This is a genomic window from Anaerocolumna sp. (genome assembly GCF_032079385.1).
GTDB lineage: Bacteria > Bacillota > Clostridia > Lachnospirales > Lachnospiraceae > Anaerocolumna.
The window spans coordinates 21,273-68,317 of sequence record NZ_DAMAUC010000016.1; the positions used below are offsets into that span (position 1 = coordinate 21,273).

The 47,045-nt window shown below is 32.3% G+C and carries 49 protein-coding genes and 1 pseudogene; 6 read left to right on the plus strand and 44 right to left on the minus strand.

Features of this window, described 5'->3' with window-relative positions:
• The 3 genes from RT261_RS13475 to RT261_RS13485 form a co-directional block, all read right to left on the minus strand.
• A partial coding sequence (locus RT261_RS13475; protein WP_313133214.1) for a hypothetical protein occupies positions 1-285 on the minus strand: 285 nt, incomplete at its 3' end.
• Positions 285-1,556 carry a hypothetical protein gene (locus tag RT261_RS13480; protein WP_313133215.1) on the minus strand — a complete coding sequence of 424 codons (1,272 nt, stop codon included), beginning with the start codon at positions 1,554-1,556 and terminating at the stop codon, positions 285-287. The genes RT261_RS13480 and RT261_RS13475, both read right to left, overlap by 1 nt.
• A 637-nt stretch (positions 1,557-2,193) precedes the next feature.
• Entirely contained in the window at positions 2,194-2,403 is a 210-nt protein-coding gene (locus RT261_RS13485; RefSeq protein WP_313133217.1) for a helix-turn-helix domain-containing protein, read from the minus strand.
• A 206-nt stretch (positions 2,404-2,609) separates the two neighbouring features.
• Here RT261_RS13485 and RT261_RS13490 point away from each other — a divergent pair, with 206 nt between their 5' ends.
• From RT261_RS13490 to RT261_RS13500, 3 genes are read left to right on the plus strand one after another with little or no spacing between them, the layout of a single operon-like run.
• Complete coding sequence (locus RT261_RS13490) at positions 2,610-2,867, plus strand: helix-turn-helix domain-containing protein (RefSeq protein ID WP_313133218.1); 258 nt, start codon at positions 2,610-2,612, stop codon at positions 2,865-2,867.
• Positions 2,836-3,684 carry a hypothetical protein gene (locus tag RT261_RS13495; RefSeq protein ID WP_313133220.1) on the plus strand — a complete coding sequence of 283 codons (849 nt, stop codon included), beginning with the start codon at positions 2,836-2,838 and terminating at the stop codon, positions 3,682-3,684. The genes RT261_RS13490 and RT261_RS13495 overlap by 32 nt, the downstream gene beginning before the upstream one ends.
• 20 nt (positions 3,685-3,704) lie before the next feature.
• On the plus strand, positions 3,705-3,875 hold the full coding sequence (locus RT261_RS13500) for a helix-turn-helix domain-containing protein (RefSeq protein ID WP_313133332.1): 171 nt from the start codon (positions 3,705-3,707) through the stop codon (positions 3,873-3,875).
• Between the two features lie 1,251 nt (positions 3,876-5,126).
• Here RT261_RS13500 and RT261_RS13505 read toward each other — a convergent pair.
• The 6 genes from RT261_RS13505 to RT261_RS13530 all read right to left on the minus strand — a co-directional run bounded on the left by RT261_RS13505 (position 5,127) and on the right by RT261_RS13530 (position 10,268).
• Entirely contained in the window at positions 5,127-5,567 is a 441-nt protein-coding gene (locus RT261_RS13505; protein WP_313133221.1) for a hypothetical protein, read from the minus strand.
• 355 nt (positions 5,568-5,922) lie between these two features.
• Positions 5,923-6,972 (minus strand): hypothetical protein, encoded by a 1,050-nt coding sequence (locus tag RT261_RS13510; protein ID WP_313133223.1) that lies wholly within the window; start codon positions 6,970-6,972, stop codon positions 5,923-5,925.
• A gap of 209 nt (positions 6,973-7,181) precedes the next feature.
• Positions 7,182-8,810: a hypothetical protein gene (locus RT261_RS13515; protein WP_313133225.1), complete on the minus strand. Its 1,629-nt coding sequence runs from the start codon at positions 8,808-8,810 to the stop codon at positions 7,182-7,184.
• Positions 8,811-9,026: 216 nt separating this feature from the next.
• Positions 9,027-9,494, minus strand: a complete 468-nt coding sequence (locus RT261_RS13520; RefSeq protein WP_313133227.1) for a hypothetical protein — start codon at positions 9,492-9,494, stop codon at positions 9,027-9,029.
• Positions 9,495-9,566: 72 nt separating this feature from the next.
• Positions 9,567-9,824 (minus strand): GNAT family N-acetyltransferase, encoded by a 258-nt coding sequence (locus tag RT261_RS13525; protein WP_313133228.1) that lies wholly within the window; start codon positions 9,822-9,824, stop codon positions 9,567-9,569.
• 306 nt (positions 9,825-10,130) lie between these two features.
• Positions 10,131-10,268: a hypothetical protein gene (locus RT261_RS13530; RefSeq protein WP_313133230.1), complete on the minus strand. Its 138-nt coding sequence runs from the start codon at positions 10,266-10,268 to the stop codon at positions 10,131-10,133.
• 379 nt (positions 10,269-10,647) lie between these two features.
• Here RT261_RS13530 and RT261_RS13535 point away from each other — a divergent pair, with 379 nt between their 5' ends.
• Both RT261_RS13535 and RT261_RS13540 read left to right on the plus strand, forming a co-directional pair.
• Positions 10,648-11,475 (plus strand): hypothetical protein, encoded by an 828-nt coding sequence (locus RT261_RS13535; RefSeq protein ID WP_313133232.1) that lies wholly within the window; start codon positions 10,648-10,650, stop codon positions 11,473-11,475.
• Positions 11,476-11,504: 29 nt separating this feature from the next.
• Positions 11,505-12,254 carry a hypothetical protein gene (locus tag RT261_RS13540; protein ID WP_313133233.1) on the plus strand — a complete coding sequence of 250 codons (750 nt, stop codon included), beginning with the start codon at positions 11,505-11,507 and terminating at the stop codon, positions 12,252-12,254.
• 293 nt (positions 12,255-12,547) lie between these two features.
• Here RT261_RS13540 and RT261_RS13545 read toward each other — a convergent pair whose 3' ends face one another.
• The 9 genes from RT261_RS13545 to RT261_RS13585 all read right to left on the minus strand — a co-directional run bounded on the left by RT261_RS13545 (position 12,548) and on the right by RT261_RS13585 (position 22,523).
• Positions 12,548-12,784: a hypothetical protein gene (locus tag RT261_RS13545; RefSeq protein ID WP_313133235.1), complete on the minus strand. Its 237-nt coding sequence runs from the start codon at positions 12,782-12,784 to the stop codon at positions 12,548-12,550.
• Between the two features lie 60 nt (positions 12,785-12,844).
• Positions 12,845-12,997, minus strand: a complete 153-nt coding sequence (locus tag RT261_RS13550) for a hypothetical protein (RefSeq protein WP_313133236.1) — start codon at positions 12,995-12,997, stop codon at positions 12,845-12,847.
• A gap of 144 nt (positions 12,998-13,141) precedes the next feature.
• Complete coding sequence (locus tag RT261_RS13555) at positions 13,142-14,653, minus strand: PIN domain-containing protein (protein WP_313133237.1); 1,512 nt, start codon at positions 14,651-14,653, stop codon at positions 13,142-13,144.
• Between the two features lie 26 nt (positions 14,654-14,679).
• Positions 14,680-15,276 carry a DUF3800 domain-containing protein gene (locus RT261_RS13560; protein ID WP_313133239.1) on the minus strand — a complete coding sequence of 199 codons (597 nt, stop codon included), beginning with the start codon at positions 15,274-15,276 and terminating at the stop codon, positions 14,680-14,682.
• Positions 15,276-15,791, minus strand: a complete 516-nt coding sequence (locus RT261_RS13565; protein ID WP_313133240.1) for a hypothetical protein — start codon at positions 15,789-15,791, stop codon at positions 15,276-15,278. Before RT261_RS13565 ends, RT261_RS13560 begins: the two co-directional genes overlap by 1 nt.
• 589 nt (positions 15,792-16,380) lie before the next feature.
• Positions 16,381-18,639 (minus strand): hypothetical protein, encoded by a 2,259-nt coding sequence (locus tag RT261_RS13570; RefSeq protein WP_313133242.1) that lies wholly within the window; start codon positions 18,637-18,639, stop codon positions 16,381-16,383.
• A gap of 210 nt (positions 18,640-18,849) precedes the next feature.
• The gene (locus tag RT261_RS13575; RefSeq protein WP_313133245.1) at positions 18,850-19,680 is read right to left on the minus strand and encodes a hypothetical protein; all 831 of its coding nucleotides are present in this window, start codon (positions 19,678-19,680) and stop codon (positions 18,850-18,852) included.
• A gap of 188 nt (positions 19,681-19,868) precedes the next feature.
• Complete coding sequence (locus RT261_RS13580; RefSeq protein WP_313133246.1) at positions 19,869-21,470, minus strand: hypothetical protein; 1,602 nt, start codon at positions 21,468-21,470, stop codon at positions 19,869-19,871.
• An 81-nt stretch (positions 21,471-21,551) separates the two neighbouring features.
• A complete protein-coding gene (locus RT261_RS13585) occupies positions 21,552-22,523 on the minus strand; it encodes a PD-(D/E)XK nuclease family protein (protein ID WP_313133247.1) in 972 nt (323 codons plus the stop codon).
• A gap of 927 nt (positions 22,524-23,450) precedes the next feature.
• Here RT261_RS13585 and RT261_RS13590 point away from each other — a divergent pair.
• The gene (locus RT261_RS13590) at positions 23,451-23,639 is read left to right on the plus strand and encodes a hypothetical protein (protein WP_313133249.1); all 189 of its coding nucleotides are present in this window, start codon (positions 23,451-23,453) and stop codon (positions 23,637-23,639) included.
• Positions 23,640-24,110: 471 nt separating this feature from the next.
• On the opposite strand, the gene RT261_RS13595 is transcribed toward RT261_RS13590, so the two are convergent.
• The 26 genes and pseudogenes from RT261_RS13595 to RT261_RS13720 all read right to left on the minus strand — a co-directional run.
• Positions 24,111-25,106 carry a hypothetical protein gene (locus RT261_RS13595; RefSeq protein WP_313133250.1) on the minus strand — a complete coding sequence of 332 codons (996 nt, stop codon included), beginning with the start codon at positions 25,104-25,106 and terminating at the stop codon, positions 24,111-24,113.
• A 235-nt stretch (positions 25,107-25,341) separates the two neighbouring features.
• Positions 25,342-25,851, minus strand: coding sequence for a hypothetical protein (locus tag RT261_RS13600; protein WP_313133251.1), 510 nt, complete (start codon positions 25,849-25,851; stop codon positions 25,342-25,344).
• Positions 25,852-25,947: 96 nt separating this feature from the next.
• Positions 25,948-26,343 (minus strand): SMI1/KNR4 family protein, encoded by a 396-nt coding sequence (locus tag RT261_RS13605; protein WP_313133334.1) that lies wholly within the window; start codon positions 26,341-26,343, stop codon positions 25,948-25,950.
• Between the two features lie 85 nt (positions 26,344-26,428).
• Positions 26,429-27,220 (minus strand): DUF6304 family protein, encoded by a 792-nt coding sequence (locus RT261_RS13610; RefSeq protein ID WP_313133253.1) that lies wholly within the window; start codon positions 27,218-27,220, stop codon positions 26,429-26,431.
• Between the two features lie 44 nt (positions 27,221-27,264).
• Positions 27,265-27,639: an Imm1 family immunity protein gene (locus RT261_RS13615; protein WP_313133255.1), complete on the minus strand. Its 375-nt coding sequence runs from the start codon at positions 27,637-27,639 to the stop codon at positions 27,265-27,267.
• Positions 27,640-27,690: 51 nt separating this feature from the next.
• Positions 27,691-28,197 (minus strand): YcxB family protein, encoded by a 507-nt coding sequence (locus RT261_RS13620; protein WP_313133258.1) that lies wholly within the window; start codon positions 28,195-28,197, stop codon positions 27,691-27,693.
• A 228-nt stretch (positions 28,198-28,425) separates the two neighbouring features.
• Entirely contained in the window at positions 28,426-29,409 is a 984-nt protein-coding gene (locus RT261_RS13625; RefSeq protein ID WP_313133259.1) for an ankyrin repeat domain-containing protein, read from the minus strand.
• Between the two features lie 202 nt (positions 29,410-29,611).
• Positions 29,612-30,082 carry a hypothetical protein gene (locus RT261_RS13630; RefSeq protein ID WP_313133261.1) on the minus strand — a complete coding sequence of 157 codons (471 nt, stop codon included), beginning with the start codon at positions 30,080-30,082 and terminating at the stop codon, positions 29,612-29,614.
• Positions 30,083-30,094: 12 nt separating this feature from the next.
• Positions 30,095-30,700, minus strand: coding sequence for a hypothetical protein (locus RT261_RS13635; protein ID WP_313133262.1), 606 nt, complete (start codon positions 30,698-30,700; stop codon positions 30,095-30,097).
• Between the two features lie 94 nt (positions 30,701-30,794).
• Positions 30,795-31,493 (minus strand): hypothetical protein, encoded by a 699-nt coding sequence (locus RT261_RS13640; RefSeq protein ID WP_313133264.1) that lies wholly within the window; start codon positions 31,491-31,493, stop codon positions 30,795-30,797.
• Between the two features lie 96 nt (positions 31,494-31,589).
• Positions 31,590-32,027, minus strand: coding sequence for a hypothetical protein (locus RT261_RS13645; RefSeq protein WP_313133265.1), 438 nt, complete (start codon positions 32,025-32,027; stop codon positions 31,590-31,592).
• Between the two features lie 112 nt (positions 32,028-32,139).
• Positions 32,140-33,192: a suppressor of fused domain protein gene (locus RT261_RS13650; protein WP_313133267.1), complete on the minus strand. Its 1,053-nt coding sequence runs from the start codon at positions 33,190-33,192 to the stop codon at positions 32,140-32,142.
• 58 nt (positions 33,193-33,250) lie between these two features.
• A complete protein-coding gene (locus RT261_RS13655; RefSeq protein WP_313133269.1) occupies positions 33,251-33,943 on the minus strand; it encodes a hypothetical protein in 693 nt (230 codons plus the stop codon).
• 149 nt (positions 33,944-34,092) lie between these two features.
• Positions 34,093-34,257, minus strand: a complete 165-nt coding sequence (locus RT261_RS13660) for a hypothetical protein (RefSeq protein ID WP_313133270.1) — start codon at positions 34,255-34,257, stop codon at positions 34,093-34,095.
• Between the two features lie 98 nt (positions 34,258-34,355).
• Positions 34,356-37,094, minus strand: coding sequence for an N-acetylmuramoyl-L-alanine amidase (locus RT261_RS13665; RefSeq protein WP_313133271.1), 2,739 nt, complete (start codon positions 37,092-37,094; stop codon positions 34,356-34,358).
• Between the two features lie 180 nt (positions 37,095-37,274).
• Complete coding sequence (locus RT261_RS13670) at positions 37,275-37,601, minus strand: thioredoxin family protein (protein WP_313133273.1); 327 nt, start codon at positions 37,599-37,601, stop codon at positions 37,275-37,277.
• 44 nt (positions 37,602-37,645) lie between these two features.
• Complete coding sequence (locus RT261_RS13675; RefSeq protein ID WP_313133275.1) at positions 37,646-39,052, minus strand: sensor histidine kinase; 1,407 nt, start codon at positions 39,050-39,052, stop codon at positions 37,646-37,648.
• A complete protein-coding gene (locus RT261_RS13680; protein ID WP_313133276.1) occupies positions 39,049-39,771 on the minus strand; it encodes a response regulator transcription factor in 723 nt (240 codons plus the stop codon). Before RT261_RS13680 ends, RT261_RS13675 begins: the two co-directional genes overlap by 4 nt.
• A 392-nt stretch (positions 39,772-40,163) precedes the next feature.
• Positions 40,164-40,928 (minus strand): hypothetical protein, encoded by a 765-nt coding sequence (locus tag RT261_RS13685; RefSeq protein ID WP_313133278.1) that lies wholly within the window; start codon positions 40,926-40,928, stop codon positions 40,164-40,166.
• 2 nt (positions 40,929-40,930) lie between these two features.
• Positions 40,931-41,818 (minus strand): ABC transporter ATP-binding protein, encoded by an 888-nt coding sequence (locus RT261_RS13690; RefSeq protein WP_313133279.1) that lies wholly within the window; start codon positions 41,816-41,818, stop codon positions 40,931-40,933.
• An 86-nt stretch (positions 41,819-41,904) separates the two neighbouring features.
• Positions 41,905-42,900 (minus strand): hypothetical protein, encoded by a 996-nt coding sequence (locus RT261_RS13695; protein WP_313133281.1) that lies wholly within the window; start codon positions 42,898-42,900, stop codon positions 41,905-41,907.
• Between the two features lie 266 nt (positions 42,901-43,166).
• Positions 43,167-43,958 carry a TraX family protein gene (locus RT261_RS13700; protein WP_313133282.1) on the minus strand — a complete coding sequence of 264 codons (792 nt, stop codon included), beginning with the start codon at positions 43,956-43,958 and terminating at the stop codon, positions 43,167-43,169.
• A 282-nt stretch (positions 43,959-44,240) separates the two neighbouring features.
• Entirely contained in the window at positions 44,241-44,501 is a 261-nt protein-coding gene (locus RT261_RS13705) for a helix-turn-helix domain-containing protein (protein WP_313133283.1), read from the minus strand.
• 14 nt (positions 44,502-44,515) lie between these two features.
• Positions 44,516-45,505 carry a hypothetical protein gene (locus RT261_RS13710; RefSeq protein WP_313133285.1) on the minus strand — a complete coding sequence of 330 codons (990 nt, stop codon included), beginning with the start codon at positions 45,503-45,505 and terminating at the stop codon, positions 44,516-44,518.
• A 335-nt stretch (positions 45,506-45,840) separates the two neighbouring features.
• Positions 45,841-46,608, minus strand: a complete 768-nt coding sequence (locus RT261_RS13715; RefSeq protein ID WP_313133286.1) for a hypothetical protein — start codon at positions 46,606-46,608, stop codon at positions 45,841-45,843.
• A gap of 132 nt (positions 46,609-46,740) precedes the next feature.
• Positions 46,741-47,045: pseudogene (locus RT261_RS13720) on the minus strand (SMI1/KNR4 family protein); the annotation flags it as partial.

Sequence of the window (47,045 nt, forward strand, 5' to 3'; positions counted from 1 at the left end):
CTTTAATTTATCGGCAGTATCTGGTTGTTTTTCTCTTAGTAAAGTCATTAATTCAGAGCTTTTATCAGCGATACTCATTTCATCCGATGTAAAATACTGTTGGATGGCTGGTAGATAGGGCTGGAAATCATCAGGTTCAACTAAGAGCTGTCCGTTCTGCCATAATGGCTTAATATGAAACCATTCATTATCAACCAGAAAGCACATTAAATCATCATAAAATGTTTCTTTTTCAATCTGATACATTTCTTTTATTCTATTTGCATATTCACGAAAATCAACCATTATTTATCTCCAAAAAGTTTCTTTGAACGCCAAATATTATAATCAAATATTTCGTTATTAACCTTTGAATATTGTTTTATTAAATCACCCTTATTTTGAAGGTATACTAACGCGGACTGAGGATTTTTGTCACCACGCCAGTGCATTAATCCAGATACATCTTCTCCAAACAACGTCAGTTTCACCGAGAACCAGTGTCTAAAAATATGCGGTCCAAGATTATTTTCTTGTAGAAGATATGCATAATTTATAGCTTCTGGGTCGTTACTGTTTAATAATTCCGATATAGCATCGGCAATGACTTCCTTAAACTTACCGTAATAACTGTGATATGTTATTGACTTCCCTTGTTTATTTACTGTCAGCGCTCCATAATCAGCCTCATATTTCTTTCCTTCTATGTAATCCATGTAAATCTGATAACATTCATAAAAAGCATTTAAGAACGCTGGATATACATGTTGTGTACGTTCCTTCTTAATGGTACCGACCTTCTTTAAATCACTTCTTAGGTTAAGCTCTTTTTTCAAGTCGATTATAATATCTTCTACTTCTCCGTCGGTAATAACAAACCTGATGCCCGCACCCAGCTTTGAATCATGTCTTCTTACATTACAACTCTCAGAAGGACGCAAGCCCGCAAAAGCCGATAAAGCTACAAGAATAAGGATATCTTTGTGACGCTTCATAATAACATTTAGAAATATAGAAAATACGCTTTCCGGCATATCCCGGAATATCTCATTATTATTGTCTATAAATAAAACATCAAACACAGGTATTTTTTTATTCATCATCTTTCCGTGTTTATTACGTACTTCCACTGTTTTATACAGGTCAGATAGTTTAAATTTGCATTTGCTACGATTGTTTTCATATAAAAGTTCCAGAAAATCAACAATTGTTCTAATGCAAACATTTACAGTAGATTCAGAGCGAGTCAGTTCATCATCAGGCAGAGTCCCCATACCATAATCATTCAGAAATTCCTTTACAATATCGATTGTTATATTTGTGAGCTTTTTAATCTGATATTTATCATAAAAAGCATAATTTAAAAGTTTCACAACATAGTAAAATCGTTTATTACCGTCATCTGTAATCTTTTTTGCATATATCTTTTTGCCTGAACGGATATATTTGTGGAAATCAGTCCAAGCAACGATATGCTTATCCGTATCTTTTATAACAACAAATTTACGTGAAATAAGTTGGTTATCCTTAATCACAAGGATATGTTCATAAACTGAAAAACGTATGTTTGATTGCATATTTTCTCCTTTATGTACAATTGGTTATAAATCATGGTTAAGAGAACCTTTGCTTTTTTGATCACCATATTTGCAAATTAAGCATAGGTTGTTAAGCGATATTTTGCCATCTTCTAATTCTTTCGTTTTATATCAAGTTAATTTCTGTTTTTCATTTTTGTTATTACAAAATATTTATATTTATTAATTAAAAAAAGGTGCTTTAGCCATGTAAATAAACTAAAACACCTCCTCAGGTAAAATATACGGATACTTCACCCTAAAAAACTTTCATTTATGAAAGTAACAACTTTCTATATTAAATTAAAATTATTCTATATTATATTGAGCATAATTTCAAGTGTTTTCTAAAATAAAACAATACATAAGCTTTTTGTTGTTTAATTCTGCCACAAATAATGATTTCCTAAGAAATGTAGCAATTCAACAGATGCTACAATATACGTAACTCCAGTTTTTTTAGATATAGAGTAATTGCTAGTTATAGAATAATAATTTAGACAGATTTATTAAGTGCACTCTAAACACATGTAGATCCATAAAACATTAAAAAGTCTGAAAACCGGTTAAGAGGTTGATTTCAAAGAACCCAACTCCTTAACTTTGACAAAAAGCAAAAAAGCATAAAACAATTATGTTATACGCTTTCATCTTCTACATATTCTGCTATATCTTCTATTCTACATTTTAAAACGCGACACAAATTATTTATAGTAATCATCTCTATATTTGCATTTCTTTTTAGTCGATCTATTTGTCCCTTGCTGAAATGATATTTATTAATCAATTGGTATGTAGTTATATTTTTTTGATCCATTGTTTTCCAAAGCCGTTCATACACTATCATTAATTCATCTCCATTTCAAAAGATAATAGATACAATAATATAGTACAGTATTGGAAACATAATGAATATGCCCCGTATACGGGGTATAATATTATTAATGACAAAAATAATTGTATTCATTCACGTGCGTCTGTTTGGAATAGTTCAAAAATGAGACTTTGATTAAGTAATTAATTACTTTAGAATAAATATGGAGGTTATTAATTGTGAATACAGCAAATCGATTAAAAAAGCTTAGGTTGGAAAGAGGAATAAGCCAAGAAAAATGTGCTCAGGACACAGGAATATCTGTTAGTAGTATAAAACGATATGAAAAAAGCGGAATTATTGGAAACACATATAATTTAATACGTTTAGCAGAATACTTCAGTGTAGATATGGATTATATATACAATCCAAATGAACATTATAAAAGGAATGAGGAATCTAATCATGGAATTAAAAGAAATAGAAATAAACCCTAAAATGGCACAAGAAATGTTAAACTATAATACATGTAACAGACCATTAAGTAAAAATATTGTTACCAAGTATGCCCGTATGATGAAACGTGATGAATGGTACCTTTCACATCAAGCAATTGCATTTGCTGAAAATGAGTCAGGACAATTAGTTTTAGTAGATGGACAGCATCGTTTAGAAGCAGTAATCCAGTCTGGGATATCTGTAAAATTCTCAGTAATTTATAATGCTGTTCAAACTCCTTATATTGATACTGCTCGTAATAGAACCTTTATTGACAATTTAAATATATATAATAAAACATCCAGATACACTAAAACAATGATGGGTATTCTTAATCTAATAACAAGTATTAATAAAATTAAAAATATAACACAAACAGATCGTCAGCAATTTTGCGATTATTATTACGAAATATTTCTATCCGTTGATAATATATATAAAACAAGTAAAACAAAAAGCGGTGGATGCCCGTTAAAAACAGCATTGTTTCTTGCAATAAATGAAAATCGAAATAAAACAAACTTAAAAGAAAAATTAGAAAATTATATGTATATTTTTAACACTGGAAATGTCAGTGTCGATGACGATTATGGGGATTATGTTAAAGAAATGAGAGATCACTACTATTTGCAAAATAGAGAATTCAACAAGATATATTCTAGTAATTCAGCTTCATTGAGAAGAAAGAAACTAACGTCAATATTCCTATATTCTATTGAATGTTATATTAATAATAGAAAATACATTGCTTCTTTTGACATGGAGGACAGGTTACTTAAAAAAATTGAAAAGCAATACGGAAAAATAAAGAAATGACAATAAATGAAAAAATACATATGATTAGAGTTAATAAAATAATGAGTCAAGCTGAATTAGCTTATAAAACAGGATACTCTATACAAGATATTATAAGTTTTGAAACAAATGGAACGATTATAAAGGGATTTGTACTTTTACAAATATTAAACGCATTTGAAATAACAATTGATGAATTTCGAAATTTGTAAATCAATAATATACAGTGTTTATAATTTTTGCAACTCCATTAGTTAATGAAAAATATTTGGAATTTATAGTGAATAATCAATTTTAAAGTGTAGGTGTATGATGAGGAAGCTGTAAACATAAATTGACAGCTTCCAATTATATTTCATTTAATAAAAAAAGGTTTATTGGTTTTAAACATAGCATCAAACTAAACGCTCTAAGACATTTCTCTTAAATTTAGAGACCGCTTCAAATTCAGTGTTTTGGAACTTTTGAGCCTTAATTATTTTATAAAATCCATGAACCACAGTCAAGGCTGAACCCCTTGCCTTGACAGCGTTTCATGGATTTTGTGTATTATCATTAAGCTCAAAATGGAGTATTCTGTAAAACGAGTTTACACGAAATAAGAAACGGAGCCTAAATTATACCACAGCTTCCATTCAAATTCTATCGCTAAAGAGAGAGATTTAATATAGCAATTCATGAATTCTATCATGGGGTTTCTTCATTAGTTGGTGAAAGTTTTATTTTATCATATATATCTTGTTCTAATATTATGTATGCATCATGCAACTACGAAACTCTAAATCCAATAGTTCATAACCAAATGATATGCAAGATTTTAGTGCCATTGACAGTTTTTTCTCTTCACTATCGTTGCTATTTAGTCTCATTTCTTGTTATTTAATTTACTGCAATCTATAATTGATAAAATTCAACATTTAAACTAAACATAATAAGTTTATCAGAATTCATTCATCTCAAGATATTACTTTGATAACTTTCCGTGAAAGTTAAATAATTTTATTGTAATAAGTCATTTGACCACACCTTTTTAAGCCTGCTATCAAATTTTGGTGTAGTCTTCCACCTCCAAGTTTATATAATGCATTTTCTGAACTGTTATGATATGATTCAAAAAGTTCCTCGTATGTATCATCTAACTGTTCAGAATACAGATTAGTCTTAATAATTTATATGCATGTAATAAAGAAAATAAGCTCGTCATAAGAAACAGCAGAAAGGAAAACGTTCTCAAGTTTTTTCAACTCATTTTGAACACTCACTTCATATTCTAATCCTAGTGGGTCTTTAACTTTTTGATTATTTAGGAGCTTAACTGCATTGATATGTTATTCTTTATATGCCTCCAAGGCCTCACTGCTAATATTATGAAATATTATTTCTTTTCCAATATTCATGAAAAATTCTCGATGAGATTTAATTATGTTTACAACGTCGCTAAGTTCTTTAGATCCAATGTTATACTAATTCTTAATCTCATCTTTACTTGTTTTCCAGTCCTTAATATCTCCAATCAGTAAAGATATTTTAGCAATTTGAACCCGTGATAATTTTTTAGTAAATATACCTTGATTATATTCTTCAATAATGCTTGATAATAAATAATATAAATTATCGATCATTTCGTAAAGAGTGTAATAATTTTCTGTAAAGATATCCAGACTTATATGAGTTATATTCTTGCTTTCCATGTGTGGAGTATCACTGACGTTAGTTGTGTATCTAAAAACATCACCCTCAAGGTCAATATTATAATCTTCAAGGTATTCTATTATAGATCGGTATTGTTTTCCTAGCCTTTCATCAACTGAAATATAATCGAGTATTTGTTCGCTTAACGATTGAATATTATGAGTATGAGCTTTTTTTAATATTGAATCATAGAGCTTATTCTTAACATTCATTTTGCCTTTAATTGCATGAATCGTGAGAAGTTTCCTCAAAATTATCAAAGCCCTAACTCAATACTATGCCGAGCACAAAAAATCAACGGATAAACAAGTACATCCTCATATTTTGTCTCTTTAATACGTTCCAGTATCCATCTTACAGCTTCATGAAACCCACTTCGAATATAATCATTTTTGTTCCTCCATTAATACCTACACAAGCTGTTACAGAAGGTTTACCATAAAACTCATATGGATTTTTCTTCATTTCATCCTCCATTTTTCAATAATGTACAAACTTATAATTTCGACTTCACTGATGCTCATACTCAACATTGATATGTGTTTTTCTTTCAAGAACTTCTTCTTTTTAAAGAACATCAAATAAAGGTAAGGTTTTTAATGTGTTTGTCATAAGTTTAATATTTTCAGCTTCTTTACCAGCATCAGCGTAATTTTTGCATGAACTGATGACAGTATCACCATAGCCAGTAAATAAAATAATAGTATCTCTATCAATTCCTAAGTCGATAAGTTGAATTATCGCATATTTTGCTAAGCAAATTGTGCTCGATGGCTTCAACCCTAATGGGCGGATTTCCAAACGACTAAGTACATTATTTATCAAAGCCCCTACAAAATTCGCCTGTCTTAAACGTTCACGCTTATAATTTAAAAAAAGATAACTGTCTAAATCATTAATATTTCCATTATAAATTTCAGATAGATATATCGAAAATTGATTTCTCAAATTAAAAGGCAAATAAACTCTATACCCTTCAATACAAAGATATCCAGACTCCATGTTTATGTCCTTAATTTTGAGTTGATAAACTCTATCAGATACAGATACACCTGTGAAAATAACTAATTTTACAATAAGTGATTTAACAAATCTGTTATGAATATTTTCTTTATTTTCTTTTTTATTATGTTGTAGCGGCAACAAATTGTCATTACAATAATCAATAACAAAAGCTATTTGTTCCTCATTAAAAGGTGTTCCTTCATTACTTTTTTTAATAATCCTCTCTTTAATCAACTTCTCAATGTGTCTAGAGGCATGGTAGTTAAATGATTGCTTATCGCTATCTGCTAATCCAAAACTAAAAATAATGCTGCTGTTTTTAATAGTCTCTGTTTTAGTAAGGTATTTCAGAAATTCCTTTATTACACTAATGTATAGTAAGCAAGTGTCTTCTGCCTTTACACCGTAATTCTTTATATAGAAGTCAAGTGATATAAGAACTTCCTTATATGTTACCCCACTTAAATATGTAAATACACTTGAATCATTCAGTCCTTCGTTGTTGAACAAGAAGTTATAATATACTTCTAAAATGTACTTATACCGTTCCAATGAACGCTTTGTAAAATCCCCATAATTTAAATAGTCATTAATGCCTTCTTGAAAAACCATAGAACATCCCCCATTCAAAGTATTTCCCGTGTTATTTATTAAACATAATGGGAAGTTTATTTGATCAACAAAATTGTATTTGATGAGTTGTAAGTTATGTGCATAAACATGTGAATATGAAACAAATTGTTTGTCTATCTTCATGAACTTTTACTTGTTTTCCATCATCAATCTATTTTATACTCGACTAATTGGAATTTGCTTATTTTTTAATTATCTAAATTTGAATTATCTCTAATATGAACATTTTCCAATTTATGTACCCCGCATATAGGACAAGTATCAGTTTTCTCTAACACTGTATCGTAGTCTCGCATCAAACAACCTATACAAAACAGATAATCCTTCAAAGAAAGAAATTTTCTCTTTGCATCTACCTGATGCTGAATTTCCCATCTAACTGGATTTTTTCCCAGGATAAAATCAGGAGTCAAGAATAGAGATGTTTTCATTTTAAGGAACTTCTCATCTATCTCTACCTCTCTATAGTCATAGTCATCATACAAAAATAGAACATATCTTCTTTCTTTCTCATAAGACCATTTGGGGTCTTTTACTGAGAGTATCCAGTATTGAAGAACTGCTTCCAAGAATTGCTTCTTATCCTCATTAGACATATCAAATGTATCGATAATACTGAACAAGTACTGCAGTTCCTCTTTTGCTTGTTCCTTATCATATAAAATATCAAAAGCGAGTACTTGGGAAACATATGGTCTTGTACTTTTATCTGGAAGTTTTGGATCAGCATCTTCTCTTTTCTTCATCTGAAAAATACCAATTGGGCCAAGTAACTCAACTAGTCGGTCATCCTTAAAACCATATATGCAAGATCCATATTCCTCCTTCATTCTCTCATTTTCAATTGACTTGCTAAACGAAGAAACATAATAGGTTCTTGTTGCTGTGAAATAAATATTCCTTATCCAACTGTAATTGATCCATGAATCATCATCAAACAGTTCTGGTATTACCTTTTGCTCTCTTTCGTCATTAAGATATTTCGTTTTCTGCATCCATATCTGATGATTTCTACAGCTCAATTTCGCTGTTTCCGGAGAAATGTATTTGCAAATATAATCCTCATTATAATTATTCCGTGACTTGAGTATATAATTGCTAATTTGTGTCATCAACACACCCTTTAATGGCCGTACTATTGGTGATTGATGATTCATTTTTATCAACTTTGCTTCGAGGACAAAAAGTTTTGTAAGTTCTTTGCGTGAAAATTTCCAGATATTATCTCTCTTTGTCCCATGCATATAACTGAGGTCATTCAACATAGAAATATATGCTTGTGTAAGTGACGATACCATTAAATCAGAGGAATCCGTCTCTAACATATTATTTATAAGTTCGACAATCTGGTCTGAGAAAGATTTATCCTTTTCAACATTGTACTTTTGATACGCATAATGATAGAGCTTTAGCGGTAGAATCAATAAGTTGTCATATGATTTCACTGCTAATGTATCACTAATAAGATTATTGCCACCTAACGCTGGTGCAAACCATGATACCATCTTTTGCATACGTGTTGTATCTCCCACAATTTCATACAAATACACCCTTAATGAATTAATCTGATATGCAGCGCCTGTTAAATATAGGATATTAATAAGCTCAACTTCAAATTCCGTTACTCTATATATACCTTCATAGGAACGCTGATTTAAATCATGCTCACTTACCAATGACAGCAATATCTCTTTGGTCCTATACCCCGGATTCACCTTAAACATTTCAGTTGCACGATATATTTTTTCAAGAACAAATTCTCTATTATTGGCCGGCCAGTCCGATGGTTTATCGCTACTATTTAAAAATTCATTCATAATTATTGTGCCTCCTTGTGTTACTCCAATTGCTTGTATATTTTTCAGTAAATGGTACAAACAGAACATAGCGCGTGTAATTTTAACTACCATACATCCTTGTATAATAAGTACTATATTCAGTGCTTCTAATCATTTCTTTTAAAAATTAATTACAAGTTTTCTAGTTTCTAGATAAAACTTTTGTTTTAATCCCGACATACTAATTGGAATTTATTAAATATATTCAAGTATAATTTCATACAATTTTCTTCTACTTAAATGATTACGGACATACACATCGTCTAGTAGATAGTAGTTATTACAAATTTCTTCTTCATCTATTTCAAATAGATTATAGAAATCATTATACAATCCCACATATACAGCCTCATTAAAATTAAAAGGTACTGGATAATATTTAAATTGATCACCAGTGATATCTACCACAATATTATTTTCTATTTTCAACCATGCATGTGATGGTAGCTCTAGCGAATACTCACGATACGTTCCTCCTATGTAAGTTAATTTGCCCTTAATGCCATTGTCCATCAAAAATCTTGCCAATAGCTCTGCCGTAATACCACAACAGCCATTTGGAAAATTTCGAAAACATTGATTGGTAATAAATCTTCTTTCATTCTTCGCACTCTCAATAGCAATTCGAAATTTAGTTGCCAATTTTTTAATTTCTCGCATCATATTTCTCCCTTACAAACTAAAATCTTCTGTTTCTTACTACTCACCAAACCCTGAAATATTAACTTCTTAAATCTAAAGGAAACAGCTCTGCTTGGAATAAATCATCGGTATTTCCGACCATGATGGATTATCATACTGAAATCCACACTTATACCAAAATTCTGCTACTGGCTTGTTCTTTGCCATTAATTTTACCACGTCATTACATTCCTTTAAAAATTTACATATTATCAACTTACCAATTCCTTGCTTCCGATAATTTCTTACTATTTCAAACTCATCAATCCATATCACATCATTATCATAAGGATCCATTGATAATCTAATCACTGCACATACACAACTATTCTTTTCAAATATATATATAATCGTCTTCTTCTAAGCAATCCCAAGGCAGTTCCAATATTTTATCTTTTTTCAATTGCTTAACTTCTTCATATGTAGCCTTACGCTCTTTCATTATTATCTCCCTAAGTTTCAAAGTTTCTGTTCCCTACAAATTCTGATTTGTTTATTCTTTATAACCTTCATAGACATAATGGGAAGTACAGTAATTTACAAAATAATGAGCCAGACTTTTAATATTTATACGTCTAAAAATCCGATATAATTTCCCACACTTATCACCCAGTCTTCTTATTTTAACATACTTGATGCTGCCAATAATACAGGTACAAGCAGCAATATAATTGCGATACCATATCTATATACGTCTCCCCATAATATATACTTTCTAATCTTCCGTAATAAATACTTTGAATCTCGCTTTTTCATTTGTTTTTCACACCTCCTAATATTATCTAGATTATATAACACTTGAGTAATTATTACTATATATTACCATTGCTTTTTTTAAGGTTATGAATAAATTATTATTCTTTTTGAACTTTTGAAATTATTCTATTATACTATTTATCATTGCAAATGACTAAAAGCCTTTCTCTCAAAAATCTTTACTACGGTATTATCCATAACGATCCCCTTTAATTGATTATTACTTTTCAAAGATTAAACATATGCTTGTTTTATAAACTTAGTATTAAAATCGACATAACTATTAAAATATACAGAATTATCCTCCAAATAACTTGTATATTATTATAATATGGCATAGTATAAAATATAATAGAAATTATTTTTAAGGAGGAAATCTATGGGAGAAGCAAAAAATGAACATGTTGGACTATTGCGGCGAAGAAGATTTCTATGTCCTAAGTGCAAAGAACACAAGATGCTTATAATGAAAAGTGACCAGATAAGATGTGCCAATGGATGCACAGTCACACCTGGGCAAGCAAATGCTGCCATTAAGAACAGACTGTATAGCGGCTTTTTCACTACCTCAGATCTAGAACGGCTTTTTGGATTTGATTTTTCAATTTATCCGGTTGTCAGATGGAAAAAAGATCATAAATCCTTATATAGTAAAGGACAGCTTATAAAGCTTAACAACATATGCCACCGACACATGAACACCGATAATCTTATTCATGATATCTCGATAGAATATTATAGGCGGTACCCGGAAAGAGACGAAATCGTCCGTGAACTTACCCATTATGATTACCTCTTTAATATAATTGAAGATATCATGGTATGCATTAACCGAATGACAAAAGACATGCTACTTATGGATCTTTCCTATCAGCTGTCCTTTCATTATAAAAATGATACTAGGCTCTTTTCAATAAGTCATTATTATTACTGCCTGTCTCAGCATTTTTATGAATGCATGGAACGTATCATGTTGTGGTTCGGCTTAATGTATCATTTTCCATTTCGAGAAGACGGTAGAAAAAACACACACTATACTATTTATAAGGCAATTAAAAAAGATCCGGATTTTAACAACTCCGGCTTAAGATCGATACTTGAAACTGTTATTGGTAACAATGCTAGAAATTCATTGCTAGACTGGCGTTCCTCATCCTCCCATGATTTATCCAAACACTTGAGAAATCTTAATATGATGCCGCCATAAAAAAGCAACGATATGAGTTTGATGTTGAAATGCTGCAAGGGAATTTCGAAGGCATAATAAAGATTACTGGTCAGCTTCTTGACCTAGTAAATGGAATGATCAATAAAATGCCAGGACTTTATACCATTTCACTTGATACTAATGCCATAAGTCTGCTTACTGGAACCGGATCAATCCCTGATCTTAAAATCTCTGAAGATGAATATATTCATGATATCCTTACAAAAGAAAGTGCAAAACTGGACAAGTATCTCTATTATGGACCTTATCAGTTGTCCGCCAAGGAGAATGGAGATCTTCTCATAGATGTGGTTTGCAGATTGGCAGAGATCATAAAGGGCTGCAGCTATGCCATTCATTTTGATGATAAGAGTTATCAAATGATGTGGAGAGATTTCGATGCTATTATACCAGATTTGATGGATCGGCAGTATTTGATTTACACGTCAGCAACGCTCACCATGGCATGCTATGATAAACTGTCCAGGATTATGTATAGAAAGTATATGAATAAAGAACCAGGGAATGATATATACTTCGAGACCATTAATAAAGACATACTCGTGAAGGCCCCTCCTGTTGAATTAGCGGTACGTATAATCAATCTTGAAGATAATGCCTTTAAGTTCCTTGCACAGTACCGAAATGAATTTACTCACCTGCTCCGCATAGGTGCTATATATACCGATGCAATGGATAATTATGAAGATTACCTGATTGTAGCCATCGCATATAATGTAAGGCACATATTAAAACTTATTGATAGTATATTAACCTGAGAATTGATAGATGCTTACCTTCCATAGTCAAAGGATTTACATCAGGAATGAAGGTTGAATGGAGAATACAAAAGGAATTACGGTAGCGAGCTAATTTTACCATCCCAGAATACCTTTTGTATTCGCCCTAATTTGAATCGCTTACTACTTAGCATATATCCAACAGTTTTATAAACAGGAATATCGCCCTCTGAAAGGTTTTTATAATCACGTCCAATTCGTACATCAACAAGCTGTGAAAACTCACGCTACAGGCATAACAAAAAAGAGAAAGAGTCCCTGCCTCTTTATAATTACTCTTTATATTTCCGCAGTTTATTTTCATTTGTTAGCTCGTCTTTGAAACCTCCACTTGTAATTAACTTTTGGAGAAGGTTATGTACTTTTATATTTACTTTGAAAGGTGGAATCTTTGCACCCTCCAATTTTTCAAAATACTCCATTGCCTTATTTTTATCTACAGAATCTTTCAAATCGTCAAAGCGTCCAAATACATTAATATTTGATTCAGTTATGCCTGAATTCATCATATTTCTAAGCTTGACTTCATCTAATCCGAGAAGTCGTGAAATATGGCGGGTAACGAGGAGCTAGAAGTAATAACTGTCTCTTCTGATGTTGTTTTCCTCGCACCACACGTCCACACGTTTACCTCTGTTGATCTGTTCCTGGATAACGGATACCCATTTTTCCAGGCGGTATTTGTTTGTCAGTTTTTTAGCATCACCCATAGGAATCTCCATAATTCCCACTTTTCGCACTGCGAAAAGTGTAAAAAGTGTTATATAGAGATTTTCTCATGAATTACTATACATTAACAAGGCACCTTATTATAATAGACTTACAAAATAAGACCCTGCCCATGCAAGGTCTATACAAATAAAAAACTATAGATTAAATCGGCTCCTTAATTCATTAACCATAGTTTCGTTCTTGCTTACTTTACATTCTAATTCTGAAGCAATTTGCTCAATTAACTCTTCTATTTCTAATGTATTATATTCGACACCTTCAGAATATCCATCTCCAATTCCACCATCGTCATCTTCTTCCACATAACCATAGTTCACTTGAATATAACCTCTTGCCGCAATATTACCATTCTCACCTTTTATTCGGATATAAATATCATCTTGCCCTCCATCATCAGGATATAGCTGCAAATCGTCTAAAATAAAATACGACTTTTGTTTGTTGGCATCAATTATTGCAATTTTATCTCCAAACTCAAATTTATCAGGTAATCTGATATCGTATTTACTATAATTTAAATCTTTAATTTTAGCAAGAGTCCAGTCTTTAATATCACATACACCCTCAAATGAAGAAACTACAGTAGGTTCACCATTGTTGGTGAAAAATTCATTCATATTTTGTATAGCACTTTCTATGTTAGATAACTCCAACGTACCAAAGTAACTAAGTAACTCATCATCATAAAATAACGTAAAATCTTCAAATTCTGAATATGCACTATTGATTCTCTCGAATACTGCACAAACCTTTTCATAAAAATCGCAGTTTATAAAATTATCTTCAAAATTTGATTCAAAACTACTTAACGAACTTAATCCAAGGCTCTCCCGTACGCTGTCAATATAATCCATTTCTTGTAACTCACGTAACTGCTCCTCTTCCAGTTCACGTTGAAATTCTTCTTTTAAATTTGCATTAATAACTTCATTTTTTAATGATACCCCAATGAGTTGATGAAAAGTCCTAACATAGGATACTTTTTTATCTAATTCATTGCTTTTTAAATCTTGAATAATATGTACATGTAAAATATCTCTATTCCCTTTATCCGAAAAATCAGTATAGTTACCGGTAACAAAATATATCTCACTGTCTTTATCTAACGTAATATAATTATTGATATTGATTAATGTTTCAGTTATCATTCCATCAGCTAATGAATCTTTACCTTCTATATGGAAAGGTGCCTTTTTATATAGGCGTCTCCTAAAACATGCATTTAATAAATTAACATCTTCATCAACAATAATTGTGTTTTTGTGCTTAAATACTTTTTCTATTAATCTCTTCAAATCTTTAATGTACGTATCTTTATTTGCATCAAACATATCCGCTGCATCTTGTAATTCTTTTTTTGACTTCTTCTTATAGTCTTTAATATCAAGACCATTAACTTTATAGGCATTTATCCCATATAACTGCTCTATATTTTTTATGGCTTTTTGTAGATTTACCCTGACTTTATCAAATTCCTCGTCTATATGCTTATATGTTTCAAATCTGACGATGGATGGTACAATGAGTTTAATATCGTCATAATCAAGTAATTTCTCAAATGTTTCAACCGATTTACTTGATACCTGATTTTTTCTATCGATAAGTAAATCTAAAAATATATTTGTATCAATCAAAATATATTTCATAATTTCTTTCTCCTCTCTCCTTAAAGCTACCCCAGTATTTCAAAGAAATCATTGATTTTTCTCAATTCAGTATAGCTCGCAATCGAATGCATAAATGCAGGATTCTTATTTTGGGAATCAGTAATAATCTTATAAAATAACTTTATATTTTTTCTTTGTAATTCCGAAAGTATAGACTTAACATACAAAAAGTGCATATGCTCATATGTGTTTATATAAATGAATAACTTTCCAAATAGTCCTGAGATCACGTCTGACACTTGAACTAAAGGCTTACTTTCCGATTTTACAAATTTATAATTGTTTAATTTAATACTTCCATCCTTTAAATCATAGGTATTGAGAATTTTATAGATTTCAGTCTCCTCATCAAAAATATGTTCTGAATTTTTAAATAGAATAATAGGATGCATATAAAGATTCACATAATTTTCTTGCAAAATATTGTCCTTATTGTCTTGTAAAAAGATCAAATTACCTTCTTCTTTAGCTTTTTTAAGCATACCTTTTATAAATTTTTCTTCATTGTTTAAATTATAATGATTTCCAAACAAAAGAATTAATTCATGGCAAAAGCTCCTTACATCATTAGTTTGGATATTGGGATATTTATATTTCTTCATTATTTCAAAAAACTATCCTTATTTGTAAGAAACAGTTTATATACAACATTTTTTAATGAGTTTATATCGTAACCAAATGAAATAATATCATCCATGCTAGCTATTGAATCGATAATATCCACAGTTGAATAAAATAGATTGTTAACATGGGAGCAGTGAACAAACAACCCACTATTATCCAACCATTCTAAAAACCTTTCAGTTTTTCTACTTAACATGCAATCTAAAAAATTGCCTTTAGGAAATTGCTTTGTAAACTTTATTTCTTTAACATTTTTCTGGAGTTTCAAATCTGAACATAACTGTTCAAAAACAAAATTTGGCTTTCGATTACTATCATAACCCACACCTGCTAAAACGAAATCTTCTTCAGCAGGTACATTAAAAGACTGCTCCTTAATGCAAAATTTTCGACAATTATTACTCTCATCATAATACATAGTATAACTATCATCTATATTTAGATTTAGATATTCTTTTACAGGATTTCTCCATTCATCCACATGAAAGTCCATATTCACCTCTTAACAATTTAACATTTTATTATTCTAATATGGATTATGTTACCATATGTAAGTTTTATTATCAATTAAAATACAACAAATTTATGTAAAAAAGTCTCTAATATTTTCTAAATATTTTGAGGCTAATCCTTTTATTAATATGGACTTTTGAATTATAATAATATCTTAATTTATGAACTTTATTATTTCCCTTTAAAAAGTTCATACAAAAATAAAGTCCATTTTTTAGAAACAAAATGTCCTGTATTTATACTATTTACGGTGTGTCTGTACTTTATCGCATTTCCACCATACATATTCACTTGACTTATTAGAATAGCTGTTCAAAGGACGCTTTGCACATTATATTTTAAAAATTGATACACCACTTTATGTATACACTTCTTGAGACTCAACTTTTAGTCTTTCAATGCAATTTGTACGTTCATTACTTATTATTAAAAACCTCGTTTTCTCTATTGCCAATTACAATCAATTTGCATTTCCTTCTCTCCATAAATAAAAAGCCAGCTAATTGCTGGCTCAATTTGAGTATCTATTATCATTGGAATAACAAGTTACACTATATGAAAAAAATAGTTCAAATCTGCTGAGTGATATAAGCTGACAATCTTTTGGCAAGATCAAATAAAAATCTTACATTTAGCGATTGTAGTGAACTCTCATATAAATATCTCCATTGCTCAAAAAGACTAGAATTTTGTTTTAAATTTACTGTAAAACTTTCATAATCATCTTTGTCAATAATCTCATTTTGAACTTCCTTTGGTAATAATTTAAAAAGTTTATAAAGGTCATGATGGTGCGCAGGAATGTTATGATTTCTTAGTATCGTTTTAAAGAAAAGTTCACAAGAAAATGATACATTTGTTACGATAGGAACAAGTAATGGGTGCATCCAACCTATTTGCTCTATTTGAGGTTCATTACAACGATTAGCCGCAGCAATAAATGCATTTGCTAAGTTAAACATTTGAATAGTACTAAATTCTTCAAAACTTAGTTTATTAGGGTTATTTTTTTCTGGTATTTTTACTTTCACACTATCATCATCCTTGAAAATTTCAAATTTTGATATAATTTTATTTATCATAAGCCTGTCTCTGTTATCATTCTTAGTTGTTTCAATATAATTATCTTTAATAATACTGGTAATTGCAGATTCTTTACTAACTTTTACATTGCGAGAATGCTTACCACTGTATAATTTATAATCTTTCTCGAGATACTGTTTCTCCAACTCCTCTTTGCTCTGTAATGTACCATCGTCCTTCCAATCGCAGTGATGTGTTATACCTTGTCCGAATTTCCTATCTAATAAATAATAATATTCTGAATAATCAAGTACTAAATCAAAGTAATCCATATACTGGGTTAAATACTCCTCATAATGTTCTCTATAATGTTCCTCCCAAACATCTTTAGGGAAGTCATATTCAACAAATGGTTCTTCCACACAAGTAATAAAGTTATCTCTTTCAAACATATTAGTAATTCTATAAGGTGTTTTCGAAAGATATGAATACATCCAATACCGTCTTCCATAATCCTGGTCATATTCAACGTATATACTATAAATTTCATCTATTAATAATTTTAGTTGTTCCTTTCTTCTAGTCGATAATGTTCCGAACTTCCGTTCACGTTCATTGTATACATAAGACTTGTATCCTACCGGAATATCTTTATATCCTGTAACTGTAACTATATATTGGTGATGTGATTCTTTCCTTTCAATTATAAGCTGATATAGGTAATCAGCAAAGAATTTCAATTCTTTTAATTCGTTACTATCCGTACTGCAAATAGATTCACTGAGAATCATATATTGACTTAAAGGAGGATAAAATTTATAACGCCAATCATTCCCATAATAAAGATTGTAGCGGAAAATGGATACCAGTATGTATTCTATAACTGCTTCCACTTCTTTGGATTCATGCATATTTTCAACATAAATGCCAACATAAGAAAAGTTGTATATCTGATTTTCACTTATATAATTCAGCAGTGCCGACAATATTGCTAAATATAACTGAAATTTTTCTAATGCTACTAAGTATCCCTTCTCATCAGGTTGTTCTTGGTCTTCATAATATAGGAATACCTCATGTAGAACATCGAAGTAATATCCATCTATACCATCAATATCCAAACCATATTTATGAAATATATCTGAATCAAAAGCAGGTTTGCGCCGCCCCTTCAAGTACATACCTTTATAGTACTCTTGATCCCCCAGATGCATGGTATAATTGTGATTAGAATCGTTTATTTTTTTATAATCATAATTATATTCAAGATCGGCTAGCAACCCTTTTTTATACCCCAAAAACTTACTAGTTTTCTTTGGCTCAGCTCTTTTACAGTATTCATCTATCAAAGAACGACATATTTGCTTTATATTCTGGATTTCCTTGAGATCATTTTCTATAAGCTCGTTTAATTTATCTATATATAATTTAAGGTTTTTAATAAACTCTGTTCTGCAAGATATGGTATATATTCCTTTAATTCCACAATATCTAATATAACAACTAAATATATTTTCACGATCTACTACTATATTTGCTTTTATAAAGTTATCTTCTATTGAAGTAAAAATACTATTTTTAGCACTGTCACACACCTGCTTTGGAGTACTTTCCTCCATGACTTCAATTTTACAAAACTCATTTTGGAATGTTTTAAGTATTTCTCCTAATTCAATGTTTCCCGGCAGTTGATAAAGAAAATCATAAAATTTAACCTTTTTTGAGTTTTTTTCAATTATTGTAATTTTATTTTCAATGGATTTTTTATAATTACATAACTCGAGCATTATATCTTTTAATTCCATTATATTTTCATCTACTTTCTTCAGTGGATATGTCAACTAGCTATTTAATAAGATTCCATTTCAGACCTATATTCAATTTCCATTTCCGTTTTTATTTGCTTCATCCATTTAAGCAGTATTTTATCCCATCCACAGCTTTTCCACGATTTGTTACAATCTTTCGATTCAAAATATATATAACCAGGTGTTTTTAGTTTTTCAAAGTCTAACTTATTCTACATACACCTCAAGTTCACAATCACACGACAGCAATTGATTATGGCATTTGGGACATATTTCGATATCACAATCTTCATAATGAAACTCTCCTAATGCTGCAGCACAGTCTGGACAAAACTCATGCAATGGTGGGATTACATTCCATTCTGTATTTCCATATGGGTATCGATTATATTTCACACCAGCTTTGTCAATTAAGATTCCCGTCCTTTTATTATTGGCAATTTCCTTTAGAAAGTCATTCTTAAACTCTTCTAGCATCTCTACATTTCTAAAAACAACATATCCCTTTGAAAATTCCATTACATTTCCATGTGTTTTTCGATGTTCATTTACAATTCTTATATATACTTCATTGCTTTCCTCATTAAGTTCATTATGCATTTTTGCAAATAATGAATACATTTTACAATATTTAGGCTTTATTTCTGCAGTATCTAAATCAACATCGCAATGTACAAATGAATTTCTAATCTCTATGCATTCTTTTATAAAACCTTTTTCTTCTAAACTTATTATTTTAGGGTTGCAATTGTACAATCTTTCTATCCCTTTTGTTCCAGAAATAGTTTTACTTTTGCTTGTAATAGGAATATCCATATTTTCATAAATAAGAATATCTAGTATTTTCTTTAGTTCTGCTTTTATAAGTAATTCAAATGACTGTATTAATGTTATATATGCCATTTTCCATTTGATTTTACTGTTATAATCAGAAAATGCTTCTTCATGGGTTCCATCTTCATCTGCAATTTCATAATACTTAATTGATTCTTCAAAGTAATCATACGCATTTCTTAGTATATCTAATTCTATCTTCATTTGTATCCCCCCTAAAATATTTAAATATAATCTATATTAGTTTTACTGTATAGCTCTGACCTCCAGATATTGCTATCAACATGATTATTAGTAATAAACTTCATGGAAAGTTACAACTGCACAACGCTATATATCTGGTTCAGTAAGATTTGCGACAACTTTATCTATTTCCATTGTATAAAAATAATCTACTCCAATTCATAAATATTTTTAATATTATTACAGGCCTCTTGGTATATTGAATTCATAAATTTTGTCATTGATATCTTTTGCCCTTTCATTTTTTTATGCAAATAAGTTGCGAAAGGCATGATTCTTTGATTTTCAAAATATTCTTTCAAAAATTGAAAAATATCTATTTGCTTTTCAACTAAGAACATTAACATTTCATACTCTTCAATATTAAGATTATAAAAATATTTGGTCTTTGTCGATTTTTTCTCCTTAAGAATTTTATTAAAAGTATCTTCAAGGTAATGTGGAACAGCACTTACGCTATCCATAGTAACGGAAACAATAAATACCGTATCTACTCCAGTAAAAATATCCATCTTGCTTTCAATATCATAAAAGCATGCATCCACTTGGAGTATTGGATTAATGAACAGCCTTTTATTATTATCTTCAACTCTCGTGTTTTTAACAAGACTATCAATCAATATTGAAAATCCTTTTGCCTCTACAGCTAAAAGATTATTCCCACTTCGTATATAGGCATCAGAAGACTTTGAATTATTACTTCCATACGTAAATTCCGTAATATACTGAAAGTTACTATCATTGCTTACAGCTGTACAGGTTAATACTTGTATATACTTCTCATATAACCGTCCATAAAAAGCCATAGCCCTACTATCACTCTCTGGATAACAGTCTCTGACTTTCCAATACAGTTTCTCAAAAAATGTATTTTTGAGTGTATAATCACTAATAGATATATAGTTTCTATTTCCATCTTGAATGAACGGAAAAGCAGAAAACTCCTGGAAATCCCACAGCCTATTCTCAGATTCCTTCGCCCATTCCTGGTATTCTTCAACGCATTTCGATAATTCAAAAATCACATCATGAGCAATACTCGCCACTCCAGTATTTCCGTATATCTCATCAACGTTACGCCAAATACTTCTATATAATAGTGCATTTTTCGAGGGATAATAATCTGATAATTCCCAAAAGAGCACAGCAATGTATTGGGTGATGGTATACCCATACTTTCTTAAAAAGGTATTATAATAATCTCTATACTCGCCCTGAATATCTTTATCAAAGTTGTTAATATCCTGGCTAACCTTTTCAAACATATAGAATGTCCGCAAAAATTCATTTGCTACATTCCTATCATAATTGAGATGATATGTACCATATAAGAAATGATTCATGTCAACATTATCTTCATGAAATTCATTATTGATTTTCTCAGCAACTATAAGTTCCAGCTGCACTATCTTCCGATAATCATCAATACTGATTACATAACTATTTTCCTTCATTGTTGAATATTCTCCATATATCATTATCTTTTTCAGGAGAATCAGCAACATCTGGAGAGATATTATATGTTGTTTCTTGGTAAGAAGCGGATTAGAAAACAACTCTTCCGGAGAGGGTGCATCAATGTCACATAATGTTCTCTTCAATACCATTTCAAATGGCACTTCCAACTCTATTTTCACTATCGATTCAGTTTTCACGCTAATTGAGTAATTTCTCGCTCTAATTAACTCACATATAATCGATATTGCCTTATGCATATTTAATTTTTTGATTTCCTTTTCTAAATCTGGCATTTCACCCTCAAAAATATCATGATAACATAAAATTATCTCCATGATACTTGCATCTACATTATATATAATAACACCTCCACATTACTTCTTTTTCTTTCCATAATTTTTCGGGAAGTAAGTCTTACCAAGCAGCCAAATATACTGATCGATTTGCTTAAGGTTATATTTATCCAAGCCATAGAAGGAACGAAAATCAATCAATATGCCTTTGAATTTAACATAGTCCTTCAAATCATCATCTGAGAATTCTGAGGAACTATGACGATTTCTAAAATATCGAAGCACATCATCAACATAGCTATCATAAATCGGATAATCAAGTGGATTGTGATGACTACAATACTTTGTAGCAAAAGAATAAAATTTCTTTTCTGTATCATTGATAGTAATATGCTGGATATCTCTAACTAGAGTAACATCACCAGCTTTTAATCTCGCATCAATATCTAAAGCACATATGTGCTTAGCCACAGGATAAATTGAGAAAATGTTTGTACTATAAAAATCGTTAAGCGTTGATGCCTTCAAAAGAACATCAATAACATCTGTATTCTTTGGACATAGCTCAAAGAATAACTTATTAAGTGCCTTCTCCTGAAGGTGGTAGTTTTCAAGCCCGTCCCATTTTTTAAGATAAAGCTCAACCTGTTCAATTGATGGATAAGGAACATCAACATCCATTTTTTTCTTACGAGTATATTTACGGCGCACAGTCTTTTCCGCTCTGTGCACAAATAGCTCAGTAGTTTCATCAGAAGCTAAGAATAAACGAAACCTTCTTAGATGAGACGTGTAACTATTAACAAGCGATTTGACATTACCGGTCGAGTTCTCAGAGAGAACTCTCATTAATTCACTTTTAGCCTCATTCTCAAAATCAGTGGCTGTCACTGTATTCCAAAAGAGGTCTTTGCTACCTTTCCTCCAAAGGTAGAATGTGTCCACATATGCAGTGTTAATTGTTAATTTTGAAATATTCTGACTATGTAAAAAATTCCTATATAAAGCACGTAGCTCATCATACGAAAGATCTTTCATTTTGATTATACCCAAATTAACCTCCTCCTTTCTATCTTCCTTACTCTCCCAATTATTGCAAATTCCAAATAGCATCTGAAACTTGTTGAAGTTATATGGGTATGAGTTATTCCATCAAATCTTATCGGTTTATGCCCATTGGTATATGAAAGTTCTATCTCCCACAGCGTACCATCACACACCATATATCCAAAGCGCTTAGTTGAAATTGCCATTAGGCAGAATGAAGCCTATTTGACCTAACGTTCATCGTATTTGATATAACATTATTAAAAATATTGTAAACTATTTGGTTTCAATTTACAATAGTACCACAACAAACTAAACCCGCAACTCAATAATAGCTACGTGTGATTTTGCATTTCTACTTATTCTTCTATTGGTATCTCAATACCTGACTTGAATTCAACAATGATGTGGTTATCATAAATCGTTGCCTTTTCCAAGAGAATCCTCACATACTCTTCATGGTATTCAGTCAGAATTTCACTCCTTTTTACTTATATAAAATTTACTTATTTTTCTTTCTGAGCTTCTATATGCTCGTCAAATTTTGAACTTTATTTTTGTTCTGCAGCTACTCTACTCCGTCTTAATAAATGAACTATATTATTCCTAAAAATAAAGTTCAAAATAAAATAAAGTACATTTCTCTAAAAATGTACTTTATCGTTCAATTCCTTATCCAGCAAGGATTTCCTCTATTCAATTATAAAGTACATTATTTTTTAGTTATAGACATAAAACTCAACGCCCCGATTACAGTGGTTATTATTCTAGATTATAAGAGATAATACGCTCTGCAACCTCTAGTTGCCTTCGTTTTACTTTTATTTATATGTATTACCATTGTAAAATTTCGTAATACGCCATATTCTATCCAAGATAAAACAAATTATTTCCCTTTGTGCCACCAGCGAAGGTAATGAAATGGAGATTAATATGAAAACAAGAATAAAAAGAGAACTCAAAAACCTTATTATTATGCTTGCGATATATTTTGGCGGTAGCTTTATACTTAGTTTTATATTTAAAACTGAAATGTTTACAAGCATGTTTTTTGTTGCTCTAATTTCAATGGTTTTATCAAACATCATCTTTAGAATTCTAATAAGGAAGAATGATGATTAAAGCAGAACTTAAGATGGTATTAGAATTCCTTTGTTTCATTACTATTTGAAAAACTAGAACTATTCAAAGAATTACCCAAATGCTTTACACATGGATAGAGAATGGGACAAAAGAATCTCCCATTAAATTAGCAAATATATGTATACAGTTTTTACATAATAGGGTCTACGAAAACAATGAGTATCATTCAACTTTTCAATACTTTAAACTATTGTATAAAGTATTGAATGATGAAAAACAGTTGAAACTAACTTTTTTATTATTACCTGAGTCATTATGTTTTATTAAAGCAAAGGCACCAGGACTTTTTTATCCTGATGCCTGTGGTTTCTCATCTGTGCAATTTTATGAATCTTTACTGACTACCCTTTAAAGAATAAGAGTTCTCTTATACTTTATGCTATAGAAAGAATCAATTTTCACATCTAATTCAAGTTCCTTTCATAAATACCTAAAATATTTTGCCTAAATTCAATCTCCTATCCAAAAATACAGCAACCCTCTCTCACCATCCGGCAGTTCAACATAGAACCAGTTTAGAGTCCGATTATCCGGTTCAATATGGATATCAAGGAGCTTTATCTTTGTTGCTTTAAATTCCCTCATAGCTTCAAAATCCCATATCGCATAATCAAAAAAGTTCTCTGGATTTTTATCCAAGGGTACAAAATAGCCGGTACCATTAAGTTCATAGGTTTTTCCAATGTTTTGTTCTACATCTTGATTTGTTATAACATATTTATTGTTCTTAAATTCTCCCCATGCAGAAAAGAATTGTGGTTTGAAATTATTTGCTAAATGGAACCATGATATGAACTTTCCCTGTCCATCCATCAAAGCATATCTATCGATTGAACCTAAAGAATAAAGCTCTTTCCCATCATATCGAAAGAATATAAAATTAGGATCCCCGCTTGGTCCTTCATCAAAAATAGCAACTTCCACATAGCTGTCCCTGCTGTCTAAATCGATAATCTGCATTTCACCGGATGAGTTGAATGGATCTAATGTCACTTTTATACCATTTATCTCTAAATAAGAGCCATCCTCATAGTTCGCTTTTAGTACAGCATTTATACTGTCCGCTTCCCCATCCCCATTCAAGTCATATGCACCTTGAATACCAAAAGTTCGCTCATAAAATTCCAATTTTTCATCATATGAAACATCAAAAGTATAATCTTTAAAATATTTGTCCATTTCAGAAAAATCTTCAATCTTAGGATCTTCCGTAGTTTCAGGAACATCAGACTGTGCAATGGTTACTTCATCTTTATTTGAATCAGCTTCCTCTGTTCTGTCGGAAACTTCCACAGTATTGGTGGGTTCCGGTGCCAAAACAATTTGGTCATTGGACTCGTTAGCAGTTTCTTTTAACTTACATCCAGAAAGCAGAGATAGCAGGAATAGACTTAAAACTAATGAGATACTTTTTGGTTTCTTTCTGTTTTTGCAATTAATAAACATATTATAGTTCCCTCCAGAATCAGGTACCAGAAGTATAAACAATAGGCACAAATTATATTACCAAAATATAGTAATATTATAGTTAATCGACACAGTAAAGTCAATGAATGAATTCTTATTTTATTATTACATTTCCAATTCTACTTTCGTCTTTATCTTATAATATATTGAGCTTCTGTTCCATCTACTCGATCCTTTAAACAGTCAATATCCATCCTATCAACTCAAGCCTATCCTATTCGATAAACAACGATGGTGCCCCATTCCATGTTAAGTCTGGCATTTCAGGGAGTTCATTGAGGTAAATATAAATTGTCTGATTATCTCCCCATCTTCCTGAATCAGGCTTTCTGGTGAGTGCCGTGATATGATAGAAACCATCTTTGACTTCTACTACTTGTTCCTGGGGACATTCTGGTGTAAATTCCATAAGCCAATACAAATCAATAACATGTATTTTTCCGCCTTTCACTTGAAGTCCAAGACGTATATCTACAGGATACTCCTCGTTTATGATTTCATCGGGATATCCACTTCTAAAGTGCAATTTAAATTGTCCGGGAGTCCCAGTGCAGAAAGCAGTTATATCACCTTTTCGGATGTGCGCTCCAATATCAGCAGGGCGATTAAACTCCTGCATTAAAAAGTTATTGCCGACTGCAATATCTGTCACCATATCCGGAGAATAAAATACAATTCCCAAACCATCTATATAAATGCTTATATCTTTGCTTATATTATTCATTATTCTTTGTCCTTACTTGCCGAAATTATGTTAACTTTCCTGCAACTTTGTTTAATTCGCCTGCAAAACGAATGCTTAATTCTTACTTCTGAACTATTAGTTCAGATATGTATCTAAATTCTGAATAAACTTAACAAATGTGTTCCCTAAATCAATCTTATCTTCCTTAGACATTGAAACTGCCGGAACAGCAAAGTAATCTCCATTTGTATCCACACCAAATAATTCACCACCACCGGAGGAACCTATAATACAATGATCGGGAAGAAACTCATCTGTACAATAGTCCTCGTTTATTTCATCTAATTCTTCCAGTGGAAATAATATCAACCATGATTCTTTACCGACACTACCTTCCCCACCATTATATTTTTGCATAAACTCAATATAATCTTGAGGAAGTGTTATCCCTACTATTGATGAAATGCTGATTTGAGTAGGCTTATCAATAAATTTAAACATACCAAAGTATTTTTGTATAAGGTCATTCATTTCCACTATTATCTCCTCCATTCATCCCTACACAGTATATAAATTTCCTATAGCTTTGTTTTAATTCACTTAAAGAAGCGTATGCTTATGTGTATATCAAGCCGCGGTATCCTCCTAAGCAATCGACACGTGGAACAAATTTATCGCAAAGTCCGACCTCCTGACAAATCCTACCCTGATTTATTACATCCCAAATGGTACATTCATTCTCATTTAAATTCTCTCCATACTTTCCATTCACTTGAAGATACTTTTCTGCAACATCAAAAAAGCATAGCATAGTTCCCATATTGCTTTGTCCGTAAGGAGAATAATCAGCATATAGGCATCCAAAACAATTACATAGGTAATATTTCCCGTTTACTTGTTTACATACAGAAAGAAAAGATGTTTCAAAGAAAGTAGATGGGTTTTCCGCTTCAAATATTTCGTTCCCTATTAATAAGCGAAATGATTTACAAGCAGTTTTACCGGGGCGGACCTTTTCTCCATCCAAAAGATAATAAGAACCTGTTAGTTCTACATTACTTCCGATTGAAAAAACAACCTCCAATTCTGCAGAGATTCTGCACTGATTTTTCAAAGAATAACTATATGTCGGTATTTTTATGCTCAAAGTATAAGATTGGAGCATAAATCTATATCCCGCCTCCTTGCTTCCATATTTAAAAAGCAAGAATTTATGTAACGCTCTGTCTATATTGGCGGCACTTTCATTCTCAGACAACTCCCAATCGTCAAAATCCATCCCATAAAAAGTAACGCCATCAATACACATTTTAAGAGGCTGCTCGGTGTCATTGTCACCGTAATGATTTTCAATTATACAATCTAAATTGTGTTTGCCATCACAATAATGTGCCTGCCACTGTTCCATATTTTATCCTTTCATTTCCCATAGCTGCTCATATCTCTACAAAATTATAGTTCTTCCCATTCAATACAGGACGGTCTTTCTTGAGTGTGAAAAAATTGCAGTGCGCATTCCAATGCCGCCATTGTTGGTATTACCTGATTAGCGGCTACCTCATATTGGCCGTCTTCAAACTCAACTTCATCATTTTTTGATAAGTCTCCTACAGATGAAAACATTTCATTATTATTTTCTGAAAAGTAGTTCACGACAGCATATTCACCTCTTACAAGAATAGCAAGGCAGGGATAGTCATTAGAATCATTCGTACAGCTACACCATATTTCATTATTATGATTGTACTCTATACATTCTTTAATCTGTTCTTCGTATTTTGAAAAAGTGATACATTGTATAGTACCTAAATTACTACTCACAAACATAAAATTCTCCTCCCAAAAGTGCCTCTTTAGTCTGCCTTCTTAGTCTATAGCTCATAATATACGCTTAGTGCATTTTAAGTTTGATAATGCCATTTTCTCAAAAGCTTGTTGGTCGGCGAGATTCAGAAATGCTCTTTTGGGTATAAGAGTATAAATGTGCGACACTTGAATTAAGAAATAAAAATCGGTACTTTCCCAAAATTCAGAGTAAATATCCCATTTTAATTCCGAATGGATGGTGGGAGTTTTAAATAGAATACCATCTTTAGTGTATGTTAAATTATATTCTTCGTGATATTTCGATGTCCTCTTGAACTGCTGAATGGGTACGTAAAAGTATAAGGTACATCCTGCTATCAGAGCAAATAACGCAAATCCTAAAGAAAAACCACTTAGCACGCTAAATGATGAAAAGAAGTACCACAATGAAAAGGATAAATATACAGCAAGCACAACAACATTCGTTTTGGTAATTGTCTTGCTTGCAATTATATGCTGTCTCTTTGCTTTCACATATTCACCTTGGGTATATTGGAATGTTAATTCTACCGTTTCCATAATGCAACCACCTTTTATATAAAATTTCTATAGCTTTGTTTTAATTCGCCTACAGAAGCGAATTCTCATTTTTATCCCAGTGCCCAGCTGCAATTCAATAGATAATATCATTCTTTCGTTCACAATTCACCAGGATTTGAATCATTAAATTATCAATTTCCGGATCATCCTTGATTTGATCAAGGATTTCAAAGTCTGTGACCTGTTTTAATTTACCTCCACAATTACCTATCTCTTGTAAGAAGGTGGTATGACATCAATCACATTTCTATTCAATAAGACCCAATCTACCGCGTACTCGGTCAACTTCTTAGGAGCATCAACTGTGTCGCTATGGATTTTTGTAATCAGCCGCTCTACCTCTTCCATATCATTTTGGGGCAACGAATTACCCATTTTAAAGTATTTGGGCAGAATGTACAGCATCTTATCAAAATCCCTGTCCCAATTCATGCCTCCATTTTCTAAAATTTCATGGGATACCTTGCCAACTATTCGTATGACCTCTCCCTGCGCTGTTTTTGCACATCCAGATGGCGGAACAAGGTATTCCCAAAGCTTATTATATTGCTTTGTAAAATCCGTTTCCTGTATTATGATTGGCGAAACCCCATCATGGGTTTCGATAGGTTCCACTGGCGTGACTCCAAAGGTTTTATACAACCACTGGAGAGAATTTTTATATAGTTCCAGCATTTCTAAACTTTGATACCCTCTCTTTCGGAACTCAAACTCCTCGCCGATTTTTGTAATGGCAGTTCTGACTGTTCCGGTAATCTCTGCACCGTTGTCCAGTAGCAGCTTACATAGTGCAGCAAGAGTATCAAGAGGAACTCTCTTCTCCAACAGAGCCACTTCCAGTGGCGTGTGAGCACAATTCCAGACCCGGTCATCATGCCTGGCATTGACGTTGGCTCCATACCGGAGAAGCACCTTGACGGCCTCAATCCTCCCGTAGCGGGTAGCCTGATGCAACGGAGTTTCCTTATTGCGTCCCAGTGCATTCACATCAGCACCCAACGTAATGAGCAGTTCCGCATCTCCGTTGTAGAAGCTACAATGGTTAAAAAGCGGCGGATTTCCATAGTAATCCATTGCGTTAATATCCGCTCCCTGCTCCTTCAGCCAACAGGCAAATTCCTTAAGCAATGGAGTCATTGCAAATGCATTTGAAGAATAACGGCTATATCTTGCATTGACATCGCATTTCAAGTAGACCGCTTTCAGCTCGTCCAAATCGCCCTTTTCAAGGAGCTCTTCAAAATTCTTTGGCAGAGTCGTCCTTTTTTTCACTCACATCACCTCAATCGTTTATTTTCGTTACCTAATTATATAAAAAACAAATTTCCTAATAGCTTTGTTTTAATTCCCATACAGGAGCGAAATTATATTATTAATCAAATTAATATTTTTCCTATTGGAAATAAGATAAATATATCTGATAATTGTACTCATCACTACTATCGCAGCAAACATCTATAAGCAGTTTATTAGTACAATCCAACAAACAAAATCCATAAGTATGGCCTACCATTTTTGCTGTACCATCAATTCTATTTCTTATGAGATTATGTAAAAACAACTGCTCCATTCCCAATACTATATCCAAAATTTCTATTTGGACAAATTTATGGTTGTTTTCATCAAAAAAGATATATTCTTTTCCTGTTTTCAATTCCAATGAATTATGTAACCAAATTATTATCTCATTGATATTTGTATGGCAAGAAATTTTACTTATTGAAAGTGCATCTTCAAAAGAATCATTCAAAAAATTGTCATATAGTCTGCTCTCTGCAATACCAATCATTTTGATTGACGGCATGTGTTTTAAGAGATTACGGCAAGCTTGATTTTTCTTTAGTTCTTCAAGCCGCTCTGTCATATTGTCATCCTCCTAGTCATCCATCCAGGTTTTTCCTTCAATTCTAGTATAAATTATAGAAGAATTATATTCAATAATTCCTTTTTCTGAATCTAAAACTTTATGAGTTCCATTGGGAACATAGTTTATTCGTGAATATAACACTTTATTTGTATCCTTTTTCTCATATCGTTCATACACAATTTGATGTGAATTAACCCTATATTCTTCCGAAACCATACCGTCAACATATACTGTGACATATGTATAAGTTGGATAGGATCCTCCATTATTAAAGAAGGGAAACAAATATCTCATATCTGTTTCATAATAAGGTAAAAATACAACATCGATTCTTCCGTTAATAAACGAATCGATTTTTGCTATTCGATTGTCTTTTTTTACTATCCTCAGGTAATTTTTACTCCCTTTTCTTAATTGAGGTTGTTCTCGCACTTTGAACTGCTGCAGTCGCAGTTCATTCATTAAGCCACATTGTCGTCCTATACATAGATCCTTTTTAGAATTCATGTATGCTATTTCGGCATCTGTTTCATCAATTACAGAATATACAAATTGCTTTCTTTTGCTATTTGTCTCTGATAACAGTTTATTTAAATACTCAAATGTAATTTCCATGGCTTTTTCAACCTCGTCAAATATCATTTTTTTCTATATTTTAGAGTAATAAAATTCACTTACAAGAGTAATACTTATCAATTATATTACGATACTATTCCTTATAACAAATATGGTGTTTATCTAAATACTCCGCAAAATGACTGTAACTTCTTTTATTATCAAGATATTTGTCCCAAGCCAAATAGAGCCTACGACATAAGTCAATAAATGCTTTCTGATTTTCTCCCAGCACACTGCATAGCTGCTCATACTCGCTTAAGTCTTCTAACATTTTTGGTATTGCGGATTTTTCAGCGCCATTCATACCATTCAAAATGCCATAAGGAACTTCATGTATGGTAAAACCAATGATTCTGCTCATTAATACATATTTGTAATGCAGCACGGTTTTGTTATCCGGCTCCTTCTTCAATATAAATCCGGCCACATCAAAAGGAGTATATGCCCAGTCGGATGCTTCACAAAAAATTTCCACAAAATCTCTGGTTGTACCAATGTAATGATCGCTATCATCTTCAAACATAAAGCGGATAGCATCAATACTGTTATTTTCAATGTCCTCATAAATGCAAGGTACTAATACTTTTAGGAAAAAAGGCCGTTCATATACTAAATCAGGATTACATTTAATAAACGAACGAATTTCTCCCATATCAGGCATTTGTGAATAATAGCAATTCTGCCAATCCATTAGCATGTGATGTCTTTCTTTTCGATCACTCTTCTTCCATGTGCTATGTACAGGAAAACGTTGATATATGTTCAAATAGTCCTGCAAAACCTCTGTCAAAGTACCACTCCTTTAGTAAAAATATTGATTTTATGTAGCTTCGTTCTAATTTACCTGCTGGAACAAACACACATTATCTGAACAGCAAACAAAAATTTAGCAAGTGGTTTTTCGCAGAGTCTTGAGAAATGATAAGGAATTTTCACCTTCTTCCTTGCTTGTACTGAATACATTTATGGACAGAAGTTCCCCTGCAGCATAATAGCAAATACATGTACGATACACAAGTGTACCATTTTCTGTATATATATCCTCAAAAGCTTTTGAATAAAAGCCATCTAAAGTATATTGAATTATCTCTTTCGGGTTCGCAGATTTAGGTATAGTTCGCATAAACGCATTTTCCATTACTTCAATAGGAGCTAAAATTCCTTGTTTTTCTGCGTGAAAAGAAGTTATTCGAATTGTTAAGTTGCTATCTGGCGTATAGAAAATATTTTCACCGCCATCCTCTTCCTCTTTATGTATCCAATTACTTGAAAATGATACTTGCCAACCACAAGGCATTTGATATTCTAACAATTTAAATGACATGAGCACCGCACCTCACTAATTATTAATTTCCTATCAAATATAAATTGCTGTACTTTATTTTAGTCCACCGACCAGATCGAATACTTATAGCTATCCCTGATAATTTGGATTTTTAATTAAATATATGTATGTTTTGGGTATCTATCTGTTTCAACATCTCATCTGTTCCAATTTCTATAATTGTCTCATATACTTCCTGTTTTACCGGAACCACCCAAAGGAGATTTACCTCATCTCCATTAAATTCGGGATAAATCGGAGAAGAAAATTCTTTCATAACCCTTGCATTCAATAACCATATGGCACTATAACCTTGGATCACATTGCATGGTATCGTGTGACCATGTCCCAGAAAACTTATTTCATTCCATGGAAGACATGCAATACTGGATAAAAACGAATACATCTTTGGACAGATATCTTGCCATTTTTCCGTTGCTGCAAACCCAAGCTCTATTCTTCTAAAATTTTGGGCATCTTCCTGAAAATACTGTTCCACTAGAGGCATTGGTAAAAGGCTGACACCCGCTGTGATTCCATAGAAAACATTCCCTTTTCGTCCGGTAATCAGTGCCTTGGGAGGGAAATTACCACCATCTATTGCATAGTATTTTTCATGAGTTCCAAAAAAATCTTCCAAAACCTTTAAATGCATTTGCTGAACATCTCTCCAGAAATCGTCACCTAAATAATTCCAAAACTCATGGCTCTTATGAATTCGTTCCCTCAAAGTCTTTTTAGCATCCGTTATCTCCCACGCAAATGGAGTCATGCCAACTATATATTTTGCATATCCAGAAAAATCCTTTAAACCACCCCATCCTGGTATTACACATAAAATATCATCACGGTACATCAAAGCAGCCCCATCACCCTCCTCAAACCATTCAACCGTTAAGTTTTTTGGATTAAGCTGAATACCATTTACGTTATGTGAAATCCATTTTCGTGGCATTGGAGGAGCTGTACCCTTGTCCATAGTTTCCATATTCAATTCTTCGGGTGCCGGACAGGCATTTGCTATCCAGCAGCTTTTTATGTACGCCTCCTCTTTCCCCGGATGAAACCAAAGATAAAAATAATAACAGCTTTCGCTCTTCTCAACAAAAGCCTGTACATCACAACATGGGGACCAACTTTCTAATATTATTTCTGGCTCTTTCATATTCATCTTTTCTCCTGTAAATTCTGATATTGCTTGCGTTATTAAATTATATAAGTCTTTATTCTACTACTATTTTTTCCATGTCACGGAAGGGTAGCATGCTACCGATAACAGTGTTACTGTCTCCAGCTATATCAGTTTCCTTACCCGTTTTTTCCTCCGTCACTCTAATACCTACCGCTTTTATACCAGCTTCTGCATCGTAATCGTTATAGACCTGATACTGATAGCCACCATTGCTAAATTTAAAACTGTTGAGATCCAAGCCTGCATTTTCAACTCCACCGCCTCTTAAATAATAGGAATAGGTAAAATAGATAAAGGAATTCTCTCTGTCTTCTGGAAATTCTAATTCTATGTTATCCATTGTACCAAATCGATAAACTATGTAGCTTTCATCATCTGCCATGCAAATTGATACTGATTTTTTAGAATCAGCAACCCGAAAACCAAACACCACTTTCTCACCTTCTGTCGATAAATCCTCTTTGTATATCTTTTTTATTGAATTATCGTCTTCCAGCTTTATTTGGGTTTCACTTTCATTCACTTTAGGTGTAGAATCTGCTTCTTCCTCTTTAGCAGGTTCTTCATCCGGTATTGTACTACTGCTTTCAATTTCTTCTGTATTTTCTATATGATTGGATTCCGTAGGTATCTCCGATTCCTTTCTATTTTTACACCCTGTAAAAAGCATGCATATTAATAGTAAAAACATCATTAGCTTTGTCAACTTCTTTATAAATTTCATTTATTATTCTCCTCTCACGAATATATATTTACAAACATTTCCATTGCCTTACTATGTAAATTTGGTTGAAGAAAAAATTGTTCCGGATTGTACCGCTGCTCCTATTTTGAATCTTGTTTAATATAAAATGGTACTGTTTATCCAAATCTTTATTCTTCTTCGCACACCCCTAAAAATTTAAAATGTCCAAATTCACTATTTTGAATTTCTTTAATTTCACCTTCATATTTCAATTTTCCCACTATAATAGCAGTATTGTAAAAGCCTTCTAAACCACTTGGATAATTGGCCTTAAGTTCATCAATATCAAACACGTCTGCCTATAGCCAAAGTTCTCAAAAACTCAATACACCACTTTGGCTGTAGAAGTTTAACGCTTTTTCATTCCCTGTGATTTAGGGCCCTTCTCAGGCTATCTGCCTGTTGGATATTCTTCAAATACCTGACATAAGGTGTCGTATATAGTCTTAGCTGCATTTTCCTGAAAAACAGGATCATTTAATAATTCCAGCTCCTGTGGATTTGACATAAACCCTAATTCAATCAGTACGGCGGGTACGGAATTCTCTCTTGTTACAATAAGTGATTTGTCCTTTACTCCTCTGTTTATCGTTCCAAGGTTTTGTGTCAGTGCTGTCTCCAGCATTTCCCCCAGCCTTTTACTGGTAAGGCCACTTCCATTGGCTTTATTGTTCTTTGAATTATAATAAACCTCTGTTCCCGCTGGTGATGTTTTTGTATTGGAATTCATATGAAGACTTACATATAAATCGGCTCCTATCCGTTTTGCCTGTGCCGCTCTATCATAGTTTTCCGTGGTTATATTGGAATATCTGACTTCGTCCCCATATCTTGTATAGTATACTTTAATCGGTGAATCCGGTGCATTAAAATATTCTTTTGCAAGATTGTAAAGAATCTGCTCATTTAAGTCTTTTTCCTTAATCTTTACACCATTTAAAGTGCGGGTAGCTCCTGCTGCATTACCTCCATGACCCGGATCCAAAAGTACAATATTCTGATAGATATCTCTTGGGTCACCAAGTTTAACACTAACTCCATAATTCGTCTCGGAAAGTTTAAAGCCTTGAAGCTTTGAGGTTTCAATTACAATTTCTGTCTGGTTGTTGACATAAGCAACGGTAACATCCTGTACCACCCCTGCGGATACGGTAACCGGGTTTTCATCATAAAACTGTGTCCGATCTCCAGGCAGTAAAATCGCGATTTTATTTTGATAATAACGATATCTGTCTTCTGTTGTAATATCACTAAAGATAACGCCTGCTGGTAATTTAAACTGCAAGGCATTTTCTATATTGTTTTCTGTCTCTCCACTATTTCCGGGTTCGGAGGATTTTGTTAAAAATACGGTATAAGTATTTTGGTTTCGGTCTACTCTATAGCTGTAAACTTCTGATTTTTCGATAGTAATGCTGGTAGTATAATCATTGATACCAGTAACACTTACTGCCCTTACGCCTTCCAGAGAAGAGGAATCTGCATTATTATTTCCGACTCCGTTTATAGTAAAGGGAAGTTGTAAAATTAGATAGTTACCACTTTCAGCTAAGGTAACTGAAATATCCTCCATGGCTGTTATTTCTACAAACTCTTCTCCATTTTTCCTTCCTGCCGTTATGGCATTTACATAATTAGGGAACAGCGTTATAGTCATGGTACATTTATCTTCGGATAAATCAACAGCGTATTTGGTATCTGTACTTGATAATTGAAAGCTTAGTTCACTATTATTTTCAATAGCATGGTAAACGGCGTTAAATTCTCCTGCCAATATGCCGGATAGATAATAGGATGTATTATTTATGTAAGCATTATTTATAAGAAGTTTTAGGATATTTCCTTCTTCTGTTATGGTTGTTTTGCTTATGGGGGAATTTGCCTTAATAGTGTATACTTCTTTTCGATTGGAACTACTTAAAATCTGGGTTTGGGTTACGGATTCAATAAAGGCTGTTGATACAACATCCTGTGAAACTTCAGCACTGTTAACCGCATTACTGGCAATTGTATAGTTTTCTAACAATTCCGGTAAAAGTCCCCACTGGAATAAAGTAATATCCGGCAGTTTTGTTTGCCCTGTTTCACCAGTATTTCCGTTATCCCTGCCACCGTTATTTGTTCCATTATTTTCATTCGTTATTTTCTTTGTCGTAATTTGTGACGTTTTCATACTATTATTCCAGGTATATGAAAAGCCCAGATTGGTAGCCACAAAATTTCCCGGAACCAAAGCACAGCTTTCCTTGCTTTGAAGATTCTTGACAAATAAGGGAGCAGTGTCCATGACCTTCGCTTTATCGTTAACATACGCCATTTTGCTTCCAACGGTCAATTGAATTTTTATATCTCCCTTTTTTAAAGTTATCTCACCTGTGTCCTTATTATAGGAATAAGATACTTTCATGGGAGATTGGGAAAATACCCTGTAAGCTGGAAGAAGAGCTGTATCATCCACAACCATTACCGGTATGGTATTGAGAGGAACCTCAGCACCGTCAAAGGTTACCTTTCCCTGAGTGCCGGTATAATTAACGTCCTTATCGCCGTAGTTTAACTTTAGACCACCTGTAATAGACGCGATGGAGGTACTGCTGTTCCATTGATAAGAATATCCGAAAGCCTCTGCCACAAATCTGACTGGTACTAATACCTTGGAGGTTTTTTGTTCCTTATACTTTATTCTAACCGGAGCAAGGGGAGCCGTAACTTTTTTTCCGTTCAGCAATACGGTTTTACTTCCTAATGTCATTTCCATTACGGTACCGCCGGAAGTTAATCTTAACTTTCCTGTCTTCTCATTAAAAGTATGCTTCATTTTTATTGGCGAGCTGACAAAAATATCTTTAAAAGAAGCCATGGATGAACCATCAATGATAATACCGGGTGTTTTAGTTGCAATTTTCTTACCATTATAGGTATAGACCACCTGCTGATCTGTATATTTAAAATCCTGTTTTGTCTGGTAATTATAAAGGGACAAAGCTGCTGCCGCATCCGCCCGGGATACTGGCAGAAAACACAACACTGCCAGTATAGTAAATATACACGCCAGCTTGTATTGTAATGGCTTCTTCCTTTCTTCTCGTTTACAATAAACTTGTTGTTTTCTACTTCTGACTATTCTCAAAGCTTATTTCCTCCTTGGTTCCTTACTGTTACTAAATTTACTTCTAAAAATTGTTATAAATGTGTCAATTTTCCATCATATTTCTTAATATTTTACAAAAAAACAGCCCCATATCTAGTATTTAGGCGGGTTACACAATAATGGATAAGAAGTAATTAATCTTCTTTAATCCTGTCCTTTTTACAGTTCTAATAATTTATAATACCTTGTGATTTTATTGCTTAAATCCCGTACACTAATATATCCAGCTTCTCTAATTGTAATTTTTCCCTCAACAAATACAAGAATGGCGGGCACGGTAAAAAAGTTATAAGATACCGCTATATTATTTGATTTATCCACATCTACATAAATACTTTTAATCTTTGGAAACTCCTTTAGCATTTCTTCTACTTTCGGCTTTAAGTCCGTACATACTCCGCAGGTTTTATTTCCAAAATAAATCAAAACCATATTATTGCTATCTATTGATTGTTTTATTGATTCTAATGAATCATAATCCTTCACTAAGATCAACTCCTCTAATAATTTCTAATCTAATTTCTAATCGCTTATAAAATTATTTCAACTCTAGTTCCTGCTAAAAGTTCACTCTCCACTTTGATTATTCCACCATGTGTTTCTACGATGTCCTTCGCTATTGCCATTCCAAGTCCGGAACCTTTATGTCGTTTTCCTGTATTGGTTCCCCGATAATATCTTTCAAAAATATACTTTAACTCTTCCTCCTGAATGCCTTTTCCATTGTCTTTTATAAAAATGTGCACTCTGTCTTTTCTCTCTACCTTAACTTCTATTGCCACATTTTCATCATTATGAACGATAGCGTTATATAAAATATTTGTGATAACTCTTTTTATTAATATTTCATCAATATCTACATCAATCACTTCTCTTGTTGCTGAAAAGTCTATGTCCACATTGCTATTTTGTGGATTATTTAAAATATCGATTACAACTCCCCTGACCAGACTTACAATATTGGTATGTTTCTTATTCAAAGTAAGAGCTTTATTCTTTAATCTGGTACTTAAATTTAGATCATCAATAAGTTCTTTGATATAATCCGATTTTTCTTCTATTATTCTACTATATTCTCTCACTTCTTCTTTCGTACAATCGTATTCCTCACTAGACAATATCTCCGCATATCCTTTCACGGAAACCAGTGGGGTTTTTATATCATGAGAAATATTTGATATCCATTCTTCTCTCATTTTATCTAAATTCTTTCTTTCTATTTCATTGCTTTCCAGTTTTGAAGATAAATTATTTATATTATGATATATTTCTTTATAAATTCCTTTTTCTTTTCTTTCTAAACTATACTCTCCCTCTGATAGGCTTTTAACATCCTTAACAATATTAACCAATGGCTTTGTAAGCCTTCTGCTGAATAAATACCCAAACAATAAAGCAATAAGGGCATCCAGAAATATCATTATATAAATGCCAATTCTTAAGCTATTATCAAAATTATAAACATCATAGGAGAAAACGTTTCTTTTAATCTTTTCGGATGAAAATCCTATAATATAACTATAATTTCTATTACCAAGATTTTTTTCAGCTACAAATATAGTGGACATAGTTTCGCTTGAAATATATTTATATGCATGGATCAATTCTACAGGTGTATAATGATTTTTCACATTCATAGGTTTTTGGAAGTTATAAACTTCATTTCCCGCCTCATCTAAAACCTGTATCCAAGCTTCTTTTTTTTGCAAAAGCTTTTCACCGTCGCTACTAATATAGATTTTATCTTTATCTTCCATCAGATATATTTCAAATTCCCTTGTAAAGTCCTCTGGTGAAGAATAAGCAATACCATTTGCAAGATTATTTCTGCCACCATTAAATATAAGAAGAGCTACTCCAATAATGTTAATAACGATTACAATAACAGCGACGGAAACTATAGTTGCAATAAACCTGCCTGTAATTTTCCAATTCATAGGGTTTCATCCTTTAAAACAAATTTATATCCTAATCCTTTTATATTAAGAATATACTTCGGATTCGAGGGATCCATTTCAATTTTCTCTCTAAGTCTTCTGATATGCACCATTATTGTGTTATCAAAACCTATATAATCTTCTCCCCATACTTCACTACACAATTTTTCTTTACTTAAGATTTGATTGGGGTGCTTTGCCAAATATAGAAACATTTTATATTCTTTCGGTTTTAATTCTATAAGTTCTCCATCTTTCCTAACTTCTATTTTTTCCTCATCTATTTGAAAAGGCCCAAGATTTAATATAGTATTCTTATTTTTTTCTTCTTCATTATAACCGCTTCTTCTTAAAATGGCTTTTATTCTATAGGCTACTTCTTTGGTACTGAACGGTTTTGTTATATAATCATCTCCCCCTAAGGCAAAGCCCAGTACTCTGTCAATTTCTTCTGTTTTTGCTGATATAAATAAAACAGGTACATTGGAAGTTTTTCTGATTCTTTTACAGACTTCATATCCTTCCTCATCAGGCAGCATAATATCTAAAAGAATGATATCCGGATTAATTCTTTTAAACAACGTAAACCCACCTTCCCCATCCTCAGCCGTATATATGTTTTCAAATCCTTCTTTTTTTAGAACCATAGATAATAACTTTAATATATCTTCTTCATCATCTATGATTAATATTTTCTTATTGCTTAATGATGTTTCCATATTAACCTCAATTCCGGTGTTTTAGCACACTAGTCCTATTATCTCTTTTAATTATATCCCAATACAAAATATATTAAAAGAACCAAGTTTTTTAAATTTGGTTCTTTTTTTAAAATTTATTTATATTTTGTTGAAACTTTATTATTTATAGGGATAAAACATATATACCATTATTAAACCACCAATAAAGAATATAAGTCCTATGATTAAAAAGACTAAAGTATTTCCATTCCATGCCGGTTTATTTCTAAAAGCTCTCCATCTGTAGGACACTCCACTCATTCCCATAAAAAGAAACCCAATAAATAAAATGATTATACTAAACAAAAACAAACTATTTGTCACAAGTTCCTCCAATTCAATGTTATTTAATATTATCCCACCTGATTCTTTTATCTTTTATTTTCTTTCGTAAATGCAGAATATGTGAGTTTAGGTAGAATGAAATATCCTGCTATAAATATCACTCCTTGCATTACCATTATTCCGGCACTTGCCTGATATTTGATTAACTGTGAAGACATCATTCCCCATAATGGAGTCATAACAATAAATTTACTTGGTAAAAAAGGTGCTATTATATAGGGAAGACCCATTATTAAACCACCAAAAATAAATGCTATCGAAGCAGTTTTACTGATCGATGATAAAAATAATCCTAACTGAGAGAAGAAAAAAGAAGCTATGATTACGGTAATAATCAATATTAGCATCATTTGAAGGACATTTAAATTTGAATTTATTCCTTTAAAATACCAAAGGTTTTTTAAGGGCATGTCCAAACCTTTAAAATCAGCTTTCCTAAGACCGTCCAGGTATATTGCTATAATAATAGATATATTTACTATGGATGTTGCTAAACCTGCTCCTATTCCCTTTGCTATCACTAATTTTCTCTTACCATTTCTTGTTGTGTTTATAAGTTCATTCATATTCGAATTATATTCTAAAGTATAAGAACCGGACAAAATCATAAACATAAGGAGCCCCATTATAGGTGTATAACCATAACTTTTAAAGAAAACATCCGCATAAATATCACTTACCGTACCATTATGGATTAATAACATTCCTAATAACAAGGATGCTGCCCAGGTTATTAGAATGCTTTTTTTAAGTAATACTTTTCTTAATTCTAATTTTATAAGGGTACCCATTTTTATACCTCCTTTGTGTTTTCTAAATCGAAATAGAACATGTAGACATCTTCAAATTTAGGCTCTATCACCTCTGCATTTTCATAAGTTACGACTTTATCGCTCACAATTCTAAGTTCCGTAAAGTCAATTCCTCTTTGAAGATTTACCACCTTGTATCTTTGTTGTATTTCTGTCAATTGGTTTTCATCCCTGGTTCTTATTCTGTATACTTTTCCACTCATATCGGATAGAATTTCCCTATGGCTTCCCTTCATTATGATTTCACCTTCTTTTATCATAATAGTTTCTTTTGCTATGGATTCTATGTCAGAAATAATATGAGTGGAAAGTATTATGATCTTATCTTTGGATATCTCCGATAATAAATTTCGAAATCTGGTCCGCTCCTGTGGGTCTAATCCCGCTGTTGGTTCATCTAATATAATAATCTTAGGATCATTTAATAAAACCTGAGCGATTCCTACTCTTCTTTTCATTCCTCCTGAGAATTTCCCAACCGCTTTATTTCTTACTTCATAAAGTCCAACCAACTTTAATAATTCATCTATTTTGTTATTGGCTTCCCTTTTATCTACTCCTTTTAAGGCTGCTACATATTGTAAAAATTTCTTAGCTGAAAAGTTTTTATAAGCTCCGAATTCTTGTGGTAAATAACCTATAATTCCTCTGTAGTTGTCTTCTATACTATAAATGCTTTTGCCATTATAGACTATCTCTCCCGATGTAGGTTTAATCAATGTAGCTATTTGCTTCATAAGCGTTGTCTTACCGGCACCGTTAGGGCCTAAAAGTCCATATACACCATTTTCTAAGGTGAGTGTTATGTTATTATTTGCATTTTTCTTTCCATAACTTTTTGTCAAATTTTTTATTTCAAGTTTATTCATAATTTTTCCTCCAAACCATATAAAATCAAACAAGTTTTTATGTTTGAACCATACTTAAAAGTGCTTCTTACACTTAACCACCTGATTTATCTTGTTAAATATTTTCTAAAGATACTTCTGCATGAAAGTATCCCTATAAAGAGAACAGCTATCATAATGCCCAAACATAAATTTGTAATGTCTAAGCTTATATTAAACATTCTAAATCTTCCAGAATACATTCCGGCAAATTCATTAAAATTAAATATTAAATCAATATAATTAACTTTTGAAAATATCATCAATGCTTCGTTTGGTAACCATCTAATTAATGTCATTACCTTACCTGAAAATATAAAAATGAAAAATGCACTTGTAGATTGAATTGAGTTGGTGGTAAGGAATGAAAATAAGCATCCGAATACTCCCAATGTGATAAGGAGTAGAAGCATAATACCTGTTTTAAGTAATATAAATTCGTATATTGTATAAGCATCTTTAATTAATAATGGATTATCCAATATTCTTAGAACCTGTAAACCTCCGTTGATCGGTTTTCCAAATTGTATACAGGTGATTATAAACTGTATAATTAGATATACTGTATATAGAATTACTGGGATGACTATACTTAAGGCCAGTTTTGAATATAATACTTTATATTTATTTCTCGATGTCAAAATTAACTTATCAACGGTTGATATCATCTCGTCTGTATAAATATTTGAGAAAATAATTACTATAATGATAAGCATAATAAAAATCATAAATGGATGAAACGCTCTATGATGAAATGCCTTCCAGAACCTAATATCCTTATATTTATTGAACTTTATTGCCGATAATTTTTTATTGGATATTTCTTTAAATTCCTTTGATATATCATCCTTTGCTTCACTTTCACTAACCTCTCTTAAAAGTTCAACATTCATGTTAAATTGTTCTTCAACAGTGGTTATACCTTTACTATTTTCTCTGTAATCATTTACTCCTTCTAAGTTCGGTTTTATGAATATCATAGATATAGAAAGTATAAAGAATAATATGAAAGTAAAAATTCCATTTTTTGATTTAAATATTTTCTTTAATTCCCATTGAATCATTATTCTGCCTCCTATCTTCGTAGAAAATATTTAATTTAATAGCGTAACTCTTTGTAACACGAATCCTAATAAAAATTATGTTTTTATCTTCCTACAGTTTTATAATATTTCATTCAAAGGGAGGATTCGCAGTCATTTATCGCTGCCTGCTCATAATCTTATTGCCAATGACATTTAGACAAGAGCATGAACTTCATCTAACAGGAAAGTCTATGTTTCGCTTAAAGAAACGTAGGACTTTCCTGATAAGGTTAAAATAAGTTATTTTATTTGCTCATAACATAACATGAGATTATATAGAAAATGTATATATGAGCTGGATAGAAGACATAAAACAGATACTTCATTCCCTTTCCTTTTTTTCCATTATATAAATACAATAGTGGTGTGGCAAAAATCATCATCCACTGATAATTGTCAATGAACAATCCATGAATACTAATTTCTCCTGTAAAAATAAAAGCGACACATATTGCTATATATGCTATTAATTGCTTTTTCTTATCTCCTCTTAGTAAGTACAGGATTATTCCAATTCCCACAAATATGGGCCCCCCCTCCACAAAAAGAGGTGATGGAATAACCAAAATCAAATAGAGTAAATTTTCAATGTTTGTTATAAACAATATTGATAATGCTATCGGCAGTAGAAATAGTAAAACACCTATAAATATTCTGATTATACTTTTTTCTTTAATTCCTTTTGCTATGAAATCAATAATACATAGATATACCGTAATCATAAATAAAGTTGCAAATATATTATTCATTAATCCAAAAGAATCCGTTCTTTGAAAATAATTTGGAATTAAATAATTCCCTATATTCATTAAAGTTGATGCTGCAAACAATCTAAGCATATACTTTTTCTTGCTTCGGGTGTGTATATATCCTTCTATGGTCATAAATATAAAAATAGGTGCTACAATTCTTCCTACCCATTTAAAAGCCAGAGGTATTGCTCCGGTGAAACTAAAAAATTCACTAATGTGGTCAAATATCATTAATAATAGTCCAATTATTTTTAATTGAAATCCTGTAAGTCCTTTTTCTTTCATTTATTGTTGTCCTCTCTTTAATTATCATTTTACTTTATTATAAATAGACAACCTTAACTGATGATAACCCCAATATTAAATAAACCTTAATTTTTTAAAAAAATTTTTAATGATTGTAATTTTATGTACGTAAAAATCCCCAGACAATTAGTCTGGGGAAAATAGCTATAAAACACAGCATTATTTAAGTTTACTATATTCTGATTCTACATACTAGATGATAAAGCATTTTGTCCCGTGGCGGTGCTTTTAAGGACTGTCAGGAATGAAATAGATTATTCCTTATACCTGCTGAAGCCGCTTCTTAATTTCCGGGATACTGTATCCCCGTCTCTTCAACTCCTGGATTTCAGTAATCCTTGCAACTGTCTTTTCCCTTGGAAATCTCCGTGTCAGATTCTCCTCTTCCTGTTCAAAGGGCAGCATTCCTTCCTCAGTGTAGAATTTCAGGGTACTATACCGGCTTCCGGTAAGCCGGACCAATTCTCCGATGGTGACATATTCGGACACTGCTATCTTCTCAAGGGAGCGCTGTCTTGACATTTCTACCCCTCCTTTTATATCTGATAGCGTCGGAGACGGATACCGTGAACCGGAATCTTTCCCATAACTGCATCAGGGACTGCTTTATATAAAATATTGTCTATCTTTAATAGAGGTACTACTCCTGCGCGAAGCACGGTAACTTCATGACCGTAATCTTTCAGACGTTTCAGAACGTCTTCAAGGCGCATCTTAGGGTCGGAAAACATGGCTCCCGTATCAATAAATACCGATTGTGAACGTTCAATAAATGGAAAATCATAATTTATCCCCGTACCGACAGGCGTACTCATTAACTGTCTTTTAAAGGACAGAAAATTTTTTACGGCAGTCTCCGCCATATGATGGATACAAACCTCAAATAACTTCATTGCAAGCCGGCTGCTTTGATACAGTTCATTAAAACGAACCAGAACGTTATCCAATTCATTTTTTGCAAATATCTCGTTTAAGCAAGCACTTTCCCGGAGAAGCCAGAGCTTTACGATGTCTTCGTCCGTGAGCTTACCCTCTTCCAGCACTTCGCTTCTGATTCCTTCCGTTTGACGGATATATTCTGAACTGTTGCTCCTATATTCTCTCATGGTTATATTTGCTGTTGCATAAAATAAATCACAACCTAAAAGGTTCGGAATTTCCTCTAATAAATTAATTCCTTTTAAGGAATCTGTTATGACATGCTCTACTTTCTTTAAGTTTTTGTCGGAGAGGGCCGAAGCTTTCATAATCCACCAGTCTAGGTTTCCTTCCAGACTGACTTTATTCTTAAATATATGTTTAAGGACCTCCTCCTGATAAAGTAGAATGTCCGGCTGCTCCAGCACTTCCCTGTTCAGAATCAGTCGTTCTTCTTTCTCCGTAAAGCAGCCAGCTAAATAAAGCTCCAGTATAGCAGCTGCCGAGATGCAACGAAGTGCCATCTTTTTTGCTGTTGTCATATGATGACTGTCCAGCGAATTGAGTGATATGATTGTAAAACCTTGCGCTAACGTTAAATCCTCCATATCTATACATCCTCCTATAATTAATATATTTATTTGTTATTCCTTGTCCCTTACGCTCCCACTTATTTACTTTTACTTACCACTTACTACTTACGATTTAAAGTTAACACATAATCTGAAATTTGTAAATAGACTTTTTTTTTTACTCTATTCATTTAAGCTTTTGGCAGGCTAAGGGTGGAGCTGTTAGGACCTGGTAAAAATATTCAATTCATAAACCCCTAAAATGTAACAAATTAGGATTCATCCACTATCTTCTTTCAATTTGAAATTCCAATTTCAATTTAAGCATAAAAAATACCAACTAAATATTGATAGTTGGTATTTTTCTGTATCTATGACCGGGCAGAGAGTTCTGTTTCAACATTCTTTTGAGAAAACTCATGCCAATCTACATCCTTTTTTTCATCTTGCTCTTTAATGAAAGAATTATAGGATTCTTCTGTAACGGATTCATTATTAATGAAGTATGATATAGTCATACTATCATTATTCTGGCTTGCTTGCATATTTCCCAATATGTCAGTTTCATAGCCATCTGATTTGAATTTCAATTTTCCATATCCATTATCTGCTGCACCATTTGAATACTGAAATGTTCCGTCTGCTTTAAGCCCTTCTAAACCTCTGTATACAATATTGTATCCATAAACTGTATCATCCATATAATGCAGTATTTCATAAAACTCTGGATTATTATCCACTGCCAATTCAAGAACAACTTCAGGCACCCCGTCGCCATCCATGTCCATTACCGTAAAATGTGTTACTTTTAAAATGGCTCCATAAATCTCTTTGTTCGTTAAAAAGTCATTCAAAGATAATTTCTTCTCGTTATCAATGCTGAAAAATTCGGCGTTATCTAGCAATACTGCTTTATATGCATCTAATACCGGATTATCCTTAGATGGCAACGTAATATTGGTATCTTCATTTTTGTTGTCTGAAGAAGGGCTGGTCTCAGTAATTTTACTATCACTTACACTATCGCTATTGTTTTGTTCTAAATTATTTTGTTCTAAATTGCTTTTACTGCTTGAACACGCAGTAATGGAAGTGCTTAACAGAAGCACAGTAAGTATATACATAATTCGTGATTTCATTTAATAATTTCTCCTTTTAAAGTATAGATTATCTTTTAACTTTATCCTTATTCTACTAAGACTATGATTAGGTAAATGCTCAAGCCTTCCTTATAATGTCCTGATAAATATTGAATTACCCGTTCCCCCTTCCTAAGCCTCATATTGATTACATAACAACGAATATTCTGTAAAATAATCAACATCATTACCATAATCAAGCCATTTTTCAAACCAACCCAAAAAATCTTGACGCTGCCAACAGGGCTGTACTCCTACATCACAAAAAAACCAAATTTCCCCACGGCATTTCCCTGTAACAATTAAATTATAGGATTGTGCATCTCCAATATGAATAAGCTCAATATTTCCATTTCCGACTTCCAACAACCGCGATCCGGATGGATATTCTTCATCCTCCCAAATCCAAGGATCTTCAAACGGAAAAGTAGCTGATA

Excerpts from the sequence above, each read along its gene's own strand:
- RT261_RS13480 (WP_313133215.1), bottom strand. The coding sequence starts at position 1,556 with ATGCAATCAAACATACGTTTTTCAGTTTATGAACATATCCTTGTGATT.
- RT261_RS13485 (WP_313133217.1), bottom strand. The coding sequence starts at position 2,403 with ATGATAGTGTATGAACGGCTTTGGAAAACAATGGATCAAAAAAATATA.
- RT261_RS13495 (WP_313133220.1), top strand. The coding sequence starts at position 2,836 with ATGGAATTAAAAGAAATAGAAATAAACCCTAAAATGGCACAAGAAATG.
- RT261_RS13500 (WP_313133332.1), top strand. The coding sequence starts at position 3,705 with ATGATTAGAGTTAATAAAATAATGAGTCAAGCTGAATTAGCTTATAAA.
- RT261_RS13505 (WP_313133221.1), bottom strand. The coding sequence starts at position 5,567 with ATGAATGTTAAGAATAAGCTCTATGATTCAATATTAAAAAAAGCTCAT.
- RT261_RS13510 (WP_313133223.1), bottom strand. The coding sequence starts at position 6,972 with ATGGTTTTTCAAGAAGGCATTAATGACTATTTAAATTATGGGGATTTT.
- RT261_RS13515 (WP_313133225.1), bottom strand. The coding sequence starts at position 8,810 with ATGAATGAATTTTTAAATAGTAGCGATAAACCATCGGACTGGCCGGCC.
- RT261_RS13520 (WP_313133227.1), bottom strand. The coding sequence starts at position 9,494 with ATGATGCGAGAAATTAAAAAATTGGCAACTAAATTTCGAATTGCTATT.
- RT261_RS13530 (WP_313133230.1), bottom strand. The coding sequence starts at position 10,268 with ATGAAAAAGCGAGATTCAAAGTATTTATTACGGAAGATTAGAAAGTAT.
- RT261_RS13535 (WP_313133232.1), top strand. The coding sequence starts at position 10,648 with ATGGGAGAAGCAAAAAATGAACATGTTGGACTATTGCGGCGAAGAAGA.
- RT261_RS13540 (WP_313133233.1), top strand. The coding sequence starts at position 11,505 with ATGCTGCAAGGGAATTTCGAAGGCATAATAAAGATTACTGGTCAGCTT.
- RT261_RS13545 (WP_313133235.1), bottom strand. The coding sequence starts at position 12,784 with ATGATGAATTCAGGCATAACTGAATCAAATATTAATGTATTTGGACGC.
- RT261_RS13550 (WP_313133236.1), bottom strand. The coding sequence starts at position 12,997 with ATGGAGATTCCTATGGGTGATGCTAAAAAACTGACAAACAAATACCGC.
- RT261_RS13555 (WP_313133237.1), bottom strand. The coding sequence starts at position 14,653 with ATGAAATATATTTTGATTGATACAAATATATTTTTAGATTTACTTATC.
- RT261_RS13560 (WP_313133239.1), bottom strand. The coding sequence starts at position 15,276 with ATGAAGAAATATAAATATCCCAATATCCAAACTAATGATGTAAGGAGC.
- RT261_RS13565 (WP_313133240.1), bottom strand. The coding sequence starts at position 15,791 with ATGGACTTTCATGTGGATGAATGGAGAAATCCTGTAAAAGAATATCTA.
- RT261_RS13570 (WP_313133242.1), bottom strand. The coding sequence starts at position 18,639 with ATGGAATTAAAAGATATAATGCTCGAGTTATGTAATTATAAAAAATCC.
- RT261_RS13575 (WP_313133245.1), bottom strand. The coding sequence starts at position 19,680 with ATGAAGATAGAATTAGATATACTAAGAAATGCGTATGATTACTTTGAA.
- RT261_RS13580 (WP_313133246.1), bottom strand. The coding sequence starts at position 21,470 with ATGCCAGATTTAGAAAAGGAAATCAAAAAATTAAATATGCATAAGGCA.
- RT261_RS13590 (WP_313133249.1), top strand. The coding sequence starts at position 23,451 with ATGAAAACAAGAATAAAAAGAGAACTCAAAAACCTTATTATTATGCTT.
- RT261_RS13595 (WP_313133250.1), bottom strand. The coding sequence starts at position 25,106 with ATGTTTATTAATTGCAAAAACAGAAAGAAACCAAAAAGTATCTCATTA.
- RT261_RS13600 (WP_313133251.1), bottom strand. The coding sequence starts at position 25,851 with ATGAATAATATAAGCAAAGATATAAGCATTTATATAGATGGTTTGGGA.
- RT261_RS13605 (WP_313133334.1), bottom strand. The coding sequence starts at position 26,343 with ATGAATGACCTTATACAAAAATACTTTGGTATGTTTAAATTTATTGAT.
- RT261_RS13610 (WP_313133253.1), bottom strand. The coding sequence starts at position 27,220 with ATGGAACAGTGGCAGGCACATTATTGTGATGGCAAACACAATTTAGAT.
- RT261_RS13615 (WP_313133255.1), bottom strand. The coding sequence starts at position 27,639 with ATGTTTGTGAGTAGTAATTTAGGTACTATACAATGTATCACTTTTTCA.
- RT261_RS13620 (WP_313133258.1), bottom strand. The coding sequence starts at position 28,197 with ATGGAAACGGTAGAATTAACATTCCAATATACCCAAGGTGAATATGTG.
- RT261_RS13630 (WP_313133261.1), bottom strand. The coding sequence starts at position 30,082 with ATGACAGAGCGGCTTGAAGAACTAAAGAAAAATCAAGCTTGCCGTAAT.
- RT261_RS13635 (WP_313133262.1), bottom strand. The coding sequence starts at position 30,700 with ATGGAAATTACATTTGAGTATTTAAATAAACTGTTATCAGAGACAAAT.
- RT261_RS13645 (WP_313133265.1), bottom strand. The coding sequence starts at position 32,027 with ATGTCATTTAAATTGTTAGAATATCAAATGCCTTGTGGTTGGCAAGTA.
- RT261_RS13650 (WP_313133267.1), bottom strand. The coding sequence starts at position 33,192 with ATGAAAGAGCCAGAAATAATATTAGAAAGTTGGTCCCCATGTTGTGAT.
- RT261_RS13655 (WP_313133269.1), bottom strand. The coding sequence starts at position 33,943 with ATGAAATTTATAAAGAAGTTGACAAAGCTAATGATGTTTTTACTATTA.
- RT261_RS13675 (WP_313133275.1), bottom strand. The coding sequence starts at position 39,052 with ATGAATTGGAAAATTACAGGCAGGTTTATTGCAACTATAGTTTCCGTC.
- RT261_RS13680 (WP_313133276.1), bottom strand. The coding sequence starts at position 39,771 with ATGGAAACATCATTAAGCAATAAGAAAATATTAATCATAGATGATGAA.
- RT261_RS13685 (WP_313133278.1), bottom strand. The coding sequence starts at position 40,928 with ATGGGTACCCTTATAAAATTAGAATTAAGAAAAGTATTACTTAAAAAA.
- RT261_RS13690 (WP_313133279.1), bottom strand. The coding sequence starts at position 41,818 with ATGAATAAACTTGAAATAAAAAATTTGACAAAAAGTTATGGAAAGAAA.
- RT261_RS13695 (WP_313133281.1), bottom strand. The coding sequence starts at position 42,900 with ATGATTCAATGGGAATTAAAGAAAATATTTAAATCAAAAAATGGAATT.
- RT261_RS13700 (WP_313133282.1), bottom strand. The coding sequence starts at position 43,958 with ATGAAAGAAAAAGGACTTACAGGATTTCAATTAAAAATAATTGGACTA.
- RT261_RS13705 (WP_313133283.1), bottom strand. The coding sequence starts at position 44,501 with ATGTCAAGACAGCGCTCCCTTGAGAAGATAGCAGTGTCCGAATATGTC.
- RT261_RS13710 (WP_313133285.1), bottom strand. The coding sequence starts at position 45,505 with ATGGAGGATTTAACGTTAGCGCAAGGTTTTACAATCATATCACTCAAT.
- RT261_RS13715 (WP_313133286.1), bottom strand. The coding sequence starts at position 46,608 with ATGAAATCACGAATTATGTATATACTTACTGTGCTTCTGTTAAGCACT.